General features: G+C 69.3%; 44 protein-coding genes and 2 pseudogenes (2 of these 46 cut by a window edge). 31 read left to right on the forward strand and 15 right to left on the reverse strand.

Features of this window, described 5'->3' with window-relative positions; genetic code table 11:
• The 4 genes from NAM01S_RS01320 to NAM01S_RS01335 all read left to right on the forward strand — a co-directional run.
• On the forward strand, positions 1-583 hold the 3' portion of the coding sequence (locus NAM01S_RS01320) for a lipase family protein (RefSeq protein ID WP_067778355.1). The gene continues 578 nt to the left of window position 1, outside the view; the window shows 583 of its 1161 coding nt (coding positions 579-1161); its start codon lies beyond the left edge, outside the window; its stop codon occupies positions 581-583.
• Positions 535-1155: a DUF7144 family membrane protein gene (locus NAM01S_RS37015; RefSeq protein ID WP_307188652.1), complete on the forward strand. Its 621-nt coding sequence runs from the start codon at positions 535-537 to the stop codon at positions 1153-1155. The genes NAM01S_RS01320 and NAM01S_RS37015 overlap by 49 nt, the downstream gene beginning before the upstream one ends.
• Before the next feature lie 75 nt (positions 1156-1230).
• Positions 1231-2478 (forward strand): cation:proton antiporter, encoded by a 1248-nt coding sequence (locus NAM01S_RS01330; protein WP_067778137.1) that lies wholly within the window; start codon positions 1231-1233, stop codon positions 2476-2478.
• Positions 2479-2638: 160 nt separating this feature from the next.
• Positions 2639-3553: a D-alanyl-D-alanine carboxypeptidase family protein gene (locus tag NAM01S_RS01335; protein ID WP_067778358.1), complete on the forward strand. Its 915-nt coding sequence runs from the start codon at positions 2639-2641 to the stop codon at positions 3551-3553.
• A 30-nt stretch (positions 3554-3583) separates the two neighbouring features.
• On the opposite strand, the gene NAM01S_RS01340 is transcribed toward NAM01S_RS01335, so the two are convergent.
• Positions 3584-3814 (reverse strand): hypothetical protein, encoded by a 231-nt coding sequence (locus tag NAM01S_RS01340; protein ID WP_067778138.1) that lies wholly within the window; start codon positions 3812-3814, stop codon positions 3584-3586.
• Between the two features lie 218 nt (positions 3815-4032).
• Here NAM01S_RS01340 and NAM01S_RS01345 point away from each other — a divergent pair, with 218 nt between their 5' ends.
• On the forward strand, positions 4033-5622 hold the full coding sequence (locus tag NAM01S_RS01345) for a GMC family oxidoreductase (RefSeq protein ID WP_067778139.1): 1590 nt from the start codon (positions 4033-4035) through the stop codon (positions 5620-5622).
• Positions 5623-5646: 24 nt separating this feature from the next.
• Here the strand turns inward: NAM01S_RS01345 and NAM01S_RS01350 are convergent, their stop codons facing one another.
• Entirely contained in the window at positions 5647-6123 is a 477-nt protein-coding gene (locus NAM01S_RS01350; RefSeq protein ID WP_067778140.1) for an HAD-IIIC family phosphatase, read from the reverse strand.
• Between the two features lie 709 nt (positions 6124-6832).
• Here NAM01S_RS01350 and NAM01S_RS01355 point away from each other — a divergent pair.
• On the forward strand, positions 6833-8053 hold the full coding sequence (locus NAM01S_RS01355; protein ID WP_067778141.1) for a PucR family transcriptional regulator: 1221 nt from the start codon (positions 6833-6835) through the stop codon (positions 8051-8053).
• A 236-nt stretch (positions 8054-8289) separates the two neighbouring features.
• On the forward strand, positions 8290-8949 hold the full coding sequence (locus NAM01S_RS01360) for an HAD family acid phosphatase (RefSeq protein ID WP_067778142.1): 660 nt from the start codon (positions 8290-8292) through the stop codon (positions 8947-8949).
• Between the two features lie 51 nt (positions 8950-9000).
• Here NAM01S_RS01360 and NAM01S_RS01365 read toward each other — a convergent pair.
• Positions 9001-9402, reverse strand: a pseudogene (locus tag NAM01S_RS01365) (VOC family protein).
• Between the two features lie 201 nt (positions 9403-9603).
• On the opposite strand from NAM01S_RS01365, the gene NAM01S_RS01370 reads away from it, so the two are divergent.
• The 19 genes and pseudogenes from NAM01S_RS01370 to NAM01S_RS33680 all read left to right on the forward strand — a co-directional run.
• Positions 9604-10752 carry an NAD(P)/FAD-dependent oxidoreductase gene (locus NAM01S_RS01370; RefSeq protein ID WP_067778143.1) on the forward strand — a complete coding sequence of 383 codons (1149 nt, stop codon included), beginning with the start codon at positions 9604-9606 and terminating at the stop codon, positions 10750-10752.
• 490 nt (positions 10753-11242) lie between these two features.
• Positions 11243-12055, forward strand: coding sequence for a 2-amino-3,7-dideoxy-D-threo-hept-6-ulosonate synthase (locus NAM01S_RS01375; RefSeq protein ID WP_067778144.1), 813 nt, complete (start codon positions 11243-11245; stop codon positions 12053-12055).
• A gap of 838 nt (positions 12056-12893) precedes the next feature.
• A complete protein-coding gene (locus tag NAM01S_RS01380) occupies positions 12894-13151 on the forward strand; it encodes an acyl carrier protein (protein WP_067778145.1) in 258 nt (85 codons plus the stop codon).
• A gap of 4 nt (positions 13152-13155) precedes the next feature.
• Complete coding sequence (locus NAM01S_RS01385) at positions 13156-19104, forward strand: aminotransferase class III-fold pyridoxal phosphate-dependent enzyme (RefSeq protein WP_067778146.1); 5949 nt, start codon at positions 13156-13158, stop codon at positions 19102-19104.
• Positions 19101-19946 (forward strand): nucleoside/nucleotide kinase family protein, encoded by an 846-nt coding sequence (locus NAM01S_RS01390; RefSeq protein ID WP_067778147.1) that lies wholly within the window; start codon positions 19101-19103, stop codon positions 19944-19946. The genes NAM01S_RS01385 and NAM01S_RS01390 overlap by 4 nt, the downstream gene beginning before the upstream one ends.
• Entirely contained in the window at positions 19943-20194 is a 252-nt protein-coding gene (locus NAM01S_RS01395; protein ID WP_067778148.1) for an acyl carrier protein, read from the forward strand. The genes NAM01S_RS01390 and NAM01S_RS01395 overlap by 4 nt, the downstream gene beginning before the upstream one ends.
• The gene (locus NAM01S_RS01400) at positions 20191-21912 is read left to right on the forward strand and encodes a fatty acyl-AMP ligase (RefSeq protein WP_067778149.1); all 1722 of its coding nucleotides are present in this window, start codon (positions 20191-20193) and stop codon (positions 21910-21912) included. Before NAM01S_RS01395 ends, NAM01S_RS01400 begins: the two co-directional genes overlap by 4 nt.
• Positions 21909-23294 carry a cytochrome P450 gene (locus NAM01S_RS01405; RefSeq protein ID WP_067778150.1) on the forward strand — a complete coding sequence of 462 codons (1386 nt, stop codon included), beginning with the start codon at positions 21909-21911 and terminating at the stop codon, positions 23292-23294. Before NAM01S_RS01400 ends, NAM01S_RS01405 begins: the two co-directional genes overlap by 4 nt.
• 43 nt (positions 23295-23337) lie before the next feature.
• The gene (locus NAM01S_RS01410; RefSeq protein WP_067778151.1) at positions 23338-26073 is read left to right on the forward strand and encodes a PEP/pyruvate-binding domain-containing protein; all 2736 of its coding nucleotides are present in this window, start codon (positions 23338-23340) and stop codon (positions 26071-26073) included.
• Positions 26070-27371, forward strand: a complete 1302-nt coding sequence (locus NAM01S_RS01415) for an aminotransferase class I/II-fold pyridoxal phosphate-dependent enzyme (RefSeq protein WP_067778152.1) — start codon at positions 26070-26072, stop codon at positions 27369-27371. Before NAM01S_RS01410 ends, NAM01S_RS01415 begins: the two co-directional genes overlap by 4 nt.
• Positions 27368-28768 (forward strand): nucleotidyltransferase domain-containing protein, encoded by a 1401-nt coding sequence (locus tag NAM01S_RS01420; RefSeq protein ID WP_067778153.1) that lies wholly within the window; start codon positions 27368-27370, stop codon positions 28766-28768. The genes NAM01S_RS01415 and NAM01S_RS01420 overlap by 4 nt, the downstream gene beginning before the upstream one ends.
• Positions 28765-29502 (forward strand): HAD family hydrolase, encoded by a 738-nt coding sequence (locus NAM01S_RS01425; RefSeq protein WP_067778154.1) that lies wholly within the window; start codon positions 28765-28767, stop codon positions 29500-29502. Before NAM01S_RS01420 ends, NAM01S_RS01425 begins: the two co-directional genes overlap by 4 nt.
• Positions 29487-30440, forward strand: a complete 954-nt coding sequence (locus NAM01S_RS01430; RefSeq protein WP_067778155.1) for a diacylglycerol/lipid kinase family protein — start codon at positions 29487-29489, stop codon at positions 30438-30440. The genes NAM01S_RS01425 and NAM01S_RS01430 overlap by 16 nt, the downstream gene beginning before the upstream one ends.
• Positions 30437-31246 (forward strand): SDR family NAD(P)-dependent oxidoreductase, encoded by an 810-nt coding sequence (locus tag NAM01S_RS01435; RefSeq protein WP_067778156.1) that lies wholly within the window; start codon positions 30437-30439, stop codon positions 31244-31246. The genes NAM01S_RS01430 and NAM01S_RS01435 overlap by 4 nt, the downstream gene beginning before the upstream one ends.
• 170 nt (positions 31247-31416) lie before the next feature.
• The gene (locus tag NAM01S_RS01440; protein ID WP_067778157.1) at positions 31417-31866 is read left to right on the forward strand and encodes a helix-turn-helix transcriptional regulator; all 450 of its coding nucleotides are present in this window, start codon (positions 31417-31419) and stop codon (positions 31864-31866) included.
• Between the two features lie 5 nt (positions 31867-31871).
• On the forward strand, positions 31872-32282 hold the full coding sequence (locus NAM01S_RS01445) for a VOC family protein (protein ID WP_067778158.1): 411 nt from the start codon (positions 31872-31874) through the stop codon (positions 32280-32282).
• Positions 32283-32399: 117 nt separating this feature from the next.
• Positions 32400-34820 (forward strand): ATP-binding cassette domain-containing protein, encoded by a 2421-nt coding sequence (locus tag NAM01S_RS01450; protein ID WP_067778159.1) that lies wholly within the window; start codon positions 32400-32402, stop codon positions 34818-34820.
• Positions 34821-35005: 185 nt separating this feature from the next.
• On the forward strand, positions 35006-37357 hold the full coding sequence (locus NAM01S_RS01455; protein ID WP_067778160.1) for an arylsulfatase: 2352 nt from the start codon (positions 35006-35008) through the stop codon (positions 37355-37357).
• Positions 37358-37558: pseudogene (locus tag NAM01S_RS33680) on the forward strand (AMP-binding enzyme); the annotation flags it as partial.
• Here NAM01S_RS33680 and NAM01S_RS01460 read toward each other — a convergent pair.
• A complete protein-coding gene (locus NAM01S_RS01460) occupies positions 37525-39525 on the reverse strand; it encodes an MMPL family transporter (protein ID WP_253798181.1) in 2001 nt (666 codons plus the stop codon). The pseudogene NAM01S_RS33680 and the gene NAM01S_RS01460 overlap by 34 nt on opposite strands.
• 175 nt (positions 39526-39700) lie before the next feature.
• On the opposite strand from NAM01S_RS01460, the gene NAM01S_RS01465 reads away from it, so the two are divergent.
• Entirely contained in the window at positions 39701-40222 is a 522-nt protein-coding gene (locus tag NAM01S_RS01465; protein WP_067778161.1) for a MarR family winged helix-turn-helix transcriptional regulator, read from the forward strand.
• 68 nt (positions 40223-40290) lie between these two features.
• A complete protein-coding gene (locus tag NAM01S_RS01470) occupies positions 40291-40497 on the forward strand; it encodes a hypothetical protein (RefSeq protein WP_067778162.1) in 207 nt (68 codons plus the stop codon).
• 120 nt (positions 40498-40617) lie between these two features.
• Here NAM01S_RS01470 and NAM01S_RS01475 read toward each other — a convergent pair whose 3' ends face one another.
• Positions 40618-41100, reverse strand: coding sequence for a hypothetical protein (locus tag NAM01S_RS01475; RefSeq protein WP_067778163.1), 483 nt, complete (start codon positions 41098-41100; stop codon positions 40618-40620).
• Positions 41101-41542: 442 nt separating this feature from the next.
• Positions 41543-41704 (reverse strand): hypothetical protein, encoded by a 162-nt coding sequence (locus NAM01S_RS35600; protein WP_169810787.1) that lies wholly within the window; start codon positions 41702-41704, stop codon positions 41543-41545.
• Positions 41705-41943: 239 nt separating this feature from the next.
• On the opposite strand from NAM01S_RS35600, the gene NAM01S_RS01480 reads away from it, so the two are divergent.
• Positions 41944-43098 carry a DUF3089 domain-containing protein gene (locus NAM01S_RS01480; RefSeq protein WP_067778164.1) on the forward strand — a complete coding sequence of 385 codons (1155 nt, stop codon included), beginning with the start codon at positions 41944-41946 and terminating at the stop codon, positions 43096-43098.
• Positions 43099-43116: 18 nt separating this feature from the next.
• On the opposite strand, the gene NAM01S_RS34660 is transcribed toward NAM01S_RS01480, so the two are convergent.
• The 3 genes from NAM01S_RS34660 to NAM01S_RS01490 all read right to left on the reverse strand — a co-directional run bounded on the left by NAM01S_RS34660 (position 43117) and on the right by NAM01S_RS01490 (position 45219).
• Positions 43117-43359, reverse strand: a complete 243-nt coding sequence (locus NAM01S_RS34660) for an FDXHR family putative zinc-binding protein (RefSeq protein WP_157107538.1) — start codon at positions 43357-43359, stop codon at positions 43117-43119.
• A gap of 298 nt (positions 43360-43657) precedes the next feature.
• Positions 43658-44401, reverse strand: coding sequence for a hypothetical protein (locus tag NAM01S_RS01485; protein WP_169810788.1), 744 nt, complete (start codon positions 44399-44401; stop codon positions 43658-43660).
• Between the two features lie 161 nt (positions 44402-44562).
• Complete coding sequence (locus tag NAM01S_RS01490; protein ID WP_067778166.1) at positions 44563-45219, reverse strand: SRPBCC family protein; 657 nt, start codon at positions 45217-45219, stop codon at positions 44563-44565.
• 152 nt (positions 45220-45371) lie between these two features.
• On the opposite strand from NAM01S_RS01490, the gene NAM01S_RS01495 reads away from it, so the two are divergent.
• Positions 45372-46010, forward strand: coding sequence for a TetR/AcrR family transcriptional regulator (locus tag NAM01S_RS01495; RefSeq protein WP_067778167.1), 639 nt, complete (start codon positions 45372-45374; stop codon positions 46008-46010).
• Between the two features lie 28 nt (positions 46011-46038).
• Positions 46039-46512, forward strand: coding sequence for an SRPBCC family protein (locus NAM01S_RS01500; RefSeq protein ID WP_067778168.1), 474 nt, complete (start codon positions 46039-46041; stop codon positions 46510-46512).
• Positions 46513-46620: 108 nt separating this feature from the next.
• Here NAM01S_RS01500 and NAM01S_RS01505 read toward each other — a convergent pair whose 3' ends face one another.
• The 6 genes in view from NAM01S_RS01505 to NAM01S_RS01530 are tightly spaced (at most 25 nt apart) and all read right to left on the reverse strand, a layout consistent with a single transcriptional unit that may run on beyond the window.
• A complete protein-coding gene (locus tag NAM01S_RS01505) occupies positions 46621-47097 on the reverse strand; it encodes a DUF4442 domain-containing protein (protein WP_084482254.1) in 477 nt (158 codons plus the stop codon).
• A 25-nt stretch (positions 47098-47122) separates the two neighbouring features.
• Positions 47123-48601: a beta-ketoacyl [acyl carrier protein] synthase domain-containing protein gene (locus NAM01S_RS01510; RefSeq protein ID WP_067778170.1), complete on the reverse strand. Its 1479-nt coding sequence runs from the start codon at positions 48599-48601 to the stop codon at positions 47123-47125.
• Positions 48598-54822 (reverse strand): type I polyketide synthase, encoded by a 6225-nt coding sequence (locus NAM01S_RS01515; RefSeq protein WP_067778171.1) that lies wholly within the window; start codon positions 54820-54822, stop codon positions 48598-48600. The genes NAM01S_RS01510 and NAM01S_RS01515 overlap by 4 nt, the downstream gene beginning before the upstream one ends.
• Positions 54819-56201, reverse strand: a complete 1383-nt coding sequence (locus tag NAM01S_RS01520) for an NAD(P)/FAD-dependent oxidoreductase (protein WP_067778172.1) — start codon at positions 56199-56201, stop codon at positions 54819-54821. The genes NAM01S_RS01515 and NAM01S_RS01520 overlap by 4 nt, the downstream gene beginning before the upstream one ends.
• On the reverse strand, positions 56198-57058 hold the full coding sequence (locus NAM01S_RS01525; protein ID WP_067778173.1) for a class I SAM-dependent methyltransferase: 861 nt from the start codon (positions 57056-57058) through the stop codon (positions 56198-56200). The genes NAM01S_RS01520 and NAM01S_RS01525 overlap by 4 nt, the downstream gene beginning before the upstream one ends.
• Positions 57055-57671, reverse strand: the 3' end of a protein-coding gene (locus NAM01S_RS01530) for a flavin-containing monooxygenase (RefSeq protein WP_067778174.1). It continues 913 nt past the right edge of the window; 617 of the gene's 1530 nt are visible here — the last part of the coding sequence; the start codon falls outside the window, past its right edge — the gene reads right to left on this strand; its stop codon occupies positions 57055-57057. Before NAM01S_RS01530 ends, NAM01S_RS01525 begins: the two co-directional genes overlap by 4 nt.

A 57671-nucleotide genomic window follows, 5' to 3' on the forward strand; every position in this document is an offset into this window, starting at 1 on the left:
GCTGCAACCGACGTACGCGCCCGAGTTGAGGCTCGCGGGCGCCGCCATCGGCGGCGTGCCGATGAACTTGTGGACCATGGCGGAGGCGTTGGGCTACGACCCGCACCCGGCCTTCGGGCTGGCCATGGCGGTGGCGATCGGTCTGGAACGGGAGTACCCGGACCGGCTGCCGCTCGGCGCGCATCTCAATCCCCGCGGCCTCGCGGTCCGCGATGCGATGGCCAACAGCTGCACCAACGAACTGCTCGCCATCGGCGCCAACACCGGTGCGCGCGACTACGCCTCCAACCCCTTCTTCGACATGCCAGGCGATGCCAGGGCGGTCGTCGAGGAGAACAGCTTGGAACTGTACCCCGGCGTGCCGGAAATCCCGGTGTTCGAATGGCATTCGCCGAGTGACCCGCTGATTCCGGTCGGCTCCATCGTCAACACCGACCGTCGCTGGTGCGACGCGGGGGTGCAGTTGGCAACGCTGCGCGTAGACGTTCCCGAGCATCTGTCCGCGGCGTTGGCAGGCGCGCCCCAGGCGATGACGTGGCTGAACGCCCGGATCGAGGGCGAGCCCGCCCCGAGGAACTGCTGACCGTCGTCAGTGAGATCGTCACCGCCGGTTGCCATTCGATCGGCGGATCGCGCAGCGGCCCGCGTGGTGAGTCCACCTCGCGGGCCGCTGCGGCGTTTGCCCAGGATTCCATCGTCCGCACCGCCGAAAAGGAGACGACCATGACCGGCGAGACGTCCGCTACGAACAAAGTCCCGCCCGAGGAAGAGCCCTTCCAGCGGCAGAGCGTGGCAATGGGGATATCCCTCATCGCCGCGTCCATGCTGCTGATTCTCGCGGTGACCTCGATTCTGGAGGGCATCTCCGCACTGGTGGACGACGAGCTCTACGTGGCGGGTGTCGACTACGTCTACAAGTTCGACACGACGACATGGGGTTGGATCCATCTGGCGCTCGGCGTCCTGGCGCTGATCTGCGCTCTCGGAGTGATTTTCGGAACCGCGTGGGGTCGGTACAGCGCGCTGGGGATCGCGGCGTTGGTGATCCTCGCGAATTTCCTCTCCCTGCCCCACTACCCCTGGTGGTCCATCGTGGTCATCGCGTTGAGCGTGGCGGTCATCTGGGCTCTCACGACCTGGCAGCCCGAACACTGACGGTCGTCCGAGCGGGGTGGTCGACCCGTATCGCGTGCCGAGGCGAGACAGCGGTTGCGAGAAGGTGGTGACGCCATGACGTGGGCACTACCCGCGATCGCCGCGGTGCTGCTTCTCTTCGCGGCGATCTCCGGGCGGGTCGCGGGCACACCGATCACCGGACCGATCGTCTTCACCGTCGGCGGTGTCGTCCTCGGTGGCACGGTGTTCGGGCTCGTCGAGGTGGAAAGCACCGCCGAAACCGTCAGACTACTCGCCGAGATCACCCTGGCACTGGTGCTGTTCTCCGACGCCGCCCGAGTGGACCCGACCGAACTGCGCGCCGAGATCGCCCTGCCCGCACGACTGCTCGGCATCGGCCTGCCGTTGACGATTCTCGCGGGGTTCGGCGCCGGGCTCCTCGTGCTCGACGACCTGACCTGGCCCGAAGCGCTCCTGCTCGCGGTGATCCTGGCCCCCACCGACGCCGCGCTCGGACAGGTTGTCGTCACACTCAGGGAGGTGCCCGCACGCGTCCGGCAAGGCTTGAATGTCGAAAGCGGTCTCAACGACGGAATCTGCGTGCCCTTGTTCCTGGTCGCACTGGCGCTCGCCCAAAGCGAGGCCGGTGCGATCGGCCACGGCGCTGCCGCCCAGTTGGTCGCCGAGCAGATCGGGTACGGCGTCGTGGCCGGTGTCGGGACCGGAGCGATCGCCGCCGCGGTTCTTGTCACTGCCGAGCGGCACCACACGATCGAGCGCGCCTGGGCGCAGATCGTTCCCGTCACGGCGGCCGCGCTCGCCTACACCGTCGCCGTGCCGGTCGGCGGGTCCGGTTTCATCGCGGCCTTCGTCGGCGGACTGACCTTCGGAGCGATCGCCCGGCGCTACGCGCCCCGTGCCGCCCCGGACGGCCTGCTCGAAGAGGCCGGTGACCTGTTCAGCGCGGTGACCTTCATCGTGTTCGGCGCCGTGCTGCTCGGCACCGCGCTGGATCACCTGTCCTGGACCGTATTCGGCTACGCGGTGCTCAGCTTGACCGTCGTCCGGATGATCCCCGTCGCGTTGTCGCTGATCGGCACCCATGCCCGTGCCCCGACCATCGCTTTCCTCGGCTGGTTCGGTCCCCGTGGGCTGGCCACCATCGTCTTCGTCATCCTGGTCCTGCAGGAGAACCGGGAACTGCCCCACCAAGATTCGCTCCTCACCACCGCTGTCGTCACGGTCGGACTTTCGGTGCTCGCACACGGACTCAGCGCGGCGCCGCTTGCTCGGCGCTACGCCGACTGGTTTCAGCGGCACCCGCGCGTGGAAAACCGTCCAGCGCCGGATGCGGCCGACTGACCGGGTCGGAGCCGGGCAGGACCGGCCGGTACCAACGTGAATCGCCTTTGGCCGTCAATGGGCAGCGTCCATGATCAGCCGATTGTGCCGCCGGAGCCGCGCGGAAATCCGGATGGCGAAATCCCGCTGATCGATGAGGGCGAACGGCACAATGTGGGCCATGCGCACATTTGCCCGATTGTTGCAGGCTGTCGTCGCCGGAGCGTTGGTCGTGGCAGCCAGTCATGGTGTCGCGACGGCACCCGCGGCGAGCATGCCCCATATCCAGTTGCCCTGGCTGACTTCCGGGCCGGACGGAGTGCAGGCGACGGGGGCGGTGCTGGCAGACGGATTCACCGGCACGGCACTGTGGTCGCGACAGCCGGACACTCCCGTCCCGATAGCCAGCATCACCAAGGTGATGACGGCGGTGGTCGTGATCGACGCGGGCGACCTCGATCGGGCGATCACCGTGCCGCACGAAGCGATCGGCTACTGCGTCAGGCACGACGGCAGCACTGCGGGCCTTGCCCCCGGCGAGGTGCTCACCGCGCGACAGCTCCTCTACGCGCTGATGCTGCCCTCGGGCTGCGACGCCGCCTACGCCCTCGCCGAGGAATACGGGCCCGGCCAAGACGCCTTCATCGGAAGGATGAACGATCTCGCGCGCCACATGGGCTTGGCGGGAACACAATTCACCGACCCCAGCGGACTGCCCGTCCCCGACGATCACTCCAACCACTCCACACCGGCGGACCTGGTGGCCCTCGGCCTGCGCGCGATGCGCCTGCCGGTGTTCCGCGAGATCGTCAGCGCGCAAACCCATCACGTGCCCGCGGGCCCGAGCAACCGCGAACACTTCTGGCGGACCACGAACCGGCTGCTGCGCGACTACCCCGGCACCATCGGCATCAAAACCGGATGGACCGACGCCGCGGGAACCTGCCTGCTGTTCGAAACGGTCCGGGCGGGAATACCGCTGATCGGCGTGGTCCTGCACAGCTCGGCCCACAGCGACGTCATCGCGAAAGACGATGCCGCGCGCATGCTGAACTGGGCTTACGACCCGGTCCTGAGCGTGCTGCCGATTCGTTAGCGCCGCCGCAGGCCTGTCGATCCCGGCGCGTCACTCGGGCGGCTCGTGCGGTTCGACGTCGAGGACGTAGTCGAGCGCCCGCAACTCATCGGCGAGAACGCCGGTGCAGGAGACGACAACGCGGTCCGCGCCGCAGAGCTGGACGACCTCGGCGGAGGCGGTCTCGAGCCAATCGAAGAGCCTCGCCCGGTTTCCGCCCGCGGCCTCGGTGTGGTGCGCGGGATCGAGTCGGACGAGATAGGTACGGCGCTGCGCTGGCATGGACCCACTCCTCGGTCGTTGGACAGACGTTGGAAGGTGATGCGGTTGGGTGGCCGGGGCCACTACTTCACGCTAGTCCCCCCGCCGTAGCACCGTGGCACAAAGCGGCGTTGCCTCCGGCCATTCGCCCTGTGATACGCGGACGTCCGCGCGAAACCTGGCCGGGCCGGCGTCGTTGGCCGTATCTTTGCCCTAAGCGGTGTGGATCGGAGTGGACAGTGGCAGCAGGGCAGCTCTCGGCCGATTACGTGGTCGTCGGATCGGGGTCGGCGGGCGCGGTGATCGCCAACCGGCTCAGCGAGGATTCCGGAACCCAGGTGGTGGTGCTCGAGGCGGGCCCGCCGGACAAGGACAAGTTCGCCCACATCCCGGCGGCGTTCGCGAAACTCTTTCGCTCCGAACTGGATTGGGACTACCTGACCGAGCCGCAGCCGCAGCTCGACAACCGGCAGGTGTACTGGCCGCGCGGGCGGATGTACGGCGGCTCGTCCTCGATGAACGCCATGATGTGGGTGCGCGGGTTCCGCGCCGACTACGACGAATGGGCGCTGCTGGCCGGCGAGGAGTGGGGATTCGCCGCGGCCGTCGAACAGTTCCGCAGGATCGAGAACGTGGAGGACGCGCAGTACCCCGACGAGGGCACGGCCGGACCGCTGTACGTCTCGCACCAGCGCAGCCCGCGCTCCTCGACCGCGGCGTTCCTGACGGCGGCGCAGGAGTCGGGGTTCACCGTCGAAGCGCCGAACCGCCCGCAGCCCGACGGCTTCAGCCAGACCATGGTGACCCAGCGCAACGGCAGGCGCTGGAGCACCGCCGACGCCTACCTGCGCCCCGCGTTACGCCGCGACAACCTCACGGTGCACAGCGAAGCCCTCGCCACCCGCGTGATCTTCGAGGGCAAGCGCGCGGTCGGCGTGGAATACCGCCAGAACGGCGTGACCCACACCGTCACCGCGCGCCGCGAGGTGGTGCTGTGCGGCGGCGCGATCAACAGCCCGCAGCTGCTCATGCTCTCCGGTATCGGTGACGCCGACGAACTGACCCGCCACGGGATCGAGGTGGTGGAGCACGCGCCCGAGGTCGGGTCCAACCTGCAGGACCACCTGGTCGCGGCCATCGGCTACGGGGTGGCCGAGGATTCGCTGTTCGGCGCCGACAAGAAGCCTCGGCAGCTGATCGACTACCTGCTGCGCCACCGCGGCATGCTCACCTCCAACATCGGCGAGGCCTACGGCTTCGTCCGATCCAAGCCGGAACTGGAACTGCCGGACCTCGAGCTGATCTACGCGCCCGCGCCGTTCTACTACGAGGGTTTGGTCGATCCGACCGAACACGGCGTCGTCCTGGCGACCGTGCTGCTGCGCCCGCACAGCCGCGGGCGGATCGCGCTCGGGTCGGCCGATCCGACCGCCAAGCCGGTCATCGATCCCCGCTACCTGTCCGACTCCGCGGGCGCCGACCGCGCCGCCCTGCTCGCGGGCCTGCGCACCTGCGCGAAGATCGCCGACGCGCCCGCGATGAAGGCGGTGCTCGGCAGCCTCATCTATCCGCCGAACGCGCCGGACGAACTCGAGGCCACCCTCGAACTATCGATCAACGGCTACTCGCACACCCTCTACCACCCGGTCGGCACCTGCCGGATGGGCACCGACCCGGCCAGCGTTGTCACGCCGCGGCTGGAAGTGCGTGGCGTGCAAGGGCTTCGAGTCGCCGACGCGTCGGTGATGCCGCTGCTCATCCGCGGCCACACGCACGCGCCGAGCGTGTTCGTCGGCGAGCAGGCGGCCAAGTTCCTGCGGGAGGCCTGACCTTCCCGGCGGGGTCCGGCCGGGCTAGAAGACGGGCACGCGGTCGAAGCCGAGCGGTGGCGTGGGGGTCGGGCCGGTGCCGAGCACCGGCTTGAAGTCGGGCAGCGCGGTGAGCACGTCGATGTTGCGGGCCGCGTAGCAGCGCACCTGCGGCAGCGCGCGGGACACTTCGGCGCGCTCCACCGGCTCGTCGTCGACGAACGCGATGGTGTCCAAGCTCAGGCCGAGGGTTCGGGCGATCCGCACGATGCTGGCGGACTTACGGCCCCAGCCGATCTCCAGCGCCGAGAACATCTCGTAGAGGCCGTGCCGGTACAGCCGGTCCAACGTGAGAGTGCGGTCGCTGCGGCTGGCCACGGCGTGCCAGATGCCGCGATCGCTCAACGTCCGCAACGTGCGCAGGGCCGCGGGCCTCGGCGCGGAGCTGGTCGCGTCGCACACGACACCGTCCCACATCGTGTTGTCCAGTTCCCAGACAAGACATCTCAGAGCCGGTCTCATCGCCTGCCCCTATCGTTTCGTCAGCACTGCCTTCCCTGCCGTGGCGTGCCCGGCAGACGGGCTAGTGCAACCATCGGGGCACGACACGTGCCGGGCAAGCCCCAGGTTTCTGGGTGGCCGGTCCGGCCCGGGTGATACTACCGGCAGCCCGGCGGCGCGCCACCCGATCCGATGAGGCAAACCGTCAGCGCTCCGCGCCGCGCGAACGACGTTGTCGCGCTTGCCCGGTCGGCACGGTAGGTCGTTCCGGCACCCGGACCTTCGACCGCACAAGCGCTCGCTTGGGACGAATGGCGTTTGCGCGGGCGGTACCGTGCCGCTGCTCCCCCGTGCTCGACCTCGGTCAGTGGGCATGCGCGCCAGGCAGTTTCGTGCCCTGGGTCGCCGAGTAGCGAACGCCGAGCGAATCCGGGTGGTCGGCTCGGCGTCACGGTGAAGTGTGGGCTACTCGGCCATCCGGTCGACCTTCGACAGTTCCCGACAAGCAGCCGCGCGATGGACGTGCATCCGCTTGCCTGTCAAACGCTCTCGGGTCCGGGCTCTGGATGGCGCGAACCGTATTTCGACTCTCCGTTCTGTGAGCGCTCACAAGGCCGCGAATTCGGCCGCGTCGTCATGTCACAGAACCCGACGAATCGATCCGCGCCGCTGATCATGCGGTTAGTGTGAATGCGCCGCACAGCAAAATCCCGGGCGGAAGGAGTCGCCAATGACCGTCGACAGTGGGGCCAGGCCGAGCTTGACTTTGTCCGGCCGACCGATGTCTTCGCCGTTGCAGGACGTCCGGAGCCTATCGCGCCAGATGGTCGGACATTTCGTCGAGAACGTGGTCCCCTGCGGCACCCTCCCCGGTGACGCCATCACCGGCGACGTCACCACCATCACCCGGCTCTGCCTCGAGTTCGCCGTGAGCATGCTCGACGGTCAGGACATTCCCGCGAAGTTGCAGCGACTGCAGGACGCCGCGGCGGGCTGGGCGCGCGAGGGCGTGCCGATCGACACGATCCACCACTCGATCCACGAGGGCTTCAAGATCGGCTTCGATCTGGTGGTCTCCAACGCCACCATCAAGGACTACGGCAACCTCGTCGACGGCGCGAAGATGGTCGTGGAAATGCTCGACCAGATCACCTCGGCGATCTCGGTGGCGTATGTGCGTGAGCTGCGCGCGGTGGTCAGCGAGCACCACACCGCGGTGCACACCCTCACCTCCGCGCTGCTCGGCGGGCACAGCACCTCCACGATGGCGCGCGAATGCGGCATCGCCATCGCGTCGTCCTACGCGGTGATCGCGGTCGCCATTCCCCAGCATCGCGACGAACGCAATCCGGCCGTGGACGGTCAGGTCGTCGCCAGACGCAAGCTGCGCCGGGTGCAGGCCGAGCTGGCCACCCGGTGCGGGAACACCGCGTTGTCCTTGCTCAGCGTGGACGGCGGCACCATCCTGATTCCCTCCGGCGCGCTCGACAAAGGGCAGCTCGACGCGCTGATCACCGAGCTCTCCCGGTCCGCCCAGGTCGGCATCACCGCGACCATGGTCGAGGCCTCCCCCGAGCAGATACCCAATGCCGCCGATCAGGCGCACGAACTGCTCGACATGGTGCAGCGCCTCCAAGCGGTGGCCGGTCTCTACCGGTTCGACGAGCTGGCGCTCGAATACCAGCTGACCCGCCCGGGGCCGGGCCGCGAATATCTCGGATCGCTGCTCGACCCGCTCGACGAGCACCCGGAACTGCTGGAGACGTTGCAGCGCCACATCGCCAACAACCTCAACCGTCAGCGCACCGCCCGCGTGCTGCACGTGCACACGAACACCGTGGACTACCGGCTCAAACGAATCGGCCAGCTGACCGGCTTCGATCCGTCGCAGCCCTCCGGGCTCTGGTATCTGCGTTCGGCGCTGGTAGCGCGCACCTACCGGACCGTGTGATTCCCAGGAACGCCGTCACCGAAAGTTGCGTTCGCACAAAAGGTTCGGCACCTCATGCGCTTCGAGGGCGTCCGCACCACGAGTTCGATACGGGGCCTTGGGTTTCGACGGATGTACCACGAATTCGACACCTGCCCTTGTGTTTCGACGGCGTCCGTCCCACTGAGCGGGAAATACCGAGCGGGACAATGTGAAACAGCTGCGCGTCTGTTTCAGTGGCGATAACGTCCCTGATCATGAGACGCTCTGTTGCAGGCATCGCCCTCGGTATCACCATCACTGTCGCCGCCCCGCTGTCCGCCGCGCAGGCCGACACCGGCTCGTCCTCGCTGTCGGGGGGCTCCGGCTCGTCGTCGCTGTCGGGCGGCTCCGGTTCCTCCTCGCTCTCCGGTGGCGGCGGCCTGCCCCCGTACGCGCAGTGGATCACGGAGGTGCAGACGGTCGCCGCGCAGGCAAGGGACTACCTGGCCGGACGGCTGCCCGGCGCCACACGACCGGCGATCGTCCTCGACATCGACAACACCTCGCTGGAAACGCAGTACAACCCCGGCCCCATCACCCCCGCCATCGCGCCCATCCTGCAACTCGCCACGTGGGCCGAATCGCAAGGCGCGGCGATCATTTTCGTCACCGGCCGCCCCGCGCTCATGAACCTCTACACCCAGACCAACCTGACCGCCGTCGGCTACCCCGTGGACGGCCTCTACGGCAGTCCCCTCACCACCCTGTCCGCCGGCTCGTCCGGGCTCGAGCAGTACAAGACCAACGCCCGCATCGACATCGAGGGCGACGGCTACACCATCGTCGCCAATATCGGCAACAGCGCATCGGATCTCGCGGGCGGGCACGCCGAGCGGACGTTCAAGCTGCCGGACTACGACGGCAAGTTGTCCTGAGACCAGAACGGAGTCGGCATCGCCGCGAGCATGGCCCTGGAAGAAGCGGTGTCACCGTGTGTTCGGATGCGTCTGCACCGCCTCGACTCGGCGCCGGAGCAGGCAGAATTCGTTTCCCTCCGGGTCGGCCAGCACGTGCCACGTCGCGGCGCTGGTCTGGCCGATGTCGACCGTCCGCGCACCCGCGGCGAGCAGTCGCTCCAATTCCGCGTCCTGATCGCGATCGGTGGGGTTCACGTCGATGTGCAGTGGCAGCTTGCCGCGCTTCGGCTCGGCGCTCGGGATGAACATCAGCGTGGGCTGCGGCCCGCCGAACCCGATCCCGGGCGGACCGATCTACAGTGCGTCGTCCTCCCAGCCGAGTTCGACGTAGCCGAGGACTTCGCACCAGAAGTCCGCCAGCCGTTGCGGGTCGGCGCAGTCGAGTATGAGTTGGGTGATTCTGCAAGCCATGCGCGCGACGGTACCTGGGCGGGCGGTTCCGAGCGGGGCGCCGCCAGGCCCGTGGCATGCCGGGAGGTGGCGGTGGGAGCAGATGGCGGTGACCCGCGCCTGCTGGCACGTTCAGCGCCGTCATCGGTCCGAACCCGGCGGATCCGAGCGCAGAACTCCGAACGCCAGCGAACGAGTGGCAAACGGGTGGAGAATGGGCGAATGCGAACCGTGCTCATTCTCGGCGCCGGGTTCGGGGGTTTGGAGCTGGCCACCCTCCTGTCGCGTTCGCTGGCCGACGAGGTTCGGGTCGTCTTGATCGACCGGAACGACTCGTTCACCTTCGGCTTCGCCAAACTGGAGATCCTGTTCCGGGATGTTCCGCCGGAGGCCGTTCGGGTTCCGTACGCCGACCTCGCGCATCCGGGCGTCGAGTTCCGGCGCGAGGAAGTCACCGCGATCGATCCGCGGACCCGCCGCGTCGTCACCGATCGGTCCGAGTACGAGCCGGACATTCTCGTCGTCGCGCTCGGCGCCGACTACGACCCGGCCGCGACCCCGGGCTTCGTCGAGGACGGCCACGAGTACTACTCGATCGACGGGGCCGCCAGGCTGCGCGACCGGCTCGACAGCTTCGACGGCGGCGACATCGTCCTCGCGATCCTTCGCGTCCCCTTCAAGTGCCCGCCCGCACCGTACGAGGGGGCGATGCTCTTACACGAGAAGCTCGCGCGGCGCGGACTCGGCGACAGCACGCGCATCCGGATGATCAGCCCGATGGATTCGCCGATCCCGGTCTCGGCGGACACCTCCGCCGCCCTCGTCGAGGCGCTGACCCGGCGCGGGATCGAGTACACGCCCGGCCAGCTGGTCCACGGCCTGGAGCCGGACCGCCACGTCGCGCTGACCCGTGCGGGCGAGATCGCCTACGACCTCTTCATCGGCATCCCGGCGCACCGCGTGCCCGCGGTCGTCGAAGCGTCCGGGTTGACCGTCGGTGGCACGGACGGCTGGGTCGCGGTCGACCCGGGCACCCTGGAGACGCCCTATCCGAACGTCTACGCGCTCGGCGACTGCGCCGACGCGCCGGTGCCACGGGCGGGGGTCTTCGCCGAGGACGCCGCCCGCACGGTGGCCGCGGGCATCGCGGCGAAAGTGCGCGGATCCGACGCGACCGACCGGTACCGCGGAAGGGGCGCGTGCCACATCGAATTCGGCGGCGGATTGGTCGGCAAGGTCGATGCCGATTTCCTGTCCGGTCCCGCGCCGCGCGCACCCTTCACCGCACCCTCGGTGGAACTCGCGCGCGAGAAGGCCGAGGCGGCCGACGCGCGAATCCAGCGGTGGTTCCCAGGTCGCGTTTCGGAATAGCCGGGCGACTCGCACAGCGACCGCGCGCTCGAAATCCGGGCGGTCGGTCGGCTCGATGAGAATGTACGCGGCGAGTGCGCTGCGATGGCCGAAGCGGCGACCGAAGGAATTCTGTTCCGACACCGATTTCCGTCCGTGGCGTTCACTTCCGCCGCTATTCCGTTCCCGGAAACGAAAATTCCGCGGAAATATTGTGATGCGCTACGAATTCCGCTCGCACCGCAGCCACCCCACCGCGGGCAGGGCACACCGGGGCGCGAAGCGAGGGCGGAGCGCGGCGACGGCGTCACTCCGTGCGCGAGATCACCTCGCGCCGGGTCGCGCGCTCGGCGGCGGCGGCATAGTTTTCTGTGAAACCTCCAGCAGGTCAACAGCTTCCGCGCTCCCGACACGCACCGCACGGTCGTGCGGTCGGGCTCATGCGTCACGCGGGATGGGAGACGGCCGGTCCGCGTCTGCGGCGCAGGGGGATACGACAAGGGAGGCACGCGTGACCAAGACGTTCGCAAGACACGATCGGACCGAAAACCTACACCGCTACGGCGATTCGAAGCTGCTGATCGTCCCGCTCGACCACACCGTCGGCGCAGGCTCGCTGTTGCGTGCGCACCGCCTGCGCGAGGTGCTCCACGCACTGCGCGTCGGCGGCGCGGACGCCACCGTGCTGCACAAGGGCGCGCTCGATCACGTGGACCCCGCGGTCTTCGACGACCTCGCCCTCATCGTCCACCTGTCGGCGAGTGCCCACCCCGGCACCGATCCCGATCACAAGGTCCTCGTCACGACAGTCGAGGAGGCGTTGCGGCTGGGTGCCGACGCCGTCAGCGTGCACGTCAACCTGGGCTCGCGCACCGAGTACCAGCAGCGAGAAGACGTCGCGCAGGTCGCGCGAGCCTGCGACCGTTGGAGTGTTCCGCTGTTCGCGATGGTCTATCCGCGTGGTCCGCGCGTCTCGAATCCCACCGATCCGGAGCTGGTCCGCCACGCCGCCGAGGTCGCGGCCGACCTCGGCGCCGACGTCGTGAAAGTGCCCTTCACCGGCGACCCGGTGAGCATGTCCGAGGTCGCGGCCTCGGTCGACATTCCCGTGGTCGTGGCGGGTGGACCCGCGCTGCGCGCCGAACGGGCGGTCGCACACGCGGAGCGCATCCTCTCCAGTGGCGTCGCCGGTCTGGCCTTCGGCCGCAACGTCTTTCAGGCCGACGACCCCGCGTCATTCGTCCACCGCCTGCACACCGCGGTCCACACCGATCGCACGCTCGCCGCCCCTGCGCCCTGCACTCCCGCGCTCGCGCGATCGTGACGAGATCGCCCGGAAACCGGCCGAAGCGGCCCGCGGCAGATGCTTCCGCGGGCCCGGCGCGCGATTTTCGGAATGGGGATGACGAACCGATTCCACGGCTTCCGCGGATATCCCAACGGACCGTACGATTTGTGACACCCATTACAGACGTTTCTGCTACCAGTCGGTAATGAAAGCGGTCACATTTTCCATCGCCGATGAAGGTTTGCCGAGCTCTCGAATAGCGTGCGGCACATCCCGCGCCGAGTAAAAACATCGTGAATCGAGTGGGATTCGACAACGAGATGTGGTACCGCCCAATTCAATCGGAAAGTACCGGTGGGTTGGTTTCGATTTCCATCCGTCCGTTCGGTGAACCGATCGTGAACAGCGAACTTTCCGGAGAGCGACCGACCGATGATCTACCGCGGCCGATACGCACGCATATCTGTAACTCGCGATCGCAGCTTCCATGGTCCGCGCCGAAACGCTGTCATGCCCCGTTTCCTATGGGTGACAACACGTTTCACACACTTCGCACACACTGATTTGCCATTCGATTGCTCGCCAGCGAGAGCCGCTGCGGGACACTGCTTTTCACATTGCAGCGCACAGAGTAGCGGTGTACAGATTGGTCGAAAGCGCGACTGTGATCGATGACAGTTGTGCACAGTGACGAGATATGAGGCATAACAGTCTTGGTTGTCGATATCGGAGGGCAAGTGATCGCGGTCTCGGCAGTCGCCGAACCCCATGCTGACCAGGGAAAAGTCAAGCTCTGGACGGGAAGGGCACACACTGCGGCGGTGGTCGTGCCGCTCGGGGACGGGGAAGTCCCGAGCGCGACGGGGGGCTGGAAATGAGCGCGCGGGAACAGGTGCCCGAGCGCGTGCGAGAGCTGTTCCGCGCCGGTTTGCAGGTGCCCGATATCGATCTCGACACACCGTTGCTGGATTATGGCTTGGACTCGGTTCGATCGGCCGAGATCATCATCGAACTCGAGCGCGCCTTCGGCGTGGAGATCTCCGACGAGGAGGCCTCCGAGCTGCATACCGCGCGTGACGTGATCGAGTGCGTGACGACCAAGACGGCTCACCGCACCGGGGTCGGTGCGTAACGGCATGGCCCCGAGAGCACAAGACCATGCCGCGGCGATCGGCTCGGCGCCGCCGCTGTTCGACGACTTCGCACGGCACAACCGGCCCGGGCTGGCGCGACTGTTGCGCGCCTGCCACCTGGATGTGGTGTACGTGGGGGCCGAGGGCGACCATCTGATCCGAGCGGACGGCGCCCGCGTGCTCGATCTGGTCGGCGGATTCGGCGCGGCGCTGTTCGGGCACAACAATCCGGCACTGGTGCGGGTGGCCACGGCGCGGTTGAACCAGCAGACGCCGTTCGTCTCGCAGGGCAGTGTCCGTCCGGGCGCCGCCCGGCTGGCCCATCGGCTTTCGGATCTGGTCGGGGCGAGCACCGGGGGCGAGTACGTCGTCACCTTCGGGTCCACCGGCGCCGACGCCGTCGAGGCGGCCGTCCGGCACGCCGCGGTCGCGCACAACCGCCGCCTCGCCGAGTTGCGTACCGACCTGCGACGGACGCTGCGGCGGCTGCGCCGCGACGGACTGCACACGGTACGTCCGGTCCAAGGGCGCGCGACCGAGCCGGTTCACGAGGAAACACGTTCGGCGGCAGCCGTTCTCGAAGACTCGCTGCGTGTGGTCGAGGACGTCGCGCGGCGCGGGCCCGTGTACGTCTCGCTGGCGAACGCCTTCCATGGCAAGACGGCGGGCGCTTTCGCGCTCACCGAGCAGGCCGATACGCCCGCGGACTTGGTCGTGCCGGGCCCCGAACGGCGCAAGCTCGACACCTGGGCGCCCGACGAAATCGCCGCGGCCTTCGCCGACGAGCTGCGACCGATCGACCGGATCAGCGTTGACGCCGCAGGACGCCCGGTACTGTCCCGAATCTTCCTCTCCCCCATCGCCGCGATCTTCGCCGAACCGATCCAGGGCGAGGGCGGGGTGCGTGAGGTGCCTGCGGCGACGTTGCGCGCCCTGCGCGAACTCGCCGACCGGCACACGGCCGCACTGGTTTTCGACGAGATCCAATCCGGTATGGGCCGCACGGGCACCTTCTTGGCCTCGGCGCCGTCGGGCGTCGCCGCGGACTACTACCTGCTGTCCAAATCGCTGGGCGGCGGACTGGTGAAGATCTCGGCGCTGCTGGTGGAGCGCGGCGGGTCGGTCTCGGACTTCGGCAGGTACCACACCTCGACCTTCGCCGACGACGACCTGTCCTGCGCGGTCGCGGAAGCCGCGTTGGACCTCTTGCGCGACAACCAGATCCGGATCTCCGATACCGGTGCGCGGCTGCGAGCTCGCCTGGAGGCCGCGGCGCGGCGCTGGCCGCGGGTGCTGGCGGGCGTGCGCGGGCGCGGGTTGCTGCAGGGCATCGAACTCGTCCCGCCCGCGACGGAATCGGCCCTGCTGCGGGAGATCTGCGATCCCGACATGTTCGGCTACGTCGTCGCGGGCTATCTGCTGCACACCCACCGCATCCGGATGCTGCCGACGCTGTCCGCGCCGACCACGCTGCGCATCCAGCCTTCGGCGTTCCTGGCCGAAGCGGATCTGGTCCGGCTGGAGTCGGCGCTCGACGAGCTCGCCGCCGTGCTGCACCGCGGCGACCTGGCCACGCTGCTCGCCCATCTCGCGACGCCGGTCACCACGAATTGGCAAGTGCCGGAACCCAAACCACTCCCCGACCGGCACGCCGCCGTGGTGGCACGGGATTTCGGCGCACCGAACCGGGTGGCCTTCCTCGCCAATCTGCCCGAGGCGGCCGATCTGCGCCGATTCGCGCCGGAGCTGGCCGAGTGGTCGGACGCGCAGTTCGCCGCGCTCTTCGAGCGGTTGCGCGGTGTCGCCGAGCCCTTCGAGCTGACCAGGCAACTCGTCACTTCGCCCACCGGCGCCACGGTCGAGGTCTGCCTGATCGCGGTGCCGATCTCCGCGGAACAGATCATCGAATGCCAGCGCGCCGGGCACCGGGCCTGGCTGCGCGATCTGGTGCTCGACGCCGTCGAACAGGCGATCGCCCTGGGCGCCACGGTGATCGGTCTCGGCGGCTACACCTCAATCGTGACCAACGCCTCCCGCGACGTGGTGGAGGACTCCGTCACGGTGACCTCCGGGAATTCGCTCACCGCTGCCTCCGCCTACGAGGTGGTGCGCGGGGAACTGACCCGGCTCGGTCCAGGACGGCGGCGCGTCGGCATCCTCGGCGCGCTGGGCAATATCGGCGCGGTCATGGCGGAACTGCTTGCCCCGCACGCGGATTCGATCACCCTGGTGGGTAGGCCCGGATCGGCGAGCCGCCTGCGCCGCGTGGCGGACCAGCTCGCCGCGGGCTCGGTCGAGGTCAGCGAGGATCTGGCCGCGCTGCGGGACTGCGATGTCGTGCTCACCGCGACCAATTCCGCGGCGCCGCTGGTGACCGCGGACCTGCTGGCCGCGGACCATCCGGTCCTGGTGTGCGATCTGGCGGTGCCCGGCGATGTGGACCCCGCCGTCGCCGAGCGGCCGAACATCACCCTGGTCTCCGGCGGACGCATGGCGCTGCCGCTCGGCCAGACACCTCCCTTCCCCGAAACCGGTCTGCCCCCGGGCATCGTCTACGCCTGCATGGCCGAGACCGTGCTGCTCGGCTTCGAGCCCGACACCGCGAGCCCCTCGTACGGCGGGCTCACCGCCGCGGGGGTGCACGCCGCGCGTGAACTGGCGGCCCGCCACGAGGTGCGTCCGGTTCTGCTTCCGACAGGAGCTTTCACCGTGTCCAACAACCCGACACCCGCGCCGATGTTCCTCGGCGCCGCGGACTTCGTCCCCGAACGAGCAGGCGGCAAGGCCGCAACCCTGCACGAGCTGATCGTCGCGGGCTTCGACGTGCCAACGGGATTCGTGGTGCCCGCCGAGCTCGATCTCGACGCGATCGGCGACGACGACCTCACCCGGTGGGTGCAGGCGCTGGGTGGATTCCCGGTCGCCGCGCGTTCCAGCGGTGTGCTGGAGGACCTCGACGACGCCAGCTTCGCCGGGCAGTACGAGTCCTACCTGGACATCACCGACGTCCCGGCGCTGCGCGACTACATCGGGCAGTGCCGCGCCTCGGTCCACAACGACCGGGTGCGCACCTACCTGGCCAAGCACGGCTACACCGAGGCGAAGGCCACCGTCGCGGTGCTGGTGCAGCGGATGGTCGACGCGCGGTACGCCGGTGTGGGTTTCAGCATCGACGCGCTCACCGGTATCGAAGAACACGCCGTCGTCGAATGCTGCGTGGGTCTCGGCGAACGACTGGTCTCCGGCCAGCTGACGCCCACCCGGTACACGCTGCGGCTGTTCGACGGCACAGTGGTCGAGCGGGACGCGGGCGGTGAAGACGTCGAACTCGCGCCGACCGACACCGAGGGACTGGCCGCGCTGATGCTGGCCGTGCAGGCGTACCGGCACCGGCCGCAGGACATCGAGTGGGCCATCGACGGGGCGGGCAAGCTATGGCTGCTCCAGGCAAGGGCCATCACCGCGATCGCCTGGCGCACCGACATCGACCAGTTCTCCGACGCGGATCTGCGCGACGGCGGTGTCTCGGCGCGCGTCTGCACGCCGATGATGTTCTCGTTGTACGACAACGCTTTTCAGCACTCCATGCAGCGGTTCTTCGAGCGGCTCAAGCTCGCCGACCCCGGCGTGGAACCGGACTGGATGGCGATGTACTACGGCCGCGCCTACTGGAACGTCAGCGCGGTGAAGAACTGCTTCTTCAAGATCCCCGGCTTCGACGAGCAGCACTTCGACGACGACCTCGGCGTGCTCAACGAATACGGGCCCGAGGGTCCGCACCGCACCCCGACCAACGCCAAGACCATCGCCAAGGCGCTCCCCGCCGCGATGGCCGTCCAGCAGAGCTATCGGGACCAGCTGGCGGCGGTGGACGCGTTCGCCGCGGAATGGCCCGCGAAGTACGCGCTGTGGCGCGAGCGGGTCGCCAACCTGTCGCAGACCGACGAGGCCACCTTCGCCGCCGACCTCGCCGACTGCCTGTTGACCTTCCACGCCGCCACCGAACGCACCTACTTCACCACCATCTACAACAACTCGAGCGTGCAGACCGACTTCAAGCAGCTGCTCGACAAGGTCGACGCCGCCACGCAGGGGTCGACCTCGGCCATCGATCTGATGGGCGGTCTCGCCGAGATCAGCCACATGCAGTTGCAGCGCGGCATCGTCGAATTGCACCGCGTGGCAACCGAACACGGGCTGGACAGCGCCGCGTGGGACGCGGCGCTCGCCGAATTCGTCAGCGAGCAGGGCTTCCACGCCGACGCCGAGCTCGATCTGACCTGCCCGCGCTGGTCCGAGGCGCCCGAGCGGGTGCGCTCGATGATCGCGGTCATGCTCCAGCACGGCACCGCGCCCGCGGATCCCGAGGTGACACAGGTCGAGCAGCGCAAACGCTACGAGGCCGAGCTCGCCGCACTGCGGGCCAGGGTGCGGGCCAAGCCGCTCACCCGAGTGAAGTACGCCAAGGCGATCGACAAGCACGTCGACCGAATCCGGCGCTATCTCGTCGCGCGCGAACGGATGCGGGAGTTCTCCTCGCAGTGCTACGCGATCGTGCGGGCCTACGTGGTGGAAGCGGGTGTCCGGCTGGCCGCGGCGGGCACGCTCGAGCACGCCGACGACGCGTTCCAGCTGAGCATCCACGAGTTGAGCGATCTCGTCGCGGGTCGCGTCGAGATCGCCGAGCTCGCGCCCCGAATCGCTTACCACCGTGCGATGTACGCGGGATACCGGGATCTGACGCCGCCGCACGAACTCGGCGGCGGGGTCACCGTCGGCGCGGTCCGCGAGATCGGCGACGGCGACCTGACCGGCCTCGGTTGCAGCCCGGGCGTCGCCGAGGGCACCGCACGGGTGATCACCTCGCTTGCCGACATCGATCACCTTCGCGAGGGCGACATCCTGGTCACCCGCTTCACCGATCCGGGCTGGACCCCGGCGCTCGGCCTGGTGGCGGCCGTCGTCACCGAGGTGGGCGGCATGCTCTCGCACGCCGCCGTCATCGGCCGCGAATACGGGATTCCGGCGGTGCTGAACGTCGCGGGCGCGACGAGCGCGGTGCGGTCGGGGCAGCGCATCCGGGTCGACGGCAGCGCCGGGGTGATCAGCGTGCTCGATGCGGCGACGGACGTGGGTCCGGGCGACAGCGCGCCGACGGCGGTGACGGAATCCGGGCCAGCGACAGCCGATTCCGCGGCAGCGACGGCCGATTCGGCACCCGCGGCGGCCGAGCCCGCGCCAAGCACGGTCGACCCCGCGACCACAACCGTCGAAGAACCACTCCGCCAGGCACCCCCACGCCCGGCGCCTAGAAGGGATGAACCACTGACCGCACGTAAACGCCTGATCTGCATCGCGGGGGGCGACGGGTCGGGCAAGACCACGCAGGTGGCGCGGATCGCCGCCGAGTTCGAGGCCCAGGGACAGAGCGTCGCCGCGGTCACGATCTGGGACGCCTTCCTGGATCCGAAGGTCTCCTCGAAACTGCCGTGGCAGAGCCCATCCGAGATCTACGGCTACCTGAAGCTGCTCACGCCGTTGAGCCGCGCGCACTTCCTGTTCCACGCGATGCAGCTGTCGTTCGACCTGGCCGCCGCCCGCGGCGTGGACATCGTGCTGGCGAACGCCTACTGGTACAAGTACTACGCCACCGAGGTCGCGCACGGCGGCGATCCCGCGGTGTTGCGTCAGCTCACGGCGGGCTTCCCGGAGCCGGACCGCACCTTCTACCTGACGGTGAGCCCGCAGGACGCGTTGGGCCGCAAGCAGTTGCGCAGCGACTACGAGAGCGGCTACGGGGACGAGAAGGCGTTCCTGGACTTCCAACAGCGCAGCCACGACGCGCTGGAGTCGCTGTCGGAGGAGCTGGGCTGGGTGCGCCTGGACGGCACCGCCGCGCCCGCCGAGATCACCAAGGCCGTGCTGGCCCAGCTGCGGGAGGACGAGCAGTGACCCGCCGCGTCGCCATCGTCGGCATCGACGGCGCTGGCAAGTCCTCGGTCATGGCGCGGCTGCGCGAGCTGGCGCCGAGCGGGGATCACGTCTCGTTCGCCTCGATGACCTGCCCGGACTTCCACAACACCCGCGATGTTCCGCTCACCGATCTGTCCAAGCAGCTCAGGGCATTCAGCGTCGGCTGTGACGAGATCTCCAGCCTGGAGATGAAAGCCACCGCCATGTACCTGCAGATGACGCTGTTCGGTCCGGTGGAGCGGCACTTCCTCGACACCTGGGCGCCGGATGTCCTTGTCTTCGAACGGCATCCGCTGATCGAGCTGCTGGTCTACGGCCCCCTCTACGTGGCGCTCGCCCGCCCCGAGTGGAACGGCCACGACCGCGAAGCCGAGATCGCCGAGGTGCTCGAACGGCACCGGCCAGGCACCTTCGACGACATTCTGGCCTGGCACCGCTGCGAGTCAACCCGGCTCGGCAGCGCACCCGACATCTGGCTGCTGCTCTCCGAGATCGCCGACCTGGTCGGCCGCGACATCACCAGCTCGGTCGCGGGTTTCGCCGCCCGCTTCCGCACCACGCTGCCGGACGCCGTGCTGTGGCTCGACGTCCCGCCCGAACAGGCGGCCGCCCGCTGCGCGGAACGCTCCGGCGACGGTCCGACGGAGGCGCACGAGACCGCGGAGCGCCTCGCCGCCCTGCGCGACGGCTACCTGCGGGTGCGCGACACCCTGGCCGCCGCCTACCCGGAGGTCGGCTTCCATCGCATCGACACCGGCGACGGCGTCGACCTGGACGAGTCCGTCCGCGCCTGCGTCACGGAAGGAAAACTCTTCGGATGAGTGCACAAACCCGTTCCACCGCCGAGATCGAGGCGCGCGTGCGCGGCATCGTCGGCGAGGTGCTGTGGGTCGCGGCCGACGACATCGACGCGGGCACGCAGCTGATCGACTACGGACTGGACTCGCCTACCGCCATCGAGCTGACCATCCAGCTGGAGCAGGCCTTCGCCATCGAGATCCCCGAAGACGTGGCGGCACAGTTGAATACGGTTGCCGAGATCGTCGAGTACGTGCGGAGTGAGTCGTGAACGCGCCGCTGACCCCGCGACATCCGAGCATCGTGCACGCGCTGCTCGCGAACGCCGAACGCGGAACCGATGGCCCGTCCACCATTTTCGTGCCGGAACGCGGCACCGACGGCGAATTCTCTTGGCGGCACGATGATCTCGCGCTGGCGGCGGGACGCGCCGCGGCCGCGCTCGCCGACGCGGGGGTGCGACCCGGCGATCGGGTCGTGCTGTCGCTGCCCACCTCCCCCGAGTTCGTCACCGCGTTCTTCGGCGCGCTGCTGCTCGGCGCCGTGCCGACGGCGGTGGCGACACCCGGTGGATTCGGTTCGGCGGAGCTGTTCTACGAGAAGTTCCATCGGCTGATCGGCTATCTCGAGCCGAAGGCGGTCGTCGCCACTTCGACCGTGCTCGCCGCGGCGGAACTCCCGTCGGGGATGACCGGTCTCGACGGGACGGCGCTGCACCAGCTCGCGGGCGATCCGGACGCGCCCACGCTGCCGCCGCGGCTCCCGGAACCCAGCGACTTGGCGTTCATCCAGGCCACTTCGGGCTCCACCGGGACACCGAAGGGCGTGCAGATCACCCATGCCAATCTGGCCGCGAACTGCGAGCAGATCGCGCTCGCCGCGTCGATGGGCCCTGGCGACACCTGGGTGGGCTGGCTGCCGCTGCACCACGACATGGGGCTGATCGGCGGCTTCCTCACCCCCATGTTCCGCGGCATCGACGCGGTGCTGATGCCGCCGAGCCGGTTCCTGCGCAGTCCGGGCGACTGGTTGCGCGCGGTGAGCAAGTACGGCGGAACCTTCACGGCCGCACCGAACTTCGCCTACGGCTACGCGGCGGCGCGGGTCACCGACGCCGAACTGGCCGGGGTCGACCTGTCGAGCTGGCGGTTCCTGTTCTGCGGCGCGGAGCCGATCCACCCGCCCACCGTGCAGCGCTTCGTCGATCGTTTCGCCGCGTGGGGACTGCCGCCGGACGCCCTTGTGCCCTGCTACGGCATGGCGGAGGCCTCGCTGGCCGTGACGGTCGCGCGCCCGCACGTGCCGGTCGCCTACGACTCGGTCTCGCGGCGCGCGCTGACCGGAGACGGTGTTGCGCTGGATGTTTCGGCGGGAGACGTCGACGAGATGCAGATCGTGGACTGCGGCGCGCCGGTGCTCGGCACCGAGGTCCGTATCGTCGACGGCGACGGCGCGCCCTGCGGGGAGGACACGGTCGGGCGCATCCAGTTCCGCGGTCCGTCGACGACCGTCGGCTATTTCCGGCTCCCCGACACGACGGCCTCGGCGCTGTCCGACGGCTGGTGGGACACCGGCGATATCGGCTATCTGCGGGCGGGCAGGCTGCGCATCACCGGCAGGCAGAAGGACCTGATCATCATCCGCGGCGCGAACTACCTGCCCACCGATTTCGAGATCGCCGCCGAACAGGTGGACGGCGTGCGGCTCGGCGGAGTCGCCGCGGTCGGTCACGCGGATGCCGCTGGCCTGTCGGAGGAACTGCACCTCGTGGTCGAAACCGCCGTCGCCGCAGACGAACACGAGGCGCTGCGGCGTGCGGTGCGGGTCGCGGTGAGCAAACGCACCGGCGTGCTGCCCGCCGATGTCCACATCGTGCCGCCGCGCAGCATCCCCAAGACCACCAGCGGGAAGGTGCAGCGCGCCGAAGCACGCCGCCTGTTCGTCGAGCGGCCCGCGCGGGAACTCGTCGACGCGGGAGGTGCGGTATGACGGCACGCGTCCTCGCCGGTCCGGCGCTGCGACATCCACTCGGCGCCTACCTCGACTACCGCGCCGACCCGCTCACGCTGTTCTACGAGCAGGCCGTCGCGCACGGCGGCAGCGTCCGGCTGCGGCTGGTGCATCAGCAACTGCACCTGCTGGTGAATCCCGACCACATCAACCAGGTGCTGGTGACCAACGCGGCCAAGTACGCCAAGGGCATCAGCTACCAGAGCCTGAACTATCTGCTCGGACCCGGCCTGCTGACCAGCGGCGGCGAACTCTGGAAACGCCAGCGCGCGTTGATAAAACCGGCGTTCGCGCGCAGGCACGTCGACACCGAGATCCCGCTGATGATCGCCTGCGGGCAGCGGATGCTGGATCGGCTGGACAAGCGCGCCGCCGACGGCGCGCCCTTCGATCTGGTCCCCGAGGTGATGGGCTTCGCGGCCGACGTGGTGTGCCGCGCGGTCATGGGCGCGGACATCGACGGCGTGCTGCCGCAGATCGAGGACGACGTGCGCGAGGGCGTCTCCTGGGTGATGCGGCACATGGCCGCGCCGATCCAGATCCCGCCGAATGTGCCGACGCCTGCCAATCGGCGCTTCCTCGGCGTCCTCGACCGCTTGCACCGGGTCGTCGACGACGTCATCCAAGGGCATCGCGCCGCAGCGGCGGGCCCGGCCGATTCGCTGCTCAGCCGCCTGCTCGCGGCGCGCGACGACGCGGGCCACGCCATGGACGACGAACAACTGCGGCACGAAGTGCTCACCTTCCTGCTCGCCGGGCACGAGACCACCGGCGGCGCGCTTGCCTGGACCGTCTACGAGCTCTGCCGCAATCCCTCAGTGCTGCAACGGGTTCGGGCCGAGGTCGACGCGGCGCTCGGTGCGGGCGATGTGGCGGGCGCGTTGCCCGCACTGGAGTTGACCGGCCGGGCCATCGACGAGTCGATGCGGCTGCACCCACCGGCCTGGGCGTTCAGCCGGACCGCGCTCGAGGCCGACAGTTTCGACGGCTTCGATCTGGAACCGGGCGCGATCGTGGTGATCAGCCCGTTCGTCAACCACCGCTTCCCGGACTTCTGGGACTCCCCCCTGACCTTCGACCCGGATCGGTTCACCAAGGAGCGCAACCGGGCTCGTCCGCCGTTCCGTTACTTCCCGTTCGGGTGGGGCGCGCACCTGTGCGTCGGCCAGCACATGGCGCTGACCGAACTGCGCGTCGGCTTGGCGATGTTGCTGGCGCGGTACGACATCGAGCTGGTGAACGGACTGCGGGTGCGGGAGAACCCCGAGATCTCCAACACCCCCGACCCGGTGCTGGTGCGACTGGCGCGGCGCGAACCGGCGGTCCCGGTCGGCGGCAGCCTGGCGGAGCAGGCCCGATGAGCGCACGCCCCCTTGCCCTTTCGATACGCAGAGGCACACATCTATGAAACCGACGAACACCGGCGCGGTGGTGCCCGCCGCGACGCTGGCCGCACGGCCGGACGCGGCGGCGGAGCACACCGCGCGTTTCGGGGCCAAGGCCGCGAATCTCGGCCGCCTGCTCGCGGCCGGTCATCGGGTGCCGCCGTTCGCGGTGGTGACCACCGAGGCGTGCGCGGAGATCCTCGCGCCCGTCACCGAGGGCATCGCCCAGCTGTTGGGGACCCTCGACCATACCGACCCCGCGTCGCTGCGGTCGGTGTCGGCGGCGATCCGCGGCTCGATCCTCGGCCTCGCGCTGCCCGCCCAGGTGGCGGCCGAACTCGATGCCGCGGTCGCGGAGTGGTCCGACGTGCGGCTCGCTGTCCGTTCCTCGGTCAGCGGCGAGGACTCCGCTACGGATTCCTTTGCCGGACAGCTCGATACCATCCTGAATGTGGCACCGGCCGGGGTTGCCCACGCCCTGCTGGAAGTGCTGGCTTCGGCCTACTCGGAGCGTTCGCTGTTCTACCGGGCACATCGCGGCCTCGACAACAATGGCGTCGACTGCGCGGTCTTGGTCCAAGTGCTCGTCGACAGCGCGGTCTCCGGCGTGGTCTTCAGCTGCAATCCGCAGACCGGTGACCCGGCCGAATCGGTGGTGTCGGCGGCGCTGGGGCTCGGCGAAGGCGTGGTGGCGGGCACGGTGGAGTGCGACACCTACTTCGTCGACAACGCCTCGGGCACGATCGTGTCCCGCAATGTCGTCGACAAGCGGAGCCGGGTCGTCGCCGACGCGGGTTCCGGCACCGCCGTGGCGGAAATCGCGGGCGGCAGCGCCGATCCCGCGCTCACCGACGAACGAATTCTCCAGCTCACCCGGACCGCCGCCGCGCTCGCCGACGCCTTCGGCGCGCCCCAGGATGTCGAGTGGGCCTACGACGCGGACGGCACGCTGTTCCTGTTGCAGGCCCGCCCGGTCACCGCGACGGGCGCGCGCGAGACCATTTTCGACAATGTCAATGTCGCCGAGTCCTACCCGGGACTGTCCAGCCCACTGACGTTCTCGATCCTGCGCGCGGCCTACGAGCAGGTCTTCCGTGCCTGCCACCGGGATTTCGGCGCGACCGGCGCGATCGTGGATCGCAATGCGGCAAGCCTGTACCCGTACCTGGTCGGCACCGCGCACGGGCGGATCTACTACAACATCAGCAACTGGTACCGGCTGTTCCTGCAGATTCCCGGCATGGAGTTCGCGATCGAGGGGTGGGAAGCCGCCCTCAACATCGAGAACCGCTACCAACGCCCCGCCACACCGAAACGCGGTCTGGCGAGGCTGCGGATGTACGCGCTGCGGGTGCGGGTCTTCGCGATCATCGGCGCGGGCTGGCTGCGGCTGCCGCGCAGGCTGCGGGCGTTCTTCACCGAGCTGGCCGCCTTCACCGCCGACCTCGACCGCCGCCTCGACCCCGAAACACCGGAGCGCGAACGCGATCCGGAGGCGCTGTTGCAGTGGATGGAGCGCTGCCTCGGCGAGCTGGTGCCCGCGTACTCGGTGCAGATCTTCAACGACTTCCTCGCCCAGCAGCTGTTCCACGTCGTCGGACTGCTGCTCGAACGGCAGGGGCTCGACGAGACCGAGGCGATCACGCTGCGCAACGAATTGTTCTGCGGTGAGGAGGGCGTCGACAGCGTCGACCCGGTGCGTTCGGCGCTCGCGTTGACCGCGACGATCCGCGACGATTCGGCACTGCGTGCGCTGTTCACCGGCCCGTTGGACGCGGCGACGGTGTGGAAGACGTTGGCGCAGACGGAATTCGCGGCCTTCCGTGCGGCCTGCCTGCGTCATATCGCGCTGTTCGGCGATCGCACCGTCGACGAGCTCAAGCTCGAAACCGATCCGCTCGGCGAGCATCCCGAACGTCTGGTGCCGATGCTGCGCAACTACCTGCGCGGCGGACAGAACATCGACGAGATGGCGGCGCGGGAGAAGGCGATCCGCCGCGAAGCCGAGCGGACCGCGGCCGCGCTTTTCCGCGACAGCTTCGCCCGGCGCCTCGCCTTCCGCCTCGCGCTCGGCCGCGCCCGCGAGCACGTGAAGCAGCGCGAGAACATGCGATTGGGCCGCAGCCGTTCCTTCGGCCTTGTCAAGCGGGTGTTCCGGGAGTTCGGCAAGCAGATGCACGGCGCGGGGCTGCTCGACGATCCGCGCGACATCTTCTGGCTCACCTACGAGGAGATCGCGGCGCTGACCCGCGGGACCGCCGTCGACACCGACGCCGCCCGCACCGTCGCCACCCGCAAACGCGACCACGAGCGGTGGCGCGACACCGAACTCCCCACCCGGATCGTCACCACCGGCATCGCCGCGGCGAGCATCGACGACCCCGCCTTCGACGCCGCGAATTCGGCAGTCGACGCGACGGCGCAGACCGTGCTGCGCGGCATCGGTTGCGCGCCAGGGCGTGTCGAGGCGCCCGCGCTGGTGCTCGGTACCCCGGATCCGGAGGTCGAGATCGACGGGCAGATCCTGGTCGCCTCGACCACCGACCCCGGCTGGGTCTTCCTGATGGTCGCCGCGGGCGGCCTGGTGAGCGAGAAGGGCAGCGTGCTCTCGCACACCGCCATCATCGGCCGCGAACTCGGCATCCCCACCGTCGTCGGCGTTCCCGGCGTCACCCGCCTCGTCGCGACCGGAGACCGCTTGGTGCTCGACGGACGCGCGGGCACCGCAACGATCGTGCGCGAGGACGAACAATGAGTGCATCACCAGCTACGACCGCCGGTCACGGCGAGAACTTCAGTCTCGAACACTATCTCGACCCGGCGGCGCACACCTTCGAACAGCGCTTCGAGGAATTCCGGCCGTACGTCACGAACGCCAGGGGCAGCGGTTTCGTGTTGCGCGAGATCACCGGCCCGGCCGGACCGGTCGTCCAGGTGCGCGACCCGGACGGCGGCGAGACCCGCGAGCTGATCATGCTCGGCTCCAACAACTATCTCGGGCTCGGCAGCGAGCCGGAGATCATCGAGGCCGCGGTCGCCGCGACCAGGGAGTTCGGCGTCGGCTGCGGCGGACCGCCGTTGCTCAACGGCACCACCTCGCTGCACCGGCGGCTGGAGGAGCGCCTCGCGGAGACCAAGGGCTGCGAATCCGCGATGGTGTTCTCCTCCGGCTACGCGGCGAACGTCGGCTGGGTGACCGGTCTGCTGCGCAACGGCGACACGCTGCTCTACGACGAGCAGAGCCACGCCAGCCTCTACGACGGCATCCAGCTCGGTCGCGTCCGGTCGATGGCCTTCCAGCACAACGATCTGCGCCACTTGCGGCACCGCCTGATGCAGGTGCGCTGGCGCAATCCGGGCGCGAACATCGTGGTCGCGGTCGAGGGCGTCTACTCGATGGACGGCGATATCGCCCCGCTGCCGGAGATCCGCGCGCTGTGCGATTCGTTCGGCGCGTGGCTTGCCATCGACGACGCGCACGGCACCGGCGTGCTCGGCGCGAAAGGCCACGGCACCGCCGAGCATTTCGGTCTCGGTGACGGGTCGGTGGAGCTGTACATGGGCACCTTCTCGAAGGTGTTCGCCACCACCGGCGGTTTCGTCGCAGGGTCCAAGGACCTGGTCGACACGCTGCGCTTCTTCGCGCGCTCGTACATGTTCTCGGCGTCGCTGTCGCCCGCGGTGGTCGCGGCGGTGCTCGCCTCGATCGATTTCATCGACGCCCATCCCGAGCGGGTCGCCCAATTGCACGACAACACCGCTTATTTCGCGCGGGAGCTGCGCCGGATGGGGTTCGCGGTGGATCCGCAGACGGCGATCATCCCGATTCTGGTGCCGCAGCGTCTGGCCGTCGCCGAGGTGGTCGCGGCACTGCACCGGGCGGGCGTGTTCGTCAACGGCGTCGAATTCCCCGCGGTGCCACGGGAACAGCAGCGTTTGCGGGTGTCGATGATGGCCACCCTGACCCGCGATCAGCTCGACTTCGCGCTCGAACAGATCTCGACCGTCGCGAGAAGCTTCGGTTTTCATCCAGAACAGGAGGGTGCGGCATGACCGGAACCGCGATCGCCGTGGGCGGCACCGCCGTCGAACGGCTGCTGGTGCACGCGGCACTGGCCGCGCCCAGCGCCGACGAGCGCGCCGAATCGGCCAAGCTGGCCCACGACGTCACCGATTGGGCCGAGTTCTTCGCGCTGGCGAAGCTGAACGCGACGGTGCCGCTGGTGCAGCGCAGGCTCGAGGCCGAGGGACTCTACGAGCTCGTACCGGACGCGGTCCGCGCCGAGTTCGCCGCCGTCACCGACCACATCGCCGCGGTCAACGAGCGCAGGCTGGCCGGGGCGCTGGAGTTGTTGCGCCGCTTCGACGAACACGGCGTGCGCTGCGTGGTGCTCAAGGGGATGCTGTTCTCCACCGAGATCTACGGCGACCCGCGCTACAAGCGGATGAACGACCTGGACATCCTGATCGAGCTGGATCAGGTCGACACCGCCATCGAGATCTACCGGGAGCTGGGCCTTTTCGCGACCTCCGAGCTGCTCGGCAAGGCGCCGAAGGTGCGGTCCGAGCGCTCGCACCATCTGCCCTCCTTCGTCTCGCGCGACGGCGCGTTGGTGGTCGGCACGCACTGGGGACTGATCACGCCGCTGGCTCCGTACACCATCGACTACGCCGCCATCTGGAACCGGGTGCGCCGCATCGACTTCTACGGTGTGCCCGCATGGGCCATGGCGCACGAGGACAATCTGCACCACCTCGGCGTGCACCTGCCGTACTACAAGACCGGCGTGCGCGAACTCGGCGATCTGTGGAACCTCGCCCGCTACGCCACCGATCTCGACTACGACCTGCTCGCGGGCGAGATCGCGAAGGCGGGCACCGAAAGCCTGATGTACCACGCGCTTTCCCTGAGCCACCGGCTGGTGCCGAACCCGGCGTTCGCCGACCTCGTCGACCGGGTGCGGCCGCGGATCAACCGCTTCACCCGCTACGACACGGCCCGCAAGACCGCCGACATCCACGCGCTGCTGCGCAGCCGCTCCACCCACACCTCGCGCATCGAGAAGGCCTACACCGAGTTCAACATGACGGCGCAGGCGGACGAGAAGCGCGCCAGCTTCGGGCGGCTGTGGTCGGATCTGCTGCTGGTTCCCGCCGCCGAGGCGGAGCGGATGAGTTCGCTGCGCGAGCCGAAAGCGCTCTCGGCGCTCGGCGCGCGGGTGTCCGCCCCCTACCGGTTGACCCGGGTGTTCCAGCGCGATCTCGGCCGCTGGCTGTTCCCCGCGGCGCTGGCCAAGACCGTCGTCGACCTCGGCGCGGCCTACGGCGCCGAGCTGGCGCAGCGCGCGGGTGCGCGGGCGGCCACCGCCCGGCCCGGGATCGACGAGTACGCGGCAGAGCTCGGGCTGACCCGCGCCGACCTGCAAGCCGTGCTGGACAGTCAGGAATGACCGCGGCGCACCGCACCGTGCTGTGGGACCTGGACGGCACTCTGGTAGGCCTGCGCAAGCGCGGCTTCAAGACCTTGATGCCGCTCACGGCGGCGCTGGCCTTTCGCGACCTGACGCCGCCGCACCGGTTCCTCCGGGTGCTCGCCGGGGTCCTTCCGGAGGTGCGCCGCAACGAAACCGACCGCACCAATACCGAATTCATGGTCGACCTGCTCGCGGATCGTCTGGACATCGGACGCGAGCGGGTGGACGAGCGGCTACGGCGGCTGGCCGAACACGATTTCGTCCGGCTGCGGCGCTGTTTCCCGGCGCTGCCCGAGGCCGTGTCGACGGTGCGCGATCTGCGCGACGCGGGCGTCCCGCAGATCGTCGCCACCAATCCGCTCTGGCCGCTGAGCACCGCGACCACCCGATTGCGCTGGGGCGGCCACGATCCCGGCGTCTTCGAGTTCATCACCAGCGGGGAGACCATGCGGCGGTCGAAGCCGCGCGTGGAGTTCTATCGCGAACTGCTGGACAGGCTCGGCCTCGCGGCGCGGGACTGCGTGATGATCGGCAACGACGCCGCCAACGACGCGCCCGCCGCCCGGATCGGTATCCCCGTCTTCCTGCTCGGCGTCGCGGAAACCGCTGTGCCGCAGGACTGTTCGCGAACCGGTCTGGTCACCACGGGAGATTGGACCCGGCTGCGCGTGTGGCTGGGCAACGAGGAGAAGTCATGCTCGTCATCTTGAATCCGCAATCCAACGCGGGGACCGCCCTGCGCCGCTGGCAGCCGGTGGAACGTGCGCTGCGGGAACGCCATCCGGACATGTCCGTCGAACTGCCCGCCGACGCCGACCAGGCCGTGAAGCTGGTGCAAGCCCATCTCGAAAGATCGGACGGCACAACACCGGAGGCGATCGTCGCGGCGGGCGGCGACGGCATGGTGAACCTGGTGCTCAACGCGATCATGGATACGGAGACCGATCGGCCGCGGCCCGGCGCGGAGGAGATCGCGCTCGGCGCCATCGGACTCGGCAGCTCCAACGACTTCCACAAGCCGGTCCCGCCCTCGGCCACCATCGAAGGCGTCGCGGTGCGGGTCGACGCGGCGCGGGCGGAGGCTGTCGACGTCGGCAAGGCGACGATGCTGCTGCCCGACGGCACCCGCGCGGTGCGCTACTTCCTGCTCAACGCGAGCATGGGACTCGTCGCGGCGGGCAATGATTCGTTCAACAACGCGACCGGCGCGCTGGCCTGGCTGAAGTCGCGGAACGTGGAGGCCGCCATCGTCGCCACCGCGCTGCGCAATATCGCCACCCACCGCCCGCTGCGCCTCGAGGTGCGCGGCACCGACTGGTCGCACACGGCGCCGATCACCAATATCGGGGTGCTCAAGAGCGTGCACTTCGCGGGCGGCATGTACTACGACACCCCCGTCACCCGGACCGACGGTCGGTTCGACGTGAACATCTGGGCGGCGGCGGGACGACTGCGCGTCCTCGGCCTGATCGCCGGGCTGTACCGCGGCGCGTTCACCGGATCGCCGCTGGCGATCTGTCGTCGCGACACCACCGTGGAGCTGCGGCCCGAACGGCCCGTCCCGCTGGAGTTGGACGGCGAGATCACCGTGGTCGAATCCGCGCGCCTGGAAGTGCTGCCGCGAGTGCTGAAGGTGTGTGCGGCATGAGCAAAGTCGTTCTGATCACCGGCGCGGCCAACGGCATGGGCGCGGCGACGGTGCAGCACTTGGCGCGCGCGGGGTACATCGTGGAGGGGTCCGATCTCGTCGCGGGTCCCACCCACGCGACAGTGGACGTCCGCGACGCCGAAGAGGTGCGCGCGTGGGTGAAGGAGGTGGTGGCGCGGCACGGTCGCATCGACGCCGTGGTCACCTTCGCCGCCTACGGCGTGGTCGGCTCGGTCGAGGAGACCGAGCCGGAGGAGGCCGCCGCGCTGTTGGACACCAACGTCCTCGGCACCCACCGGGTGGTGCGCGCGGTCCTGCCGATCATGCGCGCGCAGGGCGGCGGGCGGGTGATCGTGGTCAGCTCCGGCGCGGGCGCCATCGCCGAGCCCTACGGCGGCTGGTACTCGGCCACGAAGGCGGCGGTGGAGCGGATCGGCGAGGCGATGCGGATGGAGGCGGCCGGGTTCGGCATCGCGGTATCGGTGCTCGCGCCGGGGTGGACGGTTACTCCGATCATCGAGTCGGCCACGCGCGTGTCCGCGCCGCTGCCGGAGTACGACGCCGATCGACAGGCGGTGCTGGAACGGGTCAGCGGGTACTTGGCCGACGGCCAACCGGCCGCCGCGGTCGCCCGGAAAGTGCAGCACGTCCTGGAGACCCCGCGACCGCGCCAGACCTATCTGTGCGGCAACGACGTTCGGCTGTCCTTCTGGACCCGCCGCCTGGTTCCGGGCCGGTTGTACGAGCGGCTGGTCCTCGACTACTACGGGCTTCGGCGGGGGCGGGTGAACCCGCGCAGGGTGTAGGTCTCCAGACGAGTACCTGCAACGGAAGGACACGGCGCGCCAATACGCCATCAACGCACAAGAGCACCTACCCGGCAGGTGAACCTGCTCAGGTCGTGCGCGTATGCGCGGGCTTGGTTCGGACGCCGCCGGTCGTGCGCGATCCGCGGTGACGTGGGACGATCGCGGAGGTGAGCAGCAATTCCGCCTCGGAGCCGCACCTGCGCGACCTCGCGCGGTTGCGTCGCGTCCGCGATCGCATCGACCGCGAGTACGCCAAACCGCTGGACGTCGAGAAGCTCGCCCGTGACGCGCACATGTCGGCGGGGCACCTGAGCCGCCAGTTCAAGCTCGCCTACGGCGAGTCGCCGTACTCCTACCTGATGACGCGGCGCATCGAGCGCGCGATGGCGCTGCTGCGGCGCGGCGACCTCAGCGTCACCGAGGTCTGCTTCGCGGTCGGCTGCTCGTCGCTCGGCACCTTCAGCACCCGGTTCACCGAGTTGGTCGGCATGCCGCCCAGCGTCTACCGGCGCGAAGCGGCGGACGCGACCGAGGGCATGCCGTCGTGCGTAGCGAAGCAGGTGACCAGACCGATCAGGAATAAAGAAGCGTCGGCCGGTCCGGCGCAATTAGCCTGATCAGCATGGATATCAGCATTCTCGCGAGCTTCCTTCCGCAGAACGACCCGGACGCGGCGCTGGCCTTCTACCGAGACACGCTCGGCTTCGAGGTCCGCAACGACGTCGGATACAACGGGATGCGCTGGATCACCGTCGGCCCCGCCGACCAGCCAGGCACGTCGATCGTCCTCTACCCCCCGCAGGCCTCCCCCGGCATCACCGACGAGGAACGCCGCACCATCGAGGAGATGATGGCCAAGGGCACCTACGCCAGCGTGCTGCTGGCGTCCAAGGATGTCGACGGCGTCTTCGATCGGATCCAGGCCGGTGACGCCGAGGTTGTCCAGGAGCCGACCGACCAGCCGTACGGCGTCCGCGACTGCGCCTTCCGCGATCCCGCTGGCAACATGGTCCGCATCCAGCAGGTGAGCTGACCACCCCACCCGCAGCGGTGGCCGCCGACCCGGTGGCCACCGTCGACAACCGCTCGCGTATCGCCAGGCGCGTCGAAGGAGACCGCGAAGACGGCCCGCGAATCAGAGGGAGAAACGATGACAACGGCCACGAGGAAGAACACCGGAAAGGCCACGAAGACGGGCGCCGCATCGCCCGCGCGGCACGCTGCCGACAGCCACGATCTGATCCGTGTGCACGGCGCGCGAGTGAACAACCTCCGGGACGTCAGCATCGAGATCCCCAAGCGCAGGCTCACGGTGTTCACCGGCGTCTCCGGCTCCGGCAAGAGCTCGCTGGTGTTCGGCACGATCGCCGCCGAGTCGCAGCGGCTGATCAACGAGACATACAGCGCCTTCGTGCAGGGCTTCATGCCGACCCTGGCGCGGCCCGAGGTCGACGTGCTCGACGGCCTGACCACCGCGATCACCGTCGACCAACAGCGGATGGGCGGCGATCCCCGCTCCACGGTCGGCACCGCCACCGACGCCAACGCGATGCTGCGCATCCTGTTCAGCAGGCTGGGCGATCCGCACATCGGCCCGCCCAGCGCGTTCTCCTTCAACACCGCCTCGGTCAAGGCGGCCGGTGCGATCACGGTCGAACGCGGCGAGGGCAAGACCAAGGCCGTCAAGGCGACGTTCTCCCGCACCGGTGGCATGTGCACCCGCTGCGAAGGCCGCGGCACGGTCTCCGATATCGACCTCACCCAGCTCTACGACGACTCCAAGTCGCTCGCCGAGGGCGCGTTCACCATTCCCGGCTGGAAGTCCGACAGCTTCTGGACGGTGCGGGTCTACGCCGAGTCGGGCTTCGTCGATCCGAACAAGCCGATCCGCAAGTACACCAAGAAGGAGATGCGCGACTTCCTGTACAAGGAGCCGGTCAAGGTGAAGGTCGACGGCGTCAACCTCACCTACGAGGGACTGATTCCCAAGGTGCAGAAGTCGTTCCTGTCCAAGGATCCCGAGTCGATGCAGCCGCACATTCGCGCGTTCGTCGAGCGGGCGGTCACCTTCACCACCTGCCCCGAATGCGACGGCACCCGGCTTGCCGAAGGGGCGCGCTCCTCGCGGATCAAGGGCATCAACATCGCCGACGCCTGCGCGATGGAGATTCGCGACCTCGCCGAATGGGTCCGCGGCTTGGACGAGCCGTCGGTCGGGCCGCTGCTCGACGCGCTCGGGCACACGCTGGACTCGTTCGTGGAGATCGGCCTCGGCTACCTCTCGCTCGAGCGGCCCGCTGGCACCCTGTCGGGCGGTGAGGCGCAGCGGGTCAAGATGATCCGTCATCTCGGCTCGTCGCTCACCGACGTCACCTATGTCTTCGACGAGCCGACCATCGGCCTGCACCCGCACGACATTCAGCGGATGAACAACCTGCTACTGCGGCTTCGCGACAAGGGCAACACGGTCCTCGTGGTCGAGCACAAGCCGGAGGCGATCGCGATCGCCGACCACGTCGTGGACCTCGGGCCCGGCGCGGGTTCGGCGGGCGGCACCATCTGCTACGAAGGCACCCTCGAGGGTCTGCGGGCCAGCGACACCGTCACCGGCCGTCATCTCGACGACCGCGCCGCGCTCAAGCCCACGGTGCGCGAGCCCACCGGCGAGCTGGCGATCCGCGGCGCGTCGGCCAACAATCTGCGCGACGTCGACGTCGACATCCCGCTCGGCGTGCTCGTCGTCGTCACCGGCGTCGCGGGCTCCGGCAAGAGCTCGCTGATCCACGGTTCGATCCCCGCCTCGGAGGGCGTGGTCGCGGTCGACCAAGCGCCGATCCGCGGCTCGCGGCGCAGCAATCCGGCGACCTACACCGGGCTGCTCGAGCCGATCCGCAAGGCGTTCGCCAAGGCCAACGGTGTGAAGCCCGCGTTGTTCAGCGCCAACTCCGAAGGTGCGTGTCCCACCTGCAACGGCGCCGGGGTCATCTACACCGATCTGGGGATGATGGCCGGTGTCGAATCCCCCTGTGAGGACTGCGAGGGCAAGCGGTTCCAGCCCGCGGTGCTGGAGTACAAGCTCGGCGGCCGCGACATCAGCGAGGTGCTCGCGATGTCGGTGACCGAGGCCGAGGACTTCTTCGGCTCGGGCGAGGCGCGGATTCCGGCCGCGCACGCCATCCTGGACCGGCTCGTCGACGTCGGGCTCGGCTACCTCGGCCTCGGCCAGCCGCTGACCACGCTGTCCGGCGGCGAGCGGCAGCGACTCAAGCTGGCCACCCACATGGGCGACAAGGGCGGCGTCTACGTCCTCGACGAGCCGACCACCGGCCTGCACCTCGCCGACGTGGAACAGCTGCTCGGCCTGCTGGACCGGCTGGTGGACTCCGGCAAATCGGTCATCGTCATCGAGCACCACCAAGCGGTGATGGCGCACGCCGACTGGATCATCGACCTCGGTCCCGGCGCGGGCCACGACGGCGGCAAGATCGTCTTCGAGGGCACGCCCGCCGACCTGGTGGCCGGTCGCTCCACCCTCACCGGCGAACACCTCGCCGAGTACGTGGGCAGCTGACCCGCGACTTTCCGGTGGCGCTTCAGCAATTTCGCCTCGGCGCCACCGGATTCACACAGCACGTAACTGAATAGTTGCTGATATCTAGCTCGAGGCGATGATTTCCGCCTCGAGCGAGGCATTCGGCGGGATATCCTCCCATCAGCACGTCGACAGCAATCTTCCAACCACGATCGGGGTGCTCGATGGCGACCGATTTCAAGGGCAAGATCGCACTGGACATCCGCGACTCCGAACCGGATTGGGGCCCGTTCGCGGCACCCACCGCGCCGGAGGGGGCGCCGAATGTGCTCTACCTCGTCTGGGACGACATCGGCATCGCCACCTGGGACTGCTTCGGCGGCCTCGTCGAGATGCCGAACATGACGCGAATCGCCGAGCGCGGCGTGCGGCTGTCGCAGTTCCACACCACCGCGCTGTGCTCGCCGACGCGCGCGTCGTTGCTCACCGGACGCAACGCCACCTCCGTCGGCATGGCGACGATCGAGGAATTCACCGACGGCTTCCCCAATTGCAGCGGCCGGATTCCCTTCGAGACCGCGTTGCTGTCGGAGGTGCTCGCCGAACGTGGTTGGAACACCTACTGCGTCGGGAAGTGGCACCTGACGCCGCTGGAGGAGTCGAATCTGGCTGCCACCAAACGCCATTGGCCGCTCGGCCGGGGTTTCGAACGCTTCTACGGATTCATGGGCGGCGAGACCGACCAGTGGTACCCCGAGCTGATCTACGACAACCACACCACCGCCCCACCGGCCACCCCGGAGGAGGGCTACCACCTGTCGAAGGACATCGCGGACAAGACCATCGAATTCATCCGCGACGCCAAGGTCATCGCGCCTGACAAGCCGTGGTTCTCCTACGTCTGCCCCGGTGCGGGCCACGCCCCGCACCACGTGTTCGCCGAGTGGGCCGACCGCTACGCCGGCCGCTTCGACATGGGCTACGAGGCCTACCGCGACATCGTGCTGGAGAACCAGAAACGGATGGGCATCGTCCCGCCCGACACCGAGATGTCGCCGGTCAACCCGTATCTCGGCGCCAAGGGGCCCAACGGCGAGCCGTGGCCGTTGTTGGACACCGTCCGCCCGTGGGACTCGCTGAACGCCGAGGAGAAGCGGCTGTTCGCCCGAATGGCGGAGGTCTTCGCCGGGTTCCTGAGCTACACCGACGATCAGATCGGCCGGATACTCGACTATCTGGAAGAGTCGGGCCAGCTGGACAACACCATCATCGTGGTCATCTCCGACAACGGAGCCAGTGGCGAAGGCGGACCCAACGGCTCGGTCAACGAGGTCAAGTTCTTCAACGGCTACATCGACACTGTCGAAGAGAGCATGCGGTTCTACGACCAGCTCGGCGGCCCGCAGACCTACAACCACTATCCGATCGGCTGGGCGATGGCGTTCAACACGCCCTACAAGCTGTACAAGCGTTACGCCTCCCACGAGGGCGGCATCGCCGATCCGGCGATCATCTCCTGGCCCAACGGAATTCGCGCGCACGGCACCGTGTGCGACAGCTACGTCAACGTCTGCGACGTGACGCCGACCGTCTACGACCTGCTTGGCATCACCCCGCCCGACACCGTGCGCGGCATACCGCAACGGCCGCTGGAAGGCGTGAGTTTCAAAGCGGCACTTCAGGATCCGGCCGCCGAGACCGGCAAGGACACGCAGTTCTACACGATGCTCGGCACCCGAGGCATCTGGCACCGCGGCTGGTTCGCCAACACCGTGCACGCGGCCACCCCGTCCGGCTGGAGTCACTTCGATCAGGACCGCTGGGAGCTCTACCACATCGAGGAGGACCGCAGCCAGAATCGCGACTTGGCCGCCGAGAATCCCGGCAAGCTCGAAGAATTGAAGGCGTTGTGGTTCTCCGAGGCCGCCAAGTACAACGGGCTGCCGCTGGCCGATCTCAACATCCTGGAGACGCTGAACCGTTGGCGGCCCTACCTGGTGGCCGACCGGACGAATTTCACGTACTACCCGGGCACCGCCGAGGTCGGCATCGGCGCGGGGGTCGAGATCCGCGGTCAGTCCTATTCGGTGCTCGCCGAAGTCACCGTCGACTCCCCCGCCGCCGAGGGCGTGCTGTTCAAGCAGGGCGCGGGCCACGGCGGACACGTCCTCTTCGTCAAAGACGGACGCCTGCACTATCTCTACAACTTCATGGGCGAGGACGAGCAGTGGGTGTCCGCGCCGGACTCCCTGCCCTTGGGCAACCACCTGTTCGGCGTCCGATACGAGCGAACCGGCACCGTCGACGGCAGTCACACCCCGCTCGGTGAGGTCTCGCTGTATATCGATGACGCGGTCGTCGCGTCCCGGTCCGGCATGCGTACCCATCCCGGCACCTTCGGATTGGCCGGCGGCGGAATCGGCGTGGGCCGCAACGGTGGGCAGTCGGTGTCGAGCGCCTACACCGCACCGTATCCGTTCACCGGCGGCACCGTCGCCAAGGTGATCGTCGACACCTCGGGCACCCCGTACATCGACGTCGAACGGGAGCTCGCCGCGGCGTTCGCCAAGGACTGACGGCCCGGCCAGAAGGTCGCCGCGATCGTCGCGACCTATCCGGACGCACCGGCGCTCGAACTGGAGGACGTCCAGCGGCACTGCCGAAAGACGTTGGCGGGCTACAAGGTACCGCGATCCATGGTCGTGGTGGACGAGGTCCGGCGCACACCGCCGGGCAAGGCCGACTACCGCTGGGCGGCCGCGGTCGCGGCGGGATAGGGGGCTCGCGCGGCAGGCCCGCCGGGCCACCACACCTTGTCGCCCAGCATCGCGAACAGGGCCGGTACGACCAGCGTCCGCACCACGAAGGTGTCCAGCAGGATGCCGATGCCCACGACGATGCCCAACTGGGTCAGGGTGATCAGCGGCAGCACGCCGAGGACGTAGAACACCGCGGCGAGGACCACGCCCGCGCTGGTGATGACCGCGCCGGTCGAGGCGACCGCGCGGACCATCCCCCGCGTGGTGCCGTGCGCTTTCGCCTCCTCCCGCGCCCTCGTCACCAGGAAGATCGTGTAATCCACGCCGAGCGCCACCAGGAACAGGAAGCCGAACAGCGGGACGTTGGTGTCCAGCGCAGGGAAACCGAACACGTTGTCGCTGATCCAGCTGCCCGCGCCGAGCGCGGCGAGCGCGCTGAGCACCGTGACACCCACCAGCAGCACCGCGGCGGGCAGCGCACGGAGCAGCACCACGAGCACCAGCAGCACGACGGCGAGGATGAGCGGAATGATCAGAGCCTGGTCGCGGCGCGCGGCGTCGCGGATGTCGAGCGCTTCGGCGTCGGACCCGCCGACCAGGGCCTGCGCGCCGGGCGCCGCCGCCACCGCCGACCGGATGTTCTCGATGGTGGTGAACGCCGCGGCGGAGGCCGGAGCCGCGTCCAGCACCACCGACCAACGGGTCCAACCGCTTTCGGATGTTCCGGTCACCGTGGCGCGCGAGACCCCGGAGACCGTGTCGAGCGCCGACTGGACCGGCGCGGTAGCGCTGGTGCGCGCGATCACGACGGCCGGGTCCGACGTTCCGGATGGAAAGTGCTCGGCGAGGACATTCAAACCGTCGACCGATTCGGCTCGGACACGGAACTGCTCGGTGCGCGAGAGTCCGATGTCGCTGGTCGCCAGACCGGCGGCGAAGACGACGAGCATCGCCGACGCACCGCAGGCGACGACGACCGGGCGACGCACCACGCGCGTCGCGACCGCCGCCCAGGCCCCGCCCTCGGCGGCGTCGCGGCCATCCGGCCGAGGCACGAACGGCCAGAACACCCCTCGTCCGCACAGCGCGAGGGCGGGCGGCAGCGCGGTGAGCACGAAGATCACCGCGACCACCAGGCCCGCCGCCGCGAACGCGCCGAGGCTGCGGGTGTTGGGCAACAGCGCGAGCAGCAGGGTCAGCAGGGCCAGGACAACGGTGACGTTGCTGGCGACGATGGCGGGTCCGGCGCGCCGCACCGCCGCGCGCAGCGCGTCTCGATGGTCGGTGTGCCGGTGCAGTTCGTCGCGGTAGCGCGACACCAGCAGCAGCGCGTAATTGGTTCCCGCCCCGAAGACCAGCACGCTGGTGATGCCGGAGGTCGATCCGTCGAAGGCGAGTCCGGTGAGGTCGGCGAGTGCGGTGCCGACGCTGGTGGCGACCCGGTCCGCGAGGCCGACCACCGTCAGCGGTACCAGCCACAGCACCGGCGAGCGGTAGGTCACGATCAGCAGCACCATCACCACGAGCGCGGTCACGGCGAGCAGCAGGGTGTTCGCGCCGGAGAACGAGTCGGCGATATCGGCACCGAAGGCCGGTCCGCCTGTCACCTGCAACCGGAGCCCCTCGGGTGCGCCCGCGGTGACCGCGGCGCGCAGTTCCTCGATCCGGTCGGTGAGCGCGAAGCCGTTGAGATCCGACGGGACCACGACGGGTCCGAGCGCTGCTCGACCGTCCGGGGCGACGACGACGCCGGTCGGTCCCGCCTTGGCATCGGCGCGGGCGAGTGCCGCATCGAGCGCGGCGAGATCGGCTGGCGTCAGCTCGCCGTCGTCGGCGCGGGTCGCGACCACGATGGCGGCGGCGTTTCCGGCGTCCGGGAACTGTTCGGCCGCCAGCGCGGCGCGGGCGGACTCGGACGAGGCGGGTAGCGAATCGGGCGCCTGTCCCGCGCTGTCGTTGCCGCCCGCCAGCGCCATGATCGCCATCGCCGCCGCGAGGATCACGAGCAGCACCACCCACGATCGTCGCCCGGTGACCAGCCTGGCGAATCGGTCCCACGCGTTCCCGTTCACGTCGGCAACTATTTCAGAAACTTAAATAATCGGCAACGGGCGCCCACCCGAGTGACTAAGCTCTGAGCCGGACAGACAGGAGGCGCAGGTGAGCGACAGCGTCGCGAACACGACGGACCCGAGCACCGATCGGACGGCATTGGAGACCGAGATCGCTCGGGACCTGCGCGCGCTCACGGCCGTCTCGGAACAGATCGGTCACCGCTTCGCGCGGGCGAACGACCTGCGCCCCAACGATTTCCGCGCCCTGATGCACATCGCGACGGCCGATGCCGAAGGCACGCCGGTCACCGCGGGGCAGCTGAGCAAGTTGATGGGGATCTCCGCGCCCGCCGTCACCTACCTGGTCGAGCGGATGCTCGACTCGGGTCACCTGGAACGCACGCAGGACGCCGCCGATCGACGTCGAGTCCACCTGCGCTACACCGATCACGGCATGGCGGTCGCGGCGGGCTTCTTCGGTCCGCTCGGCGCCCGGACCCGCGCCGCGCTGGCCGAGCTGCCCGATGCCGACCTGCGGGCGGCCCATCGGGTTCTCGTCGGTGTCATAGCCGCGCTGCGCGAATTCCACGGCGAATCGCTTGCGGCAGGTGGGCCGGTCTCGGAGTAGCCACCCGGCGAACATCGGCAGGTGCGCGGCGGTTCGCGAAGGAGCAGAATGGAGTCGGAAAGGTCATCATGCGGCTGCTCAAGGGCCTGCTCGACGTAGTGGTCGGGCTTCTGACCGGCGTGCTCGGCACGGTGGTCGGAATTCTCGCCGCCGTGGTCTGGCTCCTCGGCGCGGTGCTCTGCGTGACGATCATCCTCCTTCCGCTCGGCCTTCCCGTCGTGCGGCTCGCCCGCCGCCTCTTCGGTCTCTCCCGACAGCTCATGCGCATGCCCTGAGCACGCGACGCCAGGTGGGCACCGACCTGATCCTGTTGCCTCCGCTCTTCGACGACGCGAATCGCCCGTGACGCCGGACCCCCGCGCGGCATAGATCCGCGCGGGGGTCCGGTCACCGGCTCAAGAAGCCCTGACAGTACCCAGCCCCGAGGACACATTGATGGCGACGCCACCGGCGGTCGCGAGTGCGACGATCGAGCCCGCGCCGGTCCGCACCCGCACCGGCGCCGGGGCGCAGTCACAGGGGCGCAGCGCCGTTTCCCGATCCGGCACGTCCACCACGCCGACCGCTCCGGTCGTCAGGTTCGACCAGTGAATCCGGGCGTGGGAGTCGAAAATCGTACCGCCGCTGAACGGTCCCGGGTTGGCGACGCCGAAGGTGGTGACTCCGGGCTCCTCGCCGACGGTCGCCGTCAGGTAGACGCTGAATATCGATGGCACACCCCATGTTTGGGACAACTTGATCAGCGGTAGATGGAATGTGGTCGTCTCCGCGGCGTGCGCGACGGTGTGCTGTCCAAGCACCAACGCACCGACCGCCGCACCGACGAGACCCACTTTGGCGCTCACCCCGGCAGCCCGGCGCACCACGTCCTTCGCCACTAGCCCTCCTCACAGTCGATTCCGGCCAAACCTCCACACCGGCAACGCCATCGCGATCCAGGACACGACCCCGGTTCGGCATTACCGCATCCACGGCCCCGTTCGCGTATTCGACAGGGTCCGTGCGTGAACATCCCGCCAAGTAAACAACCCGAGGGGCGATATTCAGGTCATCGACCCGCCCCGACTTGCGGCGAACCGACCTGGCGGTCACCCAGCTAGGCCAGGACGAAACCGACGATCACTGCGCGAGGGCGAGGCCGCCGAGCACGAGTTGGTCGAAGAATCCGCGGGGACCGGGCTCGCCGGATCGCGGGCGCGTCTTCGCCCGGGGTCGTGCAGCCCCGGGCGAAGACGCGTCCCGATGCCCTGCGGCGCCGACGGTTTCGGGCCGGCGTTCACCACGGATGATCTCGCGACAGCCGCGGGCCGAGGCGAACGGTTACAGGCAGAGGCTCAGCTCGACCGGACCGACCGGGATACCGGTGCACACTTCCACCGAACCCGACACCGGGCTGGCCGCGGTAGCGGTGCCTGCGGTCAGGGAGCCGGCGGAGAGCACCAAGGCGGCAATGGCAAGCGGGCGAACAATTTTGGAGGTCATACATCATCCTCTGGTTGTGCATTCACTGCATCCCGGTTTCGGGACCGGCCCATCAGACCACGCTTCGTTACCCGCCGGTAGCCTTCTGTGAACGGCTCGTGGAGAAAACAAAGTGTCACGAAATGTTTGTGTGAATCCGGTTCGCAGACAACCTCGTTCGCGGTCGTGACGATTTACTACACGTCCCGGAGCTCTGCGGTAAATTCGGCGCGACCGGCGAACAACATCGGGGGTGCCCAATGGCGGCAATCAGGCGGTTCGCCGCGACGCTGGCGGCGATGTTCTGTGCCGTAGCGGCAGATCCGGTTGCGGCGCAGCCGGTGTCGACCATCGAGTGGTTGTGCAGTCCCGCGCTGTCAGCCGATCCCTGCGACGTTCCGCTCGACACCACCGACCAGCTCACCGGCGCCGTGACCACCCCCTCGGTCGGACCCGAGCAGGACAAGCCGGTGGACTGCTTCTACGTCTACCCGACCGTCACCAACGGTCCCGCGATCTACGCGGACCCACCCTTCGAGCCCGCGGTGGCGTCGATGGCGACCATGCAGGCGGCAAGGTTCTCTACGCAGTGCCGGGTGTTCGCCCCGCTCTACCGTCAACTGACGACCCCGCCGGGGATCTCGCTGCAACTGCTGACCGGGTTGCCACTCATTCAGCGGTCCTATGACGACCTACTCGCCGCCTGGGACCGATATCTCGCCGAGGACAACGACGGCCGCGGATTCCTGCTGATCGGCCACTCGCAAGGAAGCCTACTGTTGCGCAAGCTGATTCGCGAACGGATCGATCACGATCCGCAGCTGCGCGAACGCCTGGTCGGCGCCTTCCTGCTGGGCGGAAATGTGCAGGCCGCCAGGGGCAGCGTGGTCGGCGGCGACTTCGCCAATATCCCCCTCTGCACCACGCGCGGCGAATTCGGCTGCGTCGTGGCGTATTCCACCGCCATGCTGGATCCACTGCTGGTGCTCTCGATCTATGGGAACAGTGCACTGGATCCGCTCTCCGCGATGGTCGGCGCACCGAGCGGTCCGGCGTACGAGGTCGCCTGCACCGATCCCGCTGTGCTGAGCGGAGATCCGAGCCCGGTAGGGCTGACCGTGCCCTCGGCGCCGTACGCCGCCGGCATCACCGCGCTCATCTACGAGTACATGACCTTCCCCGGCGGCATGCCCGAATCCGCGTCCACCTGGACGACCAGCGCACAGCGGATGCAAGGGCGGTGCGAGACGCAGCATGGATACCACTTCTATCGGTACCGGCCGACCGGAACGGGTGATCTGCACATCAACGAGTTGCCTTATGCGGCAAGCCATTACCTCGACATCAATCTCGGCTACGACCGCTTGGTCGACATCGCGGCACAGCAAGCGCGCGGCTGGGCCGCGCGGCGATGAACAACGGCCCGCGCAGCGCTAATTCTGCGGTAGTCCCCAGCACGGGTATTCACGGCCCGCGTCGATGAGGCCGACGCTGGCCGGTGTCCGACAGGTGACGTGCGGTTTGTGGCGATAGTCGACCACCAAATGCAGGTTCGCGGCCTTTTCACCGGTGAACGTCTGATGGCATTGCGAACAATGGCACACATTGTGGGCGCTCAACGGCCACCAGGCCTGACATCCCCGGCATTTCACCGTCTCCGGCGATTTCGTCTTCATGATCACTCACCTGCTCGCGCAAACACGCGCGGTCCGCCACCGACACCTCGGTCGTACCCGCACCGTGCTGCGTCACACCTTCATACTCGATCGCCGTAGCGGCGGTTTTCCCGGTTCGAACTCGATGTGCTTGCGCGGTGAGCACCACCGATCGCGAGCGCGACGAACAGTGTATGCCCGATGTCGAGAGGGGTCGGCCCGGCGCGGAACCGCGTCCCGCACACCGTGTCCGGCGTTGGTTCGAGCAGGGTGAGACCGACAGCGCGGAAGTGGTCGTCGGCCGCGGCGAGGTCTCCTGTCAGTGCGGGTTCTCTGCCCGCAGGTCCTCGACCAGCGTGTCCAGGGTGTCGACGAGCCGGCCGATAGCGCGGGCCTGCGGGTGCGGCACGTCGACCGCGACGGCGTCGCCGACCGCGGCTCGCAACAGTTCGACCGCCTCGGCGATCAGCGCCACGTTGCGCGCCAAGCGCTGCCGAGAGATTCGGTGCTGGCCGTCGGGGCTGTTCCAGTCCGGGCGCGGCAGCTCCTGCAGCATCTGACTCACCCGAGCCCGGATCGCGCTGGCCAGCGCGATGGCTTCGGCCCACTGCTGGGCGAGCGCGGCGGCACCGTGGGTGCGGCGCGGGTCGCTCGGTTCGGGGCACGCGGCGTCCAGCTTCGCGGGGAGCTGGCCCAACAGCTCGATCAGCAGATCCACGTGGTGGCCGGTCAGACTCGACTCGTCGGTGAGAGTCGGGTCGATGTCGAAGATTTCGGCCGCGCTCCGCGAGTGCGCGACGGCGTCGGCAAGCAGCGCCTGCGCGCGGCGGCGTTCCTCGTCGGTGTAGCCGGGAGCCGATGCGAGGTGGCCTGCCGCCACGCGGATGGCCTCGAGCAGACGGCGTTGCTCCGGGCAGGGGCGGGTCGCCGGTCGGTGATGCACGCCGAAATCTCCGGCACGGTCATCGCTCGTCGACGTCCACCCCGATCCCACGGCGGCGGGCTCGTGGGGACGATTCACGGTCACACAGCGGTCGATGACGCGGTCAGTAGTCGTGATCACCCTGCGACCTTCTCACCTGCGGCAACGGCAACGGCTGATCCGGGCGCGTGTCTCGCCGACATTTTCCGCGGCGGCGCCGTCGACGCGGTCGGCGCAACGCACGGCAGGCCCGGCATCGGCTGGCCCGCCACCGCGACGAAGGAGTAGCACGCGGCGTCCGGTCAGGACGCGGCTTCGGCGGCGGCCTTCAGATCGCGCAACCAGGCTTCGAGGCCCGCTCCGAGAAAAGCGGTGGAGGTGGGCACGTCGGCTTCGACCTGCGCGCCGGTCCAGTTCTCCTCGGTGCGCACCAGGACACCACCGTCGACCTCGGTGAAGGTCCAGACGTGGATGCCGTTGTCGATGCGCAGTCCGTCGCCGATACCGGGGCCGCTCCAGCGAATGCACCCATTGAGTTGTAGTTGGTGGACGCTCGAAGTGATGACCAGGGTGGTGGCCGGGGTCGTGGCGGTCGCAGGGGCTGGGGTCGTCCACTGGAAACGCGAACCTTCCCGCAGCGGCCCCTGGTCCAAGAGCTTCATGCTTGTGACGGGCTGCTGCCAGGAGGGCCAGCGTTCCACGTCGGTCTGCAACTCCCAGATGGTGCGCAACGGCGCATCGATCAAGGTCTCCGTCCGGTACCGGATCCGCGCATCGCCGTCGATACCGGCCCCGCCGCAGGTCAGCGGAGCCGGGTGCGCGGGAGCGGTGGTCGTTGCGGCTTGGCCTGTTTCGTTGTCCGCGCCGCCGCATGCGGTCACGGCGGTCAGCGCGAGCGCGGCGGCCAGCGGGACGAGGAAGCGGGCGGCGCGACGAGAGGTGCGCGGGGTAGTGGACATGGGGGTTCTCCTCGTTCAGAGTTCGGAGCCGACAACCATCGAGTTAGAGAGACTCGATTTAGTTAGAAGCTATAACCGATCACCCGTAAGAGTCAATAGGAAAAGTGATAAGGTCTAACTGGCGTAACCAGCCGATGAGGAGGTGGTGGACGATGGCCGCCGGAGCGAGTTCGCGCGAGCGCTACCGGACCCAGGTGCGCGAGGAGATCAAGCAGCACGCGTGGGAGCAGATCGCCACGGCGGGCGTGTCCGCGCTGTCGCTCAACGCGATCGCCAAACACGTCGGCATGAGCGGTCCAGCGCTGTATCGGTACTTCGCCAGCCGCGACGAGTTGATCACCGAGTTGATCCGAGATGCCTATCGAAGCCTCGCCGACGCGATGCGCGCGACGTTCGACTCCGGCGCCGACGTCGCCGGGCTGGCCGGCACCGTGCGGGAATGGGCCTTGGCCGACCCGCAGCGCTACTTCCTCCTCTACGGCACGCCCGTCCCCGGCTACCACGCCCCCGACGACACCACCGCGATCTCCTCCGAAATCATGTCGGTACTCATCGAGGCTTTCGCCGCGCTGCCCACCGGCGAGCCGACCACACCGTTCGACGTCCACCTCGACGACCACCGCCGATGGGCCGAAGGCCACGCGGTGCCCGCCGCCACCCTCCATCGCGCCGTCTCCTTCTGGACCCGGCTCCACGGCGTCCTCTCCCTCGAACTCGCCGGGCACTTCACCGGAATGGAGTTCGACCCCGCCCTCCTGTACGCCGACGAAGTGAACACCCTCCTGGCCTGACGCGACCTGAGATGGTTCGATACCGCACGTGACCGAGCAGACCGATGAAATCCGCCTCGTCAGCGCCAGTCGTGAGATCGCGGCGGACTCCGCCGACATCTTCGAGCTGATCGCCGATCCCACGCAGCAGCCGCGGTGGGACGGCAACGACAACCTCGCCGAGGCGCCGACCGGGCAGCGGGTGCGTGCCGTGGGCGACGTCTTCAGCATGACGCTCACGAACGGCGCCGTGCGCGACAACCATGTCGTCGAGTTCGCCGAGGGCGCCCGCATCGCGTGGCGACCGTCGGAGCCGGGCAAGCAGCCGCCCGGTCACCTGTGGCGCTGGGAGCTGGAGCGGGTGGGCGAGGGTCGCACGCTGGTGACGCACACCTACGACTGGACCGCGCTGACCGACGAGAAGCGGCTGGTGCGCGCCCGTGCCACCACCGCGGACAAGCTGTCCGCGTCCATCGAACGTCTCGCCGAATTGGCGGAGCGGCAAGCGAATTCCGCTCGATAGCCAAGCTCGAGTCTCGGCGCGGCCGACCGTGCCGTCGCCGAGCCTCGTCCTGCCTCACCGCCTACTGACCAGCTCCCCGCGGCTGAACGCGTTGTCCCCGAGAACCGCTCAGGTCAGGCGGCGGACGTGCAGGTCCTGGGTCGCGCGGGCCACCAGGCTCCCGTCGGCGGCACGAATCTCCGTGACGTGCGTGCTGACCGAGCGGCCGGCGTCGTCGGCTCGCGCGCGGATCGCCGCCGCCTCGTCGGGCGTCAGAAGCATGGTCGCGGTGACGACGTCGTAGCCGGGGGCGAGAAACTCGATGGCGCCCTTGATGTTCCAGATGCGATAGCCGCCGCCGAGCTGGCCGGCCGCCATGACGGCGTAGAACGGGTCGGTCATCGCGAAGAGGGTGCCGCCGAAGGCGGAACGGTTGACGTTGCGGTTCCAGGCCCGCACCCGGTGCGAGACCCGTACCGAACTCCAGTCTTCGGCGACGTGCCGGATCCGCACCCCCGTGAACAGCAGCGGCGGATACAGGTTCATCAGCAGATGGAACGCCCTCGGACTCGACATGGCACGGGCGCGGGCCGAATTCTTCGCCATGGGAACACCTTTCGCTGAAACTCGCTCATCGTGTCGCGGGCGGCGCGCCGAGGAAGGCGGGCACGCAGACGACTCGGTTCCGCGCCCGCCGCGCGACCGTCTCGCCGAATCTCCCGTTCGGTGCCGCCTCGGCGGCGCGCACGGGCGCCGGCCCCACGATCACGTGTGCGTTCGTGCCGATGATGCCGAACGCGCTCACCCCCGCCAGCGGACCGGAATCCTCCGTCGACCAGCGCGCGGTCTCTCCAGACACCCGAATGTCCGTGCCGTCGAGCGTGATTCGCGGATTCAACGTGCCGAAATGGACCAGCGGCGGTACGACACGTTCGCGCGCGCACAGCAGCGCCTTCACCAGGCCGACAACACCGGCGGCCGCTTCCAGGTGCCCGAGATTCGTCTTCAACGTCCCCACGTGCAACGCACGGCCACCGTTGCGGGCGCCGAGCGCGGCGACGATCGCGCTCATCTCGATCGGATCGCCCAGCGAGGTGCCCGTTCCGTGCGCTTCGACCACGCCGATGTCGGCCGCCGAGCATCCGGCATCGGCCAGCGCCGCCTCGATGACGCGCTGCTGGGCCCGCGCGTTCGGCGCGGTGAAGCCCGACGAGCGGCCGTCCTGATTGACCGCGCTGCCGTGGATGACGCCGAGGATCCGGTCGCCGTCGCGTTCGGCGTCCGCCAGACGCTTCAACACCACCGTCGCGCACCCTTCCCCGCGCACATACCCGTTCGCCCGCGCGTCGAAGGACTTGCACAGCCCGTCGGGCGCGAGGGTGCCCGTCTGCTCGATCAGGCGGGTCGAGTTCGGCGCCAGTACCAGATTCACGCCACCGGCGACCGCGAGCGCGCACTCCCCTCGGCGCAGCGATTGGACGGCGTGGTGGATCGCCACCAGCGACGAGGAGCACGCGGTGTCGAAAGCGATGGCGGGCCCGGTGAATCCGAAGGAGTAGGCGATGCGGCCGGCGGCGAAACTGTGGCCGTTGCCGAGCGCGGAGTGCGCGTCGACGTGCCGCCCCGACCAGTCGGCGTAGTCGAAGCGGCCGGTGATCCCGACGAAGGTGCCGATCGGCTCCTCGTGCGGCCCGTTCGGCTCCAGACCGGCGTGCGCCATGGCGTCCCAGGTCGTTTCGAGCAGGAGCCGATGCTGCGGATCGATCGACTGCGCCGCGCGCGGGCTGATGCCGAAGAACTCCGGGTCGAAGTGCAGCGCGTCCTCGATGAAGCTGCCCACGGTCGGCAGCCGGGTCCACTCGTCCTCGAAGGGCCAGCGGCGGTGGATCGGCATGTCCGCCACCAGGTTCCGTCCCGCGAGCAGCGCCGCCCACAGGCCTTCGAGGTCGGTGATGCCGCCCGCGAGGCGCAGACCGACACCGACCACCGCGATGGGTCCGGTCGCCGAGCGCAGGGTCAGCTCCTCGCGCAGTTTGCGGATCGTCTCGGTCGCGCGGCGCAGCGCGGCGTCGGCGGGCTGCGGCGCGGGCGCGAGGTCGGTGTCGTTCATATCGCTTCCTCTCGGGTGGGGGTCGCGGCCGCCAGCCGCTCGCCGATCGCGCCGGACAACGCCTTGGTCGTTCCGTAGGTCCACAGCACGGTCGCGGAAAGCTCGAGCCGGAAGGTGAATTCCAACTTGTTGCGCATCTCCAGACTCATCAGCGAGTCCAGGCCCAAGGTTTTGAGCGGCGTCGCACCGTCCAGACCGGCCGTTGGCATGCGCAGCACCTGCGCGGCGATTTCGGTGACTTTCGCGTGCACGAGCCGGTGCCGTTCGTCGCGGGTGGCGCGGGCGAGGGTGTCCAGGAAGTCGTGGGCGCCGGTGTCGCGGCCGCCGACCTCGGCGCTGTCCCGTAGGGCGCGCCAGCTCGACTGGGCCGCGCAGTCCGGGTAGGCGTCGAACCACTGCCGCCGGTTGAGCGACAGGTATCCGACCACCGGGCGGTTCTCGCGCAGAAAGCAATCGAGTGCTTTCCAGGCGTCGGCGGCGCTGATGCCCGTGAGGCCGCGCGCCGCCAACCGGGCGCCCCTGTTGTCCCGCGTCGCCGCCAAGCCGATGTCCTCGAACGGACCCCACTGGACGCTGGTGCCTGGCCGCCCGTCCCGCCTGCGCGCGGTGGCCAGCGCGTCGAGATAGGCGTTGGCCGCCGCGTAGGCGCTCTGACCCGGGTTGCCGATCAACGCGGCGGCCGAGGAGAACAGCACGAACGCGTCGAGCGGATCGTCGGCGGTGAGCGCGTCGAGATGGCGGGCGCCGTCGATCTTCGGTCGCAGCACCCGCTCGATCTGCTCCGCAGACACCGTGGCGACGGTCGCGTCGTCGAGCACGCCCGCCGCGTGGAACACGCCGCGCAACGGCGGCAGCTCCGCTCGGACGGCATCGAGGACGGCGGCGAGCGCCGCGCGATCGGCGACGTCGGCCCGATATTCGCGCACCACAACCGAATTGGGGTCGCGCCCCGAGTCGTGGATCGGATCCGACGACCTCGGCCCCGGATCGGAGGTGCCGCGGCTCACGAGCGCCACCGCCCCCGCTCCGTGCGCGAGCAGGTGGGCGGCCAGACTGCGACCGAGCGCGCCGTGTCCTCCGGTGATCAGATACGTCCCGCCGCCGCGGAACCGGCCGTCGGGCATCGGCTCCGGAACGATGCTGTCGACTGTGCCCGGCCGAGTCAGTACGAGTTTGCCGACGTGGGTGCCGTCGGCCAGCTGTCGCAGCGCGCGCGGACCGTCGGCGAAGTCGTACACCGTCACCGGCGGCGCGGCGAGCCGTTTCGACACGACCTGGCGCCAGGTCTCACGCAACACCGTCGCGAAACGTTCGGGCCGTCGGGTCATGAGCCCGGCCAGATCGACCGCGCTGACCGTGATCCCCTTGGCGAAGGCGCCCAATCCGATCCTGCGGTCGGCGTAGATGTCCTTCTTGCCGACCTCGAGGAAGCGGCCGTCCTCGGCCAGTACGTCCAGGCCGCGGTCGATGGCCGCCCCCGCGAGCGAATTGAGCACGATGTCCACGCCGCGCCCACCGGTCACCTCGCGTACGTCGTCCGGCCAGTCGGGCGAACGCGAGTCGAAGACGTGCTCGATACCGCACGTGTCGCGCAGGTACGCGCGGCGCCGCTCGGTGCCCGCCGTGGCGATCACGGTCGCGCCGACCGCACGGGCGACGCCGATCGCGGCCAATCCCAAACCGCCTGCGGCGGAATGGATCAGGATGGTGTCGTCGGCGGTTGCCGCCGCCAGCCGGACCAGTGCGTACCAGGCGGTGGCGGTCACGATCGGCAGCGCGGCCGCGGTCGCGGCGGGCATGTCGGCCGGTACGACCGCCGTGTGGTCGGCGCGCACGGTCAGATGCGAAGCCAGCGAACCGAATCCGCAGGCGACGACCCGATCGCCGATCGCACGATCGCCGACCCCGACGCCGACTGCGCGCACCACGCCCGCGCATTCTGCACCGAGCAACTCGCTGCCCGCCGAGTTGTCGGGATAAGCGCCGGTGGCTTTCATGACGTCCATGAAGTTGAGGCTCGCGGCCTCGACCTCCACCAGCACCTCACCGACGCCCGGCGCACGAATGTCCAAGGGCCGGAAGGACAATCCATCCCAGAACCGTCCCGGCGCCGACCGGAGCAAGAAGGGCTGCGCCGCCGCGCGCAACGGCCGCGCACTCGTAGCGCCATCGGCCCGCGTCCCTTGTTCGAGCCGACCGACGTAGCGGCCGCCCCGGCGCAGCACCACTTGGTCGTCGCCCGGGGCGGCGAGCAGCTCGGCCGCGCACGCCGCGACACCCGCCCCGCCCGCCGGATCGAGATCGACGAGTTCGGCGGACAATTCGGGGTGTTCCCGGCGCAACACGCGCACGAATCCCCAGAACAGCGCGCCACCTGGGTCCGGACGATCCGCCGGTTCCGCGGCCTGGGCGTTCGCCGTCACCACGACCAGCCGGGCCGGTGTCGCCGTGGCATCGTGGAAGCGCCGCACCAGCGTCGCGAGTTCGGTCAACCCGTTGCGCTGAGCGTCGAGTCCGTCGCGGCCGGTCGGCGCCAGGAACACGACGGTCTTGCCCGCCCAGCTGGGCACCTCCGGCTCGACCGAGACCGCGGGTCCACCGGCGTCGCGCAGCGCCACGGACAATTCGGCATGCGAGTGCGCGGCACCGCTCAGCACGAAAGTGGCAGCGAGCGTGCGCTGTTCGCGCGGGACGGACCGAAAGGCCAGGATGAACTCCCGGTCCGAACGACGCCCGCCGGTCCGTTCGCCCTCGATGGGATGCAGGTGCAGCCCGCCGATCCGAGCCAGCGGTGCGTGATCGTCGGCGAAGAGGTGAATGTCCACCTGGGTCTCGGATCGGCGCGACGCGTAAGCCCAGGCGGCATCGATGTATCCCGCCGGTTCACCGTAGAACCGCAACTCGTCGATTCCGGCGGGCAGCATCGTCCGCTCGTCGTCGAACAGTGCCAAGGCGGTCTGCAATACCCCGTCCAGCAGGGCGGTGTGCAGTTCCGCGCGGCCGGTCTGCGCGCGGCACTGTTCGCCGAGCGCGACCCGGCTCAGTGCGACCCGGAGCGCGCCGTCGCCACGGACCCGCAGCTCACGGATCACCTGGAACCGCGGACCGTAGTGCAGGCCGCGCCGCTCGCAGGCGCGATAGAAGTCGGCGACCGGCACCGGGTCCGCGTCGAGCAAGCCTGCGGGAAACGCGGCCGGTGCGTCCGTCGGCTCGGCAGACCGCTCGGCCTGGCCGCGCGCGTGCTCGACCCAGCCGTCGGCGTCGCCGGTCAGGGACGCGACCTCGAAGCTCGTTCGTGCCGCGATGTCGTCGCGCATGCTGACCTCCACGCGCACCGGCCGCACGCCGAGCACGAGGGTGTCGACGAACCGCAGATCGCACAGCGCGGCAGGCCAAGCGCCGAATCGCGCTCGCACAGCGGCGATCACGAGCGCCGTCATCATCGCGGCGGGCGCGAGCACCGCGTCGCCGACCCGGTGGTCGGCGAGCCACCCCAACGCGCCGGACAGGTCCCCCACCCGCGCCAGCCAAGCGCCGGATTCCAGAGAACTCGGCGCCACCTCTACCCGCAAGGACTCGGTGGCGCGGCTTTCCGGTGCGATTGCCGAAGGCAGCCAATGGCTTTCGGGCTGGAACGGATACCGGGGCAGCCGCGCGACGTCGCGCGCCTCGACATCGGCGAACGGGAGAAGACCGGCGACGTAGGCCCGAGCGCGACCGCGGTTCATCTCGGCGACCGGATCGCTGTCCCGGTACAGCGACGGAAGAACCGCCGGTGGTCGCGGGCGCGTCGCGGCCAGTTGCTCCGCGGCGGGCAGCAGGACGGGATGCGGACTGATCTCGACGACGTGGGTGACGCCGTCGTCGTACAGCGCCGACATCGCCTCGGCGAAACGCACACGTCGACAAAGATTCTCGATCCAGTAGTCCCCGGTGAGATCCCGCGGCGTCACCTTGCGCACCGAGACGGTGGACATCATCTCGACGCGGCCAGGCCGGGGCGTGATGCCGGCCAGTTCGGACAGCAACCGCGGCCGCAGCACCGACATCCGCGGGCTGTGCGAGGCGTAGTCCACGTTGACCAACCGGCAGTAGGCGCCCTCGGCGGTCAGGATCTCCCGCAGCGCTTCGATGGCGTCGGTGTCGCCGGAGAGCACGCAGGAGCGCGGGCCGTTGTGCACCGCAAGCGCGACCAGGTCCTCGAAACCCGCGACGGCCGAAGCTATTTCGTCGATGCCGAGATCCACCGCCAGCATGCGCCCTGTTCCCGCGACGGTGCGCAGCGCGGCACTGCGGCGGGCGACGATCGTCGCCGCGTCGGCCATGCTCAGCAGGCCCGCGACGGTCGCCGCCGCGATCTCGCCCTGGCTGTGTCCGATGACGACGTCGGGTTCGATTCCAGCTCGCCGCCACATCGCCGCGATGCCGCAAGCCAGTGCCCACAGCACGGGCTGCACCTGGTCGACACGGTCGAGCCAGCCCGCACCGCCCGCTCCGGTGACGATCGCCTTGGCGTCCCAGTCGACATGGGGCGCGAGTGCGGCGCAGCACGCGTCGAGCGCGTCGGTGAAGGCGGAGTCCACGCCGTACAACGCGCCCGCCAGCCCGTGCCACTGACCGCCCTGACCGGGAAAGACGAACGCTACGTCGCCACGATCGGCGGCGCGGCCGGACAACACCGAAAGCAGTCGCGCCGACGGGTCTTCGGCGTGCGCTCGCAGTGCGGCGGCCAGTTCGACGGGATCCTCGCCGAGCACCGCGCTGCGCAACGGGTGCGCGGTGCCGCGACGGGCCAGCGCGGCGATCACGGCCCCGGAACGCTCGGGTTCGCTGTCCAGCAGGTCGGCGATGTCGCGGCAGCGGCGGCGCAGCGCGTCGGGGGTATGGGCCGAGACCGGAAGGAAACCGAGGGCGGGCCCGGCGGAGACGTCCTCGACCACCGCATCGGCGGAGCGCAGGACGACATGGGCGTTGGTGCCGCCCCAGCCGAAGGAGTTGACGCCGATGTAGCACGGCCGGTCCGCGGGGAGCTCGATCGGCTCGCGAACGACACGCAGGTTCAGCGCGTCGAAGGGAATCTCGGGATTGAGTGTCTCCGAATGCAGGCTGGGCGGCACGCGCCGGTGCTCGAGGCACAGCACGGCCTTCACCAATCCGGCGATGCCCGCGGCCGCTTCCAGGTGGCCGATGTTGGTTTTGACCGACCCGATCGGCAGCGGCCCGTGTTCGGCGGGGCGGTCGGCGCCGAGGATCTCACCGAGCGCCAGCGCCTCGATCGGATCGCCTCGGCCCGTTCCCGTCCCGTGCGCCTCGACGTAGGCCAGGTCGCCGAGGTCGACTCCGCTGGTGCGGTAGGCGCGGCGCAGTAGGTCGCGCTGGCCCGCCGGGTTCGGTGTGACCAGGCTGTCGCCGCCGCCGTCGTTGTTCACCACGCTGTCGAAGACGACGGCCCGCACCGGATCGCCGTCGGCGCGGGCGGCGCGCAACGGCTTCAGGTACACGGCCGCCACGCCTTCGCCGCGGACGAACCCGTCCGCACCGGCGCCGAACGCCGCGCAGCGGCCGGTCCGCGACAGACCGCCGAAGTGCGTGAGACCGATCGAGACCTCCGGCGCCAGAAGCAGATTCACGCCGCCGACGATGGCGGACTCGACATCGCCGGAGCGGATCGCCCGCACCGCGAGGTCCAGCGCCACCAGCGCCGAGGAGCAGCCGGTCTCGACGGTCATGCTCGGCCCGGTGAGCCCGAGGACATACGACACTCGCGAGGCGATCACATCGAGTGCCGTACCGACCAGGCTGTGCTGGCTGGCCCCGAGTTGCCGTTGCCTGCGCAGGATCTCGTAGTCGTGCCAGGACGCGCCCATGTAGACGCCGACGCGGTGACCACGCACCTCGGCCAGCGGAATACCGCCGTCTTCCATAGCGCGCCAGACCGTCTCGAGCATGATCCGCTGCTGCGGATCGATGTCGGCGGCTTCGCGGGGCGAGATGCCGAACAGCGCGGCGTCGAACCGGTCGACGCCGTCGAGGAATCCGCCGACACCCTGAATGCGTTTCGATCCGTCCAGCGGCGCGTCGGCATCCCACCGCTCGGACGGCACGGGACGGATGGCGTCGCCGCGGGCCAGCAGCAACTCCCACAGCTCGTCGATGTCTTCGGCGCCCGGGAATCGGCCAGCCATACCGACGATCGCGATCGGCTCTCCGGTGTCGTTCATCCGACCTGCCTCCTGGCGAGCAGCCCGCGCTCCCCCGGCGTCAGCGGCGGTTCGGTGGGCGGCGCGCACCGCGGGCGGCGCACGGCCCCCGACAGCACCGCGGGATGGGCGAGCAGCGACGGAGGACGGGCCAGGAACATGACCTCGATCAGCCGCGTCCCGAGCTCCGGGCGTTCCGATGCGGCGCGCAGCAGCCGATCGCCGTACCGCTTGCCCGCTCGGTCGACCCAGCGTGGACGCGCGCCGGTGGTGTTCGGGTAGTGCAGGTCCTGGCCGATCGCGGTCAGCCACGGATAGTTCGCTGCGCCGGTGACGGCGCGCTGCAACCTGCGGGAATCCGGCGCGCCGCGTGCGACCGCTCGACGCAGCACGCCCGCGCAGCGTGCGGCGGCGGAAAGACCGTGGCCGTAGGTCGGATTCAGCGCCGTGGCCGCGTCGCCGATCACCACGAACCCCGAGGGCCATTCCCGCAACCGGTCGAAGCGATGCCGCCGGTTGACGGTGCTGCGGGAACGCTGGATCGAGGACAGCGGCGCGGCGTCCGCGATCAGCTCACCGATCAGCGGCGCGCGCACCCACCTGCGGGCCGCTTCGCGGAACTCGTCCTCGTCGGCGGGCAGGCGGCAGCCACGGGTGCCGCCCACGGTGACGAGCCACCGGCCGTCCTCGATCGGCAGCAACAGCGCGTTGTATTCCGGTCTGCCGGAGGCCGGATGGGCCTGCACGATGACCATCGGGAAGCCGGTCTCCGCACCGGGCAGCGCGCGAAACTCCCGCGTGGTGTAGGTGTGACCGGAGTCGACGATCTCCGGCGGCGCGATGGTCGTTCCGAGACTCGCCAGCCATTCGACGGTCCGCGAACCCCGGCCGGTGGCGTCGATCACCAAACTCGCGTCGAGCCGTTCGGTCTCGTCGTCGGGCGTACGCGCCTCCACGCCCGTGACCGCGCGCGCGTCGCCGAGCAAACGCACCGCCGCGGTCTCGGCACGGAACTCGACATTGGGCCACTGCCGCACCATGTCGTAGACGACGTGGTCGAGCAACCGCCTGCTGCAGGTCAGGCCGTACCGGCTCGTCGGATACCGCGGCATCCACCCGCCGGCACCGGAATACAGCAGCAGGTCGGCGTTCATGCCGACGCGGTGTGCGCCGGCCAGGACCAAGCGCTGGGTGAGACCCGGCAGCAATTCCTCGGCGACGGCGACGCCGCCGGGGACGAACAGGTGCGGGTGGCGCGCCTGGGGCACACCGCGGCGCAGCGCGGGCTGTTCCGGGAACCGGTCGCGTTCGAGCACGCTGACGTGCTCGACGTACGGCGCGACGGCCGCCGCCGCCAGCAGCCCGGCGAAACCGCCGCCGATGACCACCACGTGACTCATGCGGCGTCCTTCCACCGGAAGTTCGCCAATCGCACGGCGCCGCACCAGGATCGGGAGCGTTCGGGCCGACCGCGGAGTCCGGTCTCCGGCACCCACCGCCAAGGGCCGAACTGCAGCGGCGCCCGCTTCCATCGCGCGGCCGCGCGGAACGTCGAGCGGGCCACGTCGACCGACCAGCCGTCGTAGAAGTCCAGGGTGGCCGCGAAACGCCAACGCGCGGAGCCGAGCTGGCGGCCCATCGTCAGATTCACCGCGCGCAGCATCACGGGCGACCAGTGGTCCATCACCCACCAGCGAATGCCACTATCCCGCAATGTGTCCGACAGCGCGCGGACCTGCCGCGGTTCGAGGTAGGGCAGCAGCCCTTCGGTCAGCACGAGCGCCGAGCGCGCGCCCGCGGTGGCCTCGGCGAGGAACTCCGCGCACGCGGTCCGGTCGGTGACGTCCACGGCGCGAGTTCGTAAGCGGCAGTGCGGATCACGGTCCGCCAGCTGGGCCGTCTTGTACGCGATCAACTCGGTCAGATCCGCCTCGTGCCAGGTGAGCTCGCCGGGCAGGCGCAGCCGGTAGGGGCGCGTGTCGAGGCCGGCGCCGAGATTGATCACCCGATCGCACCCGCGGGCCAGCGACTCGATCACGATGTCGTCGACGAGCTTGGTCCGGACGACCGTCGGCCAGTGGTTGCGCGCCCCGGGAGGCAGGATGTTCGACGAGACCAGGCTCTCCCCCGCCGACCCCGCGAGGGTGGCCGCGAGGGGGTCGTCGAACAGGGCGTCCGGCCGTGCCGATTCCATGGCCCGGTACACCGCGACCCAGCGCGCGGTCTCGGAAACGTCGCGGATCGACGGCGTGGTCATGAGGCCTCCCGCTCGCGGTCGTCGCGGTCACCTTCGGCGACCGAGGTGAAGTCGTAGTGGTCGAGCGAGACGCGCCGCACGCGGCGCCGCGCCTCGGCACTGCTCGTCGGACGGAACAGTGGTGTATCGCCGCGCGCGTCGAAGTACCAGGTGTGCACGCCTTCGCAGTTGGAGTGGTAGAAGACCGAGGACTGCTGCCGCTCGATCATCTCCCGCACATAGCGGTCGTAGGGCTCGGTTCGCACCGCCACGCGGGTCGCGCCGCGCCCCCGCGCCTCGGTGATGCAGCGGATCGCGTGGTCGACCGAGTCCTCGACGCTGCCGAAGAACGTGCCGGTCTGGGCGTAGAGACCTAGCACGGTGAAACAGTTCGGCCAGCCGGGCAAAGTCACGCCCTCGTAGTGGCCTTTGGGATTGGTGTCCAGGAATCTACCGAGATCGGCGCCGCCGACTCCGGTGATCGGGAACTTCGGTTGGTTGGCACGTTCCAGCACCTCGAAACCGGTGGCCAGGATCAGCGAGTCGATCTCGTGGTGCCGTCCGTCGGCGGTGGTGATTCCGTTCTCGGTCATCGCGACGATGTCGTCGGAGACGAGTTCGACGTGATCACGGG

The sequence above is a fragment of the Nocardia amikacinitolerans NBRC 108937 genome, from assembly GCF_001612615.1.
In the GTDB taxonomy this organism is placed as follows: domain Bacteria; phylum Actinomycetota; class Actinomycetes; order Mycobacteriales; family Mycobacteriaceae; genus Nocardia; species Nocardia amikacinitolerans.

Coding starts and splice junctions, on each gene's coding strand:
- NAM01S_RS01330 (WP_067778137.1), top strand. CDS start 1,231: ATGACGTGGGCACTACCCGCGATCGCCGCGGTGCTGCTTCTCTTCGCG.
- NAM01S_RS01335 (WP_067778358.1), top strand. CDS start 2,639: ATGCGCACATTTGCCCGATTGTTGCAGGCTGTCGTCGCCGGAGCGTTG.
- NAM01S_RS01340 (WP_067778138.1), bottom strand. CDS start 3,814: ATGCCAGCGCAGCGCCGTACCTATCTCGTCCGACTCGATCCCGCGCAC.
- NAM01S_RS01350 (WP_067778140.1), bottom strand. CDS start 6,123: ATGAGACCGGCTCTGAGATGTCTTGTCTGGGAACTGGACAACACGATG.
- NAM01S_RS01355 (WP_067778141.1), top strand. CDS start 6,833: ATGACCGTCGACAGTGGGGCCAGGCCGAGCTTGACTTTGTCCGGCCGA.
- NAM01S_RS01360 (WP_067778142.1), top strand. CDS start 8,290: ATGAGACGCTCTGTTGCAGGCATCGCCCTCGGTATCACCATCACTGTC.
- NAM01S_RS01370 (WP_067778143.1), top strand. CDS start 9,604: ATGCGAACCGTGCTCATTCTCGGCGCCGGGTTCGGGGGTTTGGAGCTG.
- NAM01S_RS01380 (WP_067778145.1), top strand. CDS start 12,894: ATGAGCGCGCGGGAACAGGTGCCCGAGCGCGTGCGAGAGCTGTTCCGC.
- NAM01S_RS01385 (WP_067778146.1), top strand. CDS start 13,156: ATGGCCCCGAGAGCACAAGACCATGCCGCGGCGATCGGCTCGGCGCCG.
- NAM01S_RS01395 (WP_067778148.1), top strand. CDS start 19,943: ATGAGTGCACAAACCCGTTCCACCGCCGAGATCGAGGCGCGCGTGCGC.
- NAM01S_RS01405 (WP_067778150.1), top strand. CDS start 21,909: ATGACGGCACGCGTCCTCGCCGGTCCGGCGCTGCGACATCCACTCGGC.
- NAM01S_RS01410 (WP_067778151.1), top strand. CDS start 23,338: ATGAAACCGACGAACACCGGCGCGGTGGTGCCCGCCGCGACGCTGGCC.
- NAM01S_RS01415 (WP_067778152.1), top strand. CDS start 26,070: ATGAGTGCATCACCAGCTACGACCGCCGGTCACGGCGAGAACTTCAGT.
- NAM01S_RS01420 (WP_067778153.1), top strand. CDS start 27,368: ATGACCGGAACCGCGATCGCCGTGGGCGGCACCGCCGTCGAACGGCTG.
- NAM01S_RS01425 (WP_067778154.1), top strand. CDS start 28,765: ATGACCGCGGCGCACCGCACCGTGCTGTGGGACCTGGACGGCACTCTG.
- NAM01S_RS01430 (WP_067778155.1), top strand. CDS start 29,487: ATGCTCGTCATCTTGAATCCGCAATCCAACGCGGGGACCGCCCTGCGC.
- NAM01S_RS01435 (WP_067778156.1), top strand. CDS start 30,437: ATGAGCAAAGTCGTTCTGATCACCGGCGCGGCCAACGGCATGGGCGCG.
- NAM01S_RS01445 (WP_067778158.1), top strand. CDS start 31,872: ATGGATATCAGCATTCTCGCGAGCTTCCTTCCGCAGAACGACCCGGAC.
- NAM01S_RS01450 (WP_067778159.1), top strand. CDS start 32,400: ATGACAACGGCCACGAGGAAGAACACCGGAAAGGCCACGAAGACGGGC.
- NAM01S_RS01455 (WP_067778160.1), top strand. CDS start 35,006: ATGGCGACCGATTTCAAGGGCAAGATCGCACTGGACATCCGCGACTCC.
- NAM01S_RS01460 (WP_253798181.1), bottom strand. CDS start 39,525: ATGGCGATCATGGCGCTGGCGGGCGGCAACGACAGCGCGGGACAGGCG.
- NAM01S_RS01470 (WP_067778162.1), top strand. CDS start 40,291: ATGCGGCTGCTCAAGGGCCTGCTCGACGTAGTGGTCGGGCTTCTGACC.
- NAM01S_RS35600 (WP_169810787.1), bottom strand. CDS start 41,704: ATGACCTCCAAAATTGTTCGCCCGCTTGCCATTGCCGCCTTGGTGCTC.
- NAM01S_RS01480 (WP_067778164.1), top strand. CDS start 41,944: ATGGCGGCAATCAGGCGGTTCGCCGCGACGCTGGCGGCGATGTTCTGT.
- NAM01S_RS34660 (WP_157107538.1), bottom strand. CDS start 43,359: ATGAAGACGAAATCGCCGGAGACGGTGAAATGCCGGGGATGTCAGGCC.
- NAM01S_RS01490 (WP_067778166.1), bottom strand. CDS start 45,219: ATGTCCACTACCCCGCGCACCTCTCGTCGCGCCGCCCGCTTCCTCGTC.
- NAM01S_RS01495 (WP_067778167.1), top strand. CDS start 45,372: ATGGCCGCCGGAGCGAGTTCGCGCGAGCGCTACCGGACCCAGGTGCGC.
- NAM01S_RS01505 (WP_084482254.1), bottom strand. CDS start 47,097: ATGGCGAAGAATTCGGCCCGCGCCCGTGCCATGTCGAGTCCGAGGGCG.
- NAM01S_RS01510 (WP_067778170.1), bottom strand. CDS start 48,601: ATGAACGACACCGACCTCGCGCCCGCGCCGCAGCCCGCCGACGCCGCG.
- NAM01S_RS01515 (WP_067778171.1), bottom strand. CDS start 54,822: ATGAACGACACCGGAGAGCCGATCGCGATCGTCGGTATGGCTGGCCGA.
- NAM01S_RS01520 (WP_067778172.1), bottom strand. CDS start 56,201: ATGAGTCACGTGGTGGTCATCGGCGGCGGTTTCGCCGGGCTGCTGGCG.
- NAM01S_RS01525 (WP_067778173.1), bottom strand. CDS start 57,058: ATGACCACGCCGTCGATCCGCGACGTTTCCGAGACCGCGCGCTGGGTC.